Origin of the sequence: Clostridium sp. AM27-28 (assembly GCF_003480955.1) — a bacterium.
GTDB classification, from domain to species: Bacteria; Bacillota; Clostridia; order Lachnospirales; family Lachnospiraceae; genus Otoolea; species Otoolea fessa.
In genome coordinates this window covers 173,015-230,478 of the sequence record NZ_QUJT01000002.1, presented here as the reverse complement: position 1 = coordinate 230,478, position 57,464 = coordinate 173,015, and the positions used below count along the sequence as shown (strand labels likewise).

Annotated in this window: 62 protein-coding genes and 2 pseudogenes (2 of these 64 running past the window's edge); 35 read left to right on the top strand and 29 right to left on the bottom strand. The window is 42.2% G+C overall.

Annotated features, from left to right (window positions below; translation table 11 throughout):
• The 13 genes and pseudogenes from DW720_RS03795 to DW720_RS03725 all read left to right on the top strand — a co-directional run.
• Positions 1 to 311, top strand: partial view of an ATP-binding protein gene (locus DW720_RS03795; RefSeq protein WP_003060327.1) — the 3' portion only. Its footprint begins 2,140 nt before the window's first position; the window shows 311 of its 2,451 coding nt (coding positions 2,141-2,451); its start codon lies off the left edge, out of view; its stop codon occupies positions 309 to 311.
• Entirely contained in the window at positions 311 to 2,521 is a 2,211-nt protein-coding gene (locus DW720_RS03790) for an MFS transporter (RefSeq protein WP_003060083.1), read from the top strand. Before DW720_RS03795 ends, DW720_RS03790 begins: the two co-directional genes overlap by 1 nt.
• Positions 2,518 to 3,525: a bifunctional lysozyme/C40 family peptidase gene (locus DW720_RS03785; protein WP_003059774.1), complete on the top strand. Its 1,008-nt coding sequence runs from the start codon at positions 2,518 to 2,520 to the stop codon at positions 3,523 to 3,525. The genes DW720_RS03790 and DW720_RS03785 overlap by 4 nt, the downstream gene beginning before the upstream one ends.
• A gap of 16 nt (positions 3,526 to 3,541) precedes the next feature.
• Entirely contained in the window at positions 3,542 to 4,453 is a 912-nt protein-coding gene (locus tag DW720_RS03780) for a conjugal transfer protein (protein WP_003062215.1), read from the top strand.
• A 144-nt stretch (positions 4,454 to 4,597) separates the two neighbouring features.
• Positions 4,598 to 4,912 carry a DUF6442 family protein gene (locus tag DW720_RS03775; protein ID WP_003061887.1) on the top strand — a complete coding sequence of 105 codons (315 nt, stop codon included), beginning with the start codon at positions 4,598 to 4,600 and terminating at the stop codon, positions 4,910 to 4,912.
• A 1-nt stretch (position 4,913) separates the two neighbouring features.
• Positions 4,914 to 5,123 (top strand): helix-turn-helix transcriptional regulator, encoded by a 210-nt coding sequence (locus DW720_RS03770; protein ID WP_007286202.1) that lies wholly within the window; start codon positions 4,914 to 4,916, stop codon positions 5,121 to 5,123.
• Between the two features lie 14 nt (positions 5,124 to 5,137).
• Positions 5,138 to 5,467, top strand: a complete 330-nt coding sequence (locus DW720_RS03765; protein ID WP_003061243.1) for a DUF3784 domain-containing protein — start codon at positions 5,138 to 5,140, stop codon at positions 5,465 to 5,467.
• 15 nt (positions 5,468 to 5,482) lie between these two features.
• Positions 5,483 to 5,713, top strand: a complete 231-nt coding sequence (locus tag DW720_RS03760) for a hypothetical protein (RefSeq protein WP_003060191.1) — start codon at positions 5,483 to 5,485, stop codon at positions 5,711 to 5,713.
• Positions 5,714 to 5,879: 166 nt separating this feature from the next.
• The gene (locus DW720_RS03750; protein WP_003061398.1) at positions 5,880 to 6,650 is read left to right on the top strand and encodes an ABC transporter ATP-binding protein; all 771 of its coding nucleotides are present in this window, start codon (positions 5,880 to 5,882) and stop codon (positions 6,648 to 6,650) included.
• The gene (locus DW720_RS03745) at positions 6,640 to 7,482 is read left to right on the top strand and encodes an ABC transporter permease (protein WP_003060411.1); all 843 of its coding nucleotides are present in this window, start codon (positions 6,640 to 6,642) and stop codon (positions 7,480 to 7,482) included. Before DW720_RS03750 ends, DW720_RS03745 begins: the two co-directional genes overlap by 11 nt.
• 20 nt (positions 7,483 to 7,502) lie before the next feature.
• Positions 7,503 to 7,586, top strand: a complete 84-nt coding sequence (locus DW720_RS03740) for a 23S rRNA methyltransferase attenuation leader peptide (protein ID WP_001814874.1) — start codon at positions 7,503 to 7,505, stop codon at positions 7,584 to 7,586.
• A 124-nt stretch (positions 7,587 to 7,710) separates the two neighbouring features.
• Positions 7,711 to 8,448, top strand: coding sequence for a 23S rRNA (adenine(2058)-N(6))-methyltransferase Erm(B) (gene erm(B) / locus DW720_RS03735; RefSeq protein ID WP_117479738.1), 738 nt, complete (start codon positions 7,711 to 7,713; stop codon positions 8,446 to 8,448).
• Positions 8,449 to 8,617: 169 nt separating this feature from the next.
• A pseudogene (locus DW720_RS03725) lies at positions 8,618 to 8,917 on the top strand (topoisomerase C-terminal repeat-containing protein); the annotation flags it as partial.
• A 91-nt stretch (positions 8,918 to 9,008) separates the two neighbouring features.
• On the opposite strand, the gene tnpA reads toward DW720_RS03725, so the two are convergent.
• Positions 9,009 to 9,479, bottom strand: coding sequence for an IS200/IS605 family transposase (gene tnpA / locus DW720_RS03720; RefSeq protein ID WP_009264818.1), 471 nt, complete (start codon positions 9,477 to 9,479; stop codon positions 9,009 to 9,011).
• Positions 9,480 to 9,959: 480 nt separating this feature from the next.
• Here tnpA and DW720_RS03715 point away from each other — a divergent pair, with 480 nt between their 5' ends.
• The 4 genes from DW720_RS03715 to DW720_RS03695 all read left to right on the top strand — a co-directional run bounded on the left by DW720_RS03715 (position 9,960) and on the right by DW720_RS03695 (position 12,482).
• Positions 9,960 to 10,379, top strand: a complete 420-nt coding sequence (locus tag DW720_RS03715) for a sigma-70 family RNA polymerase sigma factor (RefSeq protein WP_003061815.1) — start codon at positions 9,960 to 9,962, stop codon at positions 10,377 to 10,379.
• Positions 10,380 to 10,382: 3 nt separating this feature from the next.
• Positions 10,383 to 10,637 carry a helix-turn-helix domain-containing protein gene (locus DW720_RS03710; protein ID WP_002322727.1) on the top strand — a complete coding sequence of 85 codons (255 nt, stop codon included), beginning with the start codon at positions 10,383 to 10,385 and terminating at the stop codon, positions 10,635 to 10,637.
• 373 nt (positions 10,638 to 11,010) lie between these two features.
• Positions 11,011 to 11,214: an excisionase gene (locus tag DW720_RS03700; RefSeq protein WP_002322728.1), complete on the top strand. Its 204-nt coding sequence runs from the start codon at positions 11,011 to 11,013 to the stop codon at positions 11,212 to 11,214.
• A gap of 77 nt (positions 11,215 to 11,291) precedes the next feature.
• Positions 11,292 to 12,482, top strand: coding sequence for a site-specific integrase (locus DW720_RS03695; RefSeq protein ID WP_003062094.1), 1,191 nt, complete (start codon positions 11,292 to 11,294; stop codon positions 12,480 to 12,482).
• A gap of 456 nt (positions 12,483 to 12,938) precedes the next feature.
• Here DW720_RS03695 and DW720_RS03690 read toward each other — a convergent pair whose 3' ends face one another.
• The 15 genes from DW720_RS03690 to DW720_RS03620 form a co-directional block, all read right to left on the bottom strand.
• Positions 12,939 to 13,970 carry a TIR domain-containing protein gene (locus DW720_RS03690; protein WP_118749270.1) on the bottom strand — a complete coding sequence of 344 codons (1,032 nt, stop codon included), beginning with the start codon at positions 13,968 to 13,970 and terminating at the stop codon, positions 12,939 to 12,941.
• Between the two features lie 65 nt (positions 13,971 to 14,035).
• On the bottom strand, positions 14,036 to 14,467 hold the full coding sequence (locus tag DW720_RS03685) for a TIR domain-containing protein (RefSeq protein ID WP_118749269.1): 432 nt from the start codon (positions 14,465 to 14,467) through the stop codon (positions 14,036 to 14,038).
• Between the two features lie 3 nt (positions 14,468 to 14,470).
• Positions 14,471 to 15,130, bottom strand: a complete 660-nt coding sequence (locus DW720_RS03680) for a hypothetical protein (protein WP_118749268.1) — start codon at positions 15,128 to 15,130, stop codon at positions 14,471 to 14,473.
• Between the two features lies 1 nt (position 15,131).
• Positions 15,132 to 15,557, bottom strand: coding sequence for a TIR domain-containing protein (locus tag DW720_RS03675; RefSeq protein ID WP_118749267.1), 426 nt, complete (start codon positions 15,555 to 15,557; stop codon positions 15,132 to 15,134).
• Between the two features lie 14 nt (positions 15,558 to 15,571).
• Positions 15,572 to 16,492, bottom strand: a complete 921-nt coding sequence (locus DW720_RS03670; RefSeq protein ID WP_118749266.1) for a BsuBI/PstI family type II restriction endonuclease — start codon at positions 16,490 to 16,492, stop codon at positions 15,572 to 15,574.
• Entirely contained in the window at positions 16,485 to 18,035 is a 1,551-nt protein-coding gene (locus tag DW720_RS03665) for an Eco57I restriction-modification methylase domain-containing protein (RefSeq protein ID WP_243099694.1), read from the bottom strand. Before DW720_RS03665 ends, DW720_RS03670 begins: the two co-directional genes overlap by 8 nt.
• A gap of 20 nt (positions 18,036 to 18,055) precedes the next feature.
• Complete coding sequence (locus DW720_RS03660) at positions 18,056 to 18,769, bottom strand: EcsC family protein (protein ID WP_243099693.1); 714 nt, start codon at positions 18,767 to 18,769, stop codon at positions 18,056 to 18,058.
• Between the two features lie 170 nt (positions 18,770 to 18,939).
• The gene (locus DW720_RS03655; protein ID WP_118749264.1) at positions 18,940 to 19,317 is read right to left on the bottom strand and encodes a TnpV protein; all 378 of its coding nucleotides are present in this window, start codon (positions 19,315 to 19,317) and stop codon (positions 18,940 to 18,942) included.
• 10 nt (positions 19,318 to 19,327) lie between these two features.
• Positions 19,328 to 20,854: a MobA/MobL family protein gene (locus DW720_RS03650; RefSeq protein WP_347560697.1), complete on the bottom strand. Its 1,527-nt coding sequence runs from the start codon at positions 20,852 to 20,854 to the stop codon at positions 19,328 to 19,330.
• A 321-nt stretch (positions 20,855 to 21,175) separates the two neighbouring features.
• Positions 21,176 to 21,403, bottom strand: a complete 228-nt coding sequence (locus DW720_RS03645; RefSeq protein WP_118749263.1) for a DUF5348 domain-containing protein — start codon at positions 21,401 to 21,403, stop codon at positions 21,176 to 21,178.
• A gap of 190 nt (positions 21,404 to 21,593) precedes the next feature.
• Entirely contained in the window at positions 21,594 to 21,836 is a 243-nt protein-coding gene (locus tag DW720_RS03640) for a complexin-2 (RefSeq protein WP_118749262.1), read from the bottom strand.
• A 91-nt stretch (positions 21,837 to 21,927) separates the two neighbouring features.
• Entirely contained in the window at positions 21,928 to 23,082 is a 1,155-nt protein-coding gene (locus DW720_RS03635) for an AAA family ATPase (protein WP_118749261.1), read from the bottom strand.
• On the bottom strand, positions 23,079 to 23,402 hold the full coding sequence (locus tag DW720_RS03630) for a mobilization protein (RefSeq protein WP_118749260.1): 324 nt from the start codon (positions 23,400 to 23,402) through the stop codon (positions 23,079 to 23,081). The genes DW720_RS03635 and DW720_RS03630 overlap by 4 nt, the downstream gene beginning before the upstream one ends.
• Positions 23,380 to 24,480: a site-specific integrase gene (locus DW720_RS03625; RefSeq protein ID WP_118749259.1), complete on the bottom strand. Its 1,101-nt coding sequence runs from the start codon at positions 24,478 to 24,480 to the stop codon at positions 23,380 to 23,382. The genes DW720_RS03630 and DW720_RS03625 overlap by 23 nt, the downstream gene beginning before the upstream one ends.
• 17 nt (positions 24,481 to 24,497) lie before the next feature.
• Entirely contained in the window at positions 24,498 to 24,680 is a 183-nt protein-coding gene (locus DW720_RS03620) for a transcriptional regulator (protein ID WP_026650251.1), read from the bottom strand.
• Between the two features lie 232 nt (positions 24,681 to 24,912).
• On the opposite strand from DW720_RS03620, the gene DW720_RS03615 reads away from it, so the two are divergent.
• The 13 genes and pseudogenes from DW720_RS03615 (at position 24,913) to DW720_RS03550 (ending at position 38,665) form a co-directional block, all read left to right on the top strand.
• The gene (locus DW720_RS03615) at positions 24,913 to 25,437 is read left to right on the top strand and encodes a helix-turn-helix transcriptional regulator (protein WP_118749258.1); all 525 of its coding nucleotides are present in this window, start codon (positions 24,913 to 24,915) and stop codon (positions 25,435 to 25,437) included.
• Positions 25,438 to 25,984: 547 nt separating this feature from the next.
• Complete coding sequence (locus DW720_RS03610) at positions 25,985 to 26,866, top strand: hypothetical protein (RefSeq protein WP_118314498.1); 882 nt, start codon at positions 25,985 to 25,987, stop codon at positions 26,864 to 26,866.
• Positions 26,867 to 27,031: 165 nt separating this feature from the next.
• Complete coding sequence (locus DW720_RS03605) at positions 27,032 to 27,346, top strand: YdcP family protein (protein WP_107572124.1); 315 nt, start codon at positions 27,032 to 27,034, stop codon at positions 27,344 to 27,346.
• Between the two features lie 21 nt (positions 27,347 to 27,367).
• Positions 27,368 to 27,745, top strand: coding sequence for a YdcP family protein (locus DW720_RS03600; protein ID WP_118314497.1), 378 nt, complete (start codon positions 27,368 to 27,370; stop codon positions 27,743 to 27,745).
• A 38-nt stretch (positions 27,746 to 27,783) separates the two neighbouring features.
• Positions 27,784 to 29,181: an FtsK/SpoIIIE domain-containing protein gene (locus DW720_RS03595; RefSeq protein ID WP_118314496.1), complete on the top strand. Its 1,398-nt coding sequence runs from the start codon at positions 27,784 to 27,786 to the stop codon at positions 29,179 to 29,181.
• A gap of 163 nt (positions 29,182 to 29,344) precedes the next feature.
• Positions 29,345 to 30,526 (top strand): annotated as a pseudogene (gene mobT, locus DW720_RS03585) (MobT family relaxase); the annotation flags it as partial.
• A gap of 76 nt (positions 30,527 to 30,602) precedes the next feature.
• A complete protein-coding gene (locus tag DW720_RS03580; protein ID WP_002570387.1) occupies positions 30,603 to 30,824 on the top strand; it encodes a hypothetical protein in 222 nt (73 codons plus the stop codon).
• Between the two features lie 120 nt (positions 30,825 to 30,944).
• Positions 30,945 to 31,442 (top strand): antirestriction protein ArdA, encoded by a 498-nt coding sequence (locus DW720_RS03575; protein WP_118314507.1) that lies wholly within the window; start codon positions 30,945 to 30,947, stop codon positions 31,440 to 31,442.
• 89 nt (positions 31,443 to 31,531) lie between these two features.
• A complete protein-coding gene (locus tag DW720_RS03570) occupies positions 31,532 to 31,924 on the top strand; it encodes a conjugal transfer protein (protein WP_005427021.1) in 393 nt (130 codons plus the stop codon).
• Complete coding sequence (locus tag DW720_RS03565; protein ID WP_118314495.1) at positions 31,908 to 34,361, top strand: ATP-binding protein; 2,454 nt, start codon at positions 31,908 to 31,910, stop codon at positions 34,359 to 34,361. Before DW720_RS03570 ends, DW720_RS03565 begins: the two co-directional genes overlap by 17 nt.
• Positions 34,358 to 36,739 (top strand): YtxH domain-containing protein, encoded by a 2,382-nt coding sequence (locus tag DW720_RS03560; protein WP_118314494.1) that lies wholly within the window; start codon positions 34,358 to 34,360, stop codon positions 36,737 to 36,739. The genes DW720_RS03565 and DW720_RS03560 overlap by 4 nt, the downstream gene beginning before the upstream one ends.
• A complete protein-coding gene (locus DW720_RS03555; RefSeq protein WP_118314493.1) occupies positions 36,736 to 37,740 on the top strand; it encodes a bifunctional lysozyme/C40 family peptidase in 1,005 nt (334 codons plus the stop codon). The genes DW720_RS03560 and DW720_RS03555 overlap by 4 nt, the downstream gene beginning before the upstream one ends.
• Positions 37,741 to 37,756: 16 nt before the next feature.
• Positions 37,757 to 38,665: a conjugal transfer protein gene (locus tag DW720_RS03550; RefSeq protein WP_118314492.1), complete on the top strand. Its 909-nt coding sequence runs from the start codon at positions 37,757 to 37,759 to the stop codon at positions 38,663 to 38,665.
• 301 nt (positions 38,666 to 38,966) lie between these two features.
• Here DW720_RS03550 and DW720_RS03545 read toward each other — a convergent pair whose 3' ends face one another.
• The 4 genes from DW720_RS03545 to DW720_RS03530 all read right to left on the bottom strand — a co-directional run bounded on the left by DW720_RS03545 (position 38,967) and on the right by DW720_RS03530 (position 40,733).
• A complete protein-coding gene (locus DW720_RS03545; RefSeq protein WP_011861914.1) occupies positions 38,967 to 39,437 on the bottom strand; it encodes a GyrI-like domain-containing protein in 471 nt (156 codons plus the stop codon).
• Positions 39,434 to 39,676 carry a DUF3781 domain-containing protein gene (locus DW720_RS03540; RefSeq protein ID WP_011861913.1) on the bottom strand — a complete coding sequence of 81 codons (243 nt, stop codon included), beginning with the start codon at positions 39,674 to 39,676 and terminating at the stop codon, positions 39,434 to 39,436. The genes DW720_RS03545 and DW720_RS03540 overlap by 4 nt, the downstream gene beginning before the upstream one ends.
• Positions 39,677 to 39,906: 230 nt before the next feature.
• Positions 39,907 to 40,167 (bottom strand): competence protein TfoX, encoded by a 261-nt coding sequence (locus DW720_RS03535; RefSeq protein WP_094030748.1) that lies wholly within the window; start codon positions 40,165 to 40,167, stop codon positions 39,907 to 39,909.
• Positions 40,164 to 40,733: a TetR/AcrR family transcriptional regulator gene (locus DW720_RS03530; protein ID WP_011861911.1), complete on the bottom strand. Its 570-nt coding sequence runs from the start codon at positions 40,731 to 40,733 to the stop codon at positions 40,164 to 40,166. Before DW720_RS03530 ends, DW720_RS03535 begins: the two co-directional genes overlap by 4 nt.
• 179 nt (positions 40,734 to 40,912) lie before the next feature.
• Here DW720_RS03530 and DW720_RS03525 point away from each other — a divergent pair, with 179 nt between their 5' ends.
• Positions 40,913 to 41,608 (top strand): transposase, encoded by a 696-nt coding sequence (locus tag DW720_RS03525; RefSeq protein WP_011861910.1) that lies wholly within the window; start codon positions 40,913 to 40,915, stop codon positions 41,606 to 41,608.
• 32 nt (positions 41,609 to 41,640) lie between these two features.
• Here the strand turns inward: DW720_RS03525 and DW720_RS03520 are convergent, their stop codons facing one another.
• A complete protein-coding gene (locus DW720_RS03520; RefSeq protein ID WP_009009558.1) occupies positions 41,641 to 41,997 on the bottom strand; it encodes a helix-turn-helix domain-containing protein in 357 nt (118 codons plus the stop codon).
• 600 nt (positions 41,998 to 42,597) lie between these two features.
• Here DW720_RS03520 and DW720_RS03515 point away from each other — a divergent pair.
• The 4 genes from DW720_RS03515 (at position 42,598) to DW720_RS03495 (ending at position 45,242) form a co-directional block, all read left to right on the top strand.
• A complete protein-coding gene (locus DW720_RS03515; protein WP_020994407.1) occupies positions 42,598 to 43,017 on the top strand; it encodes a sigma factor-like helix-turn-helix DNA-binding protein in 420 nt (139 codons plus the stop codon).
• On the top strand, positions 43,014 to 43,253 hold the full coding sequence (locus DW720_RS03510) for a helix-turn-helix domain-containing protein (RefSeq protein WP_009009556.1): 240 nt from the start codon (positions 43,014 to 43,016) through the stop codon (positions 43,251 to 43,253). The genes DW720_RS03515 and DW720_RS03510 overlap by 4 nt, the downstream gene beginning before the upstream one ends.
• Positions 43,254 to 43,826: 573 nt before the next feature.
• Entirely contained in the window at positions 43,827 to 44,021 is a 195-nt protein-coding gene (locus tag DW720_RS03500; protein WP_011861908.1) for a DUF3173 domain-containing protein, read from the top strand.
• Between the two features lie 36 nt (positions 44,022 to 44,057).
• A complete protein-coding gene (locus tag DW720_RS03495; protein ID WP_011861907.1) occupies positions 44,058 to 45,242 on the top strand; it encodes a site-specific integrase in 1,185 nt (394 codons plus the stop codon).
• A gap of 80 nt (positions 45,243 to 45,322) precedes the next feature.
• On the opposite strand, the gene guaA is transcribed toward DW720_RS03495, so the two are convergent.
• The 8 genes from guaA to ftsH form a co-directional block, all read right to left on the bottom strand.
• Complete coding sequence (gene guaA / locus DW720_RS03490; RefSeq protein WP_117796206.1) at positions 45,323 to 46,864, bottom strand: glutamine-hydrolyzing GMP synthase; 1,542 nt, start codon at positions 46,862 to 46,864, stop codon at positions 45,323 to 45,325.
• Positions 46,865 to 47,531: 667 nt separating this feature from the next.
• Positions 47,532 to 50,384, bottom strand: a complete 2,853-nt coding sequence (gene uvrA / locus DW720_RS03485; RefSeq protein WP_118472205.1) for an excinuclease ABC subunit UvrA — start codon at positions 50,382 to 50,384, stop codon at positions 47,532 to 47,534.
• A 300-nt stretch (positions 50,385 to 50,684) separates the two neighbouring features.
• Entirely contained in the window at positions 50,685 to 51,488 is an 804-nt protein-coding gene (locus DW720_RS03480; RefSeq protein ID WP_181986222.1) for a formate/nitrite transporter family protein, read from the bottom strand.
• Positions 51,489 to 51,817: 329 nt separating this feature from the next.
• Positions 51,818 to 52,780 carry an ABC transporter permease gene (locus tag DW720_RS03475; RefSeq protein WP_118629035.1) on the bottom strand — a complete coding sequence of 321 codons (963 nt, stop codon included), beginning with the start codon at positions 52,778 to 52,780 and terminating at the stop codon, positions 51,818 to 51,820.
• A complete protein-coding gene (locus tag DW720_RS03470; RefSeq protein WP_022360157.1) occupies positions 52,777 to 53,853 on the bottom strand; it encodes an ABC transporter permease in 1,077 nt (358 codons plus the stop codon). Before DW720_RS03470 ends, DW720_RS03475 begins: the two co-directional genes overlap by 4 nt.
• Positions 53,850 to 55,406 carry an ABC transporter ATP-binding protein gene (locus tag DW720_RS03465; RefSeq protein WP_107000563.1) on the bottom strand — a complete coding sequence of 519 codons (1,557 nt, stop codon included), beginning with the start codon at positions 55,404 to 55,406 and terminating at the stop codon, positions 53,850 to 53,852. Before DW720_RS03465 ends, DW720_RS03470 begins: the two co-directional genes overlap by 4 nt.
• A gap of 129 nt (positions 55,407 to 55,535) precedes the next feature.
• Entirely contained in the window at positions 55,536 to 56,729 is a 1,194-nt protein-coding gene (locus DW720_RS03460; protein WP_107000564.1) for a BMP family ABC transporter substrate-binding protein, read from the bottom strand.
• A 428-nt stretch (positions 56,730 to 57,157) separates the two neighbouring features.
• Positions 57,158 to 57,464 carry the 3' end of an ATP-dependent zinc metalloprotease FtsH gene (ftsH, locus tag DW720_RS03455; RefSeq protein WP_118749257.1) on the bottom strand. Its footprint extends 1,571 nt past the window's final position, so 307 of the gene's 1,878 nt are visible here — the last part of the coding sequence; its start codon lies off the right edge, out of view; the stop codon is at positions 57,158 to 57,160.

The following is a 57,464-nucleotide window of genomic DNA, read 5'->3' as shown; positions in this document are numbered from 1 at the left end:
TGCAGGCAGGCGTTTATTTCGTTACCCAGTCTGCCTATGACGTGTCAAAGGAAAGTCTGAAAAACAATATCGGCTTAAAGTTTGCATTTAGAAGCACGGATATAAACGAGATAAAGCAGACCTTAGAGTTTTTCGGTATCGACAAGGACGATGAGAACAACCAGAAACGCTTGCGTGATTTGGAGAACGGACAATGCTTATTGCAGGACTTATACGGGCGTGTCGGTGTGGTGCAGATACACCCAGTCTTTGAAGAACTGCTACACGCCTTTGATACCAGACCGCCCGTACAGAGAAATGAGGTGGAGTGATGAAAGAAAGGATAAAAGGTGTGTTCACAAAAAAGAAGATTTTCCACTTTCTCAAAATGGCTCTGTTCGTGGTGGCACTCTCCCTTATCCTGCTTTCACTTTTGGGGACGGTGGCTCATGCGACGGGGCTTGTAGACGATACCATAAACGCAGAAAATCTTTATTCAAAATATCCCCTTTCCAACTACCAGCTTGATTTTTTCGTCGATAATAGCTGGTCGTGGCTTCCGTGGAACTGGCTCGACGGTATCGGAAAATCGGTACAATACGGGCTGTACTGCATTACCAACTTTGTCTGGACTATCAGTTTGTATTTGAGTAATGCAACGGGCTATGTGGTGCAGGAAGCCTATAAGCTGGACTTCATCAATGATATGGCAGACAGTATCGGAAAGAGCATACAGACCCTTGCAGGCGTTACCGAGAACGGCTTTTCTTCTACGGGCTTCTATGTTGGTTTCCTGCTTCTCATTATCTTAGTGGTGGGAATGTACGTTGCTTATACGGGACTGATAAAACGGGAAACCAGCAAAGCACTTCACGCTGTTATCAACTTTGTGGTGGTGTTCGTGCTGTCCGCTTCATTTATTGCTTATGCTCCCGACTATATCAAGAAGATAAATGAATTTTCATCAGACATCAGTACCGCTTCTTTGGATTTGGGAACAAAAATCATGCTCCCTAACTCCGACAGCGAGGGTAAGGACAGCGTGGACTTGATACGGGACAGCCTATTTTCTATTCAAGTGGAACAGCCGTGGCTCTTGCTTCAATTCGGGAACAGCAACGCAGAAGAAATCGGGACAGACCGTGTAGAAGCTCTCGTATCGGCAAGTCCAGAGGACGAGGACGGGAAAACCAGAGAGGAAGTCGTGAAAACAGAAATCGAGGACAACGACAATAACAATCTGACAATACCGCAGGTCGTGAACCGTTTGGGTATGGTGTTCTTCCTCTTGTTCTTTAACTTGGGTATCACGATATTTGTATTCTTGCTTACGGGCATGATGTTGTTCAGCCAGATACTTTTTATTATCTTTGCAATGTTTTTACCTATCAGTTTTTTACTTTCCATGATACCGAGCTATGAAAGCATGGCAAAGCAGGCAATCGTGAGAGTATTTAATACCATAATGACACGGGCAGGAATAACGCTCATTGTAACGGTGGCATTTAGTATTTCCAGTATGTTTTACAACATTTCCACAGACTACCCATTCTTTATGGTGGCGTTCTTGCAGATAGTATGTTTCGCTGGTATCTACATGAAGCTGGGCGACTTAATGAGTATGTTCTCACTTAATGCTGGCGACAGTCAAAGCATGGGACGACGCATATTCCGCAGACCGTATCTGTTTATGCGACATCGGGCTAGGCGTATGGAACACCGTATTGCAAGGGCGGTAAGTGCTGGCGGTATTTCGGGCGGTGTAGCTGGTGCGGTGGCTGGAAGTGCCGTTGCTGGCAAGAGAGCCGAAAGAAAAAATACGGCTTCTAAAGAAAATCGGGGCAATACCACTTCCAGCATGGGACAGCGTGCAGGTTCAAAAGTCGGTGCTGTTTTAGATACGAAAAATAAAGTGAAAGACAAGGCAAACGCTGTCAAAGAGAATATCAAGGATATGCCGACACAGACCGCTTATGCGGTGTATTCCGCAAAGGAAAAGGCAAAGTCCAGCGTGTCCGACTTCAAGCGTGGCATGGTGCAGGAACAGCAGTCCAGACAGACGGGACGCTTGGAAAAGCAGGAACAGCGTAAGAAAAATATCGCTGACAAACGTATGGAGCTTCAAAAGGCACAAGAAGCAAGGCAGGTACAGCGAAAGGCTGACGGATCAGCGACAACGGGAGCTACCCGTCCCCATGAGCGACCAGTCACAGCTTCAACCATTCCAAAGCCGAGTGTTGAAAAAATGCAGGAAGTCAAACGCCCAGCCACAGCTCCAACTCCGAAAGCAAGTGAGCCAGTCAAGACAAATGTTATCAAAGAGCGTCCGTTATCTTCTGGTGCTTCTGATAAGAAAGCACCCCAGCCTACACAGACAGTACATAGGCAGAATGTAGAAAAAGTGGTATCGCAGGAAACACGCCAGAATGACACCAAAGACCGCAGGATAAAGGTTCAGCAGACCCAGAGCGTCCAGAAGAACCAGCAGACCATAGAGAAAACCCGTAACCTTGTAACGAAGAAAGGACAGAAGAAAAAATGAAACTGAAACATATCGCTATCATTGGCAGTCTGTTTCCTATCCTCTTTTCTCTGGTGCTTTTCTTTGGCGTCCTCATTAGTGCGGACAGCGACGACGAGAACAGCAATTTTTCTTCTGGCATTACGGGTATGAACCTATCCGCAGAAGTCTTGAAACATCAGCCTATGGTAGAAAAATACGCCAGAGAAAACGGTATCTCCGAGTATGTCAATGTGTTACTTGCTATCATTCAAGTAGAAAGTGGCGGTACGGCAGAAGATGTTATGCAGAGTTCGGAAAGTCTTGGTTTACCGCCTAATTCCTTAGATACGGAAAGCTCAATCAAGCAGGGGTGTAAGTATTTTGCGTCCCTGCTTTCTTCCTGCAAAAATCAAGGTATCGACGACTTGAATGTAGCGATACAGTCTTATAACTATGGCGGTGGCTATGTGGGATATGTGGCAGGAAAAGGAAAAAAACACACTTTTAATCTTGCAGAGAGCTTCGCCCGTGAGAAATCGGGTGGAAAGAAAGTAACCTACACCAACCCGATAGCCGTTGCTAAGAATGGGGGCTGGCGGTATGGCTATGGAAATATGTTCTATGTGGAAGTAGTCAATCAGTATTTAGCAGTTCCGCAGGTATCGGGAGAACTGGCACAAAAGGTAATGAATGAAGCGTTGAAATATCAAGGCTGGAAGTATGTGTATGGTGGCAGTAACCCGAATACTTCCTTTGATTGTTCGGGATTGACGCAATGGTGCTATGGAAAAGCTGGTATCTCCTTACCGAGAACAGCACAAGCACAGTATGACGCAACCCAACATCTGCCACTCTCGCAGGCAAAAGCAGGCGATTTGGTGTTTTTCCATTCCACCTATAACGCTGGTTCGTATGTAACACACGTCGGTATTCTTGTTTCGCCGACACAGATGTACCACGCAGGCGACCCGATAGGATATGCAGACCTAAGTAGTAGTTACTGGCAACAGCACTTAATCGGTGCAGGACGAGTAAAACAATAGAAAGGACTTGAAAAATATGTTTAAGAAGAATAAGAAACAGACAGAAACTATCAAAGAACCAAAAGAAAAAAAGGTGCGTACTGTCAAGGTAGGCACACATAAGAAAACCGTGATTGCGTTGTGGGTGGTGCTTGTCGCAAGCGTGAGCTTTGGGGTGTATAAGAATTTTACGGCTATCGACCAGCACACCACCCATGAAAAAGAAATCATTGAACTTTGCTTGCAGGACACCAACGGGATAGAAAATTTCGTGAAAAACTTTGCGAAGTCCTATTACACATGGGATAACAGCAAAGAAGCTATCGAAGCAAGGACGCAGGCAATCAGCGGTTATCTGACAAAGGAATTGCAGGACTTAAATGTAGACACCATTAGAACCGATATACCGACCAGCTCCACGGTTACAGATGTGATTGTATGGCATATCGAGCAATCGGGAGCGGACACTTTTTCTGCTACCTACGAAGTAGATCAGCAGATAAAAGAGGGAGAACAGACAAGCAATGTGAAAGCAACCTATACTGTAAAAGTCTATGTGGACGCAGACGGGGATATGGTAATCGTTCAAAACCCTACCCTTGCACCAGCAGTTGAAAAATCAGACTATGAGCCTAAGACACCAGAAGCAGACGCAAGCGTGGACGCTGATACGGTAAATGACGCTACCGCTTTTCTGGAAACATTCTTTAAGCTGTACCCAACAGCGACGGAAAAAGAGCTTGCTTACTATGTATTGGGAAATGTGATTGAACCTATCGGCAGGGACTACCTTTATTCTGAACTGGTAAACCCTATCTTTATAAAGGACGGCGACAATGTGAAAGTCAAGGTTGCGGTAAAATTCATTGATAATCAGACAAAAGCGACGCAGGTATCGCAGTATGAGCTTGTGCTACATAAGGATAGTAACTGGAAGATTGTAGGATAAATGATATAGCGTGCATTTCCTATCAGATTTGCACGCTTTTACAAAACGACAAGAAAACTGTGCAAAAATATTGACTTGTAATGACCGAATGCTATAATATAAATGACAAGTGTACTTGGTATTATTTGAAGGGAGCGTTATATAATGGATAAAGAAAAAATACTATCACAAAACAAAAAAGAGAATCTATATCTTGATGAATACGAAAAACATATTAAACTTCAAGGGAAATCTTTTGGCTTAATGTTTGTTTTATTTATCTGCATTTTAATTCTTTTCATTAAAGCAGTTTGTAAAGAACCTTACTATGACATAATGACAATTATTGGGTCTGTGGCATTTGGCTCTATGGGTTATGAAGCACATATTTCAAAAAATAAATCCAAATTTGTTATTGCTTTATTCTTTTTTCTATTTATGGGGTATTACTTTTATAAATTTTTAATGGTAGGTTTATAGAATGGACGAACATTTAATTTTGCGAAACAGATTAAAAACTGTACGAAAAGAAAAAAAATTATCACAAACAGAATTAGCTGAACTAGTCGGGGTTTCTCGGAATACAGTTAGTTCTATTGAAACTGGACAATTTAATCCAACAGCAAAATTGGCATTAGTGCTTTGTATAGCTTTAGATAAAAAATTTGAAGAATTATTTTATTTTGATTAAAGGAGAGAACGATTATGGAATTAGAGGAATTGATTGTTGAAATAGTTATAGGATTGTTTTTACTTTTTACATCTTATCAAATAGGTATAAAAGAGAATATTACTTTATTACATGGTTATCATTATACACAACTTGACCCTAAAGATAAAAAGGTGTTTACAAAAAAAATAGGAATAGGCACTTTACTGGTTAGTATTGGTATTCTTGTTATGCCGATTATCAATTTAATCTCTCATTCTGAATTAGGCTATTACATAGGTCTTATTTTGATTGTTGTAGGAGTGTTTTATATCATATTCATCATTGTAAAATACAATGGAAAACTTATTAGCTTTAAAAAGTAGAATTGAGGTATGAATATGATAGGACTGAACAAAAGAGATATAAAAAAGGCATTGAAAGCTGGTGCAAAAGCTGGCGGTGTATCATTGGCTGATGTTCGGGCGGATATTGAAGCTACGATTGATGAAGCTATGAATAGCACCGACCCAGAGGTGCAGGCAAATTTCAAAAAGTATTTTGGGAATAAACGCCCTACACCAGAAGAATATATTTATATCATTACGAAAAAGACAAAGGCAAAATTATAATAAAAGGGTCGTGGAAATGCTTCACAAAATTGTGATCTGCATTATCACGGCTCTTTTACTCTCTGTTTACTTTCAAAACTGTAAGTGTAATTGAATACTGCCCTTGCTATAATTTAATTGTATTCCAAAACAAATAAATGTGGCAGGAAGAAAGGAGCGATTTTTAATGGAACACATTTTAAATTTAGAGCAAGTAAAAAAATACTACGGGGGTAACTCTGGAAATATCACAAAGGCAGTAGACGGTATTTCTATGTATGTAGATAAGGGCGAATTTGTCGCAATCATGGGAGCTAGTGGTTCTGGAAAGACTACCCTATTAAACTGTATCTCTACGATTGATACTGTAACCAGCGGACACATTACAGTCAATAATCAAGATATTACCAAAATCAAGGATAAAGATTTTGCTGATTTCAGACGTGAAAATTTAGGGTTCATTTTTCAAGATTTCAACCTTTTAGATACTTTAACGATTGGAGAAAACATTTCTTTATCATTGGTTATCAACAAACAGAACCCTACTGATATTGAGAAAAGAGTTCATGCTATCGCCGATAAATTGGGTATTCGTGATATTTTATCGAAATTTCCTTATGAAGTTTCTGGCGGACAAAAACAGCGTTGTGCTTGTGCTAGAGCCTTAATCAATGAACCGAAACTGATTTTAGCTGATGAACCGACGGGAGCTTTGGACTCAAAAGCTTCCAGATTATTACTGGAAACAATGTCTGAAATCAACAAGAAAATGCAGGCTACTATTTTAATGGTAACACATGACCCGTTTAGTGCGTCTTTCTGTGAACGTATTTTGTTCTTGAAAGACGGTAAAATATTCAATGAAATTTTCAGAGGGGAAAAAAGCAGAAAAGATTTCTTCAATGAAATACTGGATATATTAACCTTGCTCGGAGGTGAAGTGGGAAATGTTAGGTAAGTTAGCGTATAGAAATACAAAAAGAAATATTAAAGATTATTTGATTTATCTGATAACCGTTACTGCATCCTTTTCTCTTATATTTGCTTTTAATTTGGTGGCAAATTCTGATGAAATTGTAAAGTTATGTTCCAGTATGGATGCATTTAAGAATTCATTGTTCGCTGTAAATATTCTTATTATTTTTGTGATATGCTTTTTGATCAACTATACAACGAAATTTATGTTTGAAAAAAGAAGTAAAGAATTAGGAACATATATGCTTCTTGGCATTAAGAAAAAAGAAATTGCCCACTTAGTTGTAATTGAAAATATACTGTTGGGAATTTTAGCATTTGTATTAGCTATTCCTATTGGCTTTTTATTCAGCCAGTTTGTGTCGTTAGTAATTGTAAACTTACTGGGTATTCCAAAAACTCTCTTTATTTCTTTGAATTTCGTTTCTATTGGACTATTGATAATTTATTTTTTAACTATTTATGTTTTGGTTTTGCTTAATCTATTAAGAAGAATAAGTAAAATGACGATACGTGATTTTCTTTATTTTGACAAACAAAATGAAAAGAAAATGTTCCGTGACAGTAAAAAAAGAAATGTCATTTTTGTTTTAAGTATTATTCTTGGTGCGATTTCTCTTTTTCTCTGGAATTCACGTTGTACTATGGATAATTTTAATAAGCAAGAAACACTTACTTATTTGATGGTAAGCGTAATCATGTTGATTATCAGCATTTATGGTATATCTACAACTTGTGCAGATATGTTCTTGACTGTTATCTTAAAATTTTGTATAATAGGAATTGAAGTTAAATTAGATGCTAAAAATTTGTAATTAAGAAGGAGGGATTCGTCATGTTGGTATTCCAAATGCGTAATGTAGATAAAACATCTACTGTTTTGAAACAGACTAAAAACAGTGATTACGCAGATAAATAAATACGTTAGATTAATTCCTACCAGTGACTAATCTTATGACTTTTTAAACAGATAACTAAAATTACAAACAAATCGTTTAACTTCTGTATTTATTTACAGATGTAATCACTTCAGGAGTGATTACATGAACAAAAATATAAAATATTCTCAAAACTTTTTAACGAGTGAAAAAGTACTCAACCAAATAATAAAACAATTGAATTTAAAAGAAACCGATACCGTTTACGAAATTGGAACAGGTAAAGGGCATTTAACGACGAAACTGGCTAAAATAAGTAAACAGGTAACGTCTATTGAATTAGACAGTCATCTATTCAACTTATCGTCAGAAAAATTAAAACTGAATACTCGTGTCACTTTAATTCACCAAGATATTCTACAGTTTCAATTCCCTAACAAACAGAGGTATAAAATTGTTGGGAATATTCCTTACCATTTAAGCACACAAATTATTAAAAAAGTGGTTTTTGAAAGCCGTGCGTCTGACATCTATCTGATTGTTGAAGAAGGATTCTACAAGCGTACCTTGGATATTCACCGAACACTAGGGTTGCTCTTGCACACTCAAGTCTCGATTCAGCAATTGCTTAAGCTGCCAGCGGAATGCTTTCATCCTAAACCAAAAGTAAACAGTGTCTTAATAAAACTTACCCGCCATACCACAGATGTTCCAGATAAATATTGGAAGCTATATACGTACTTTGTTTCAAAATGGGTCAATCGAGAATATCGTCAACTGTTTACTGAAAATCAGTTTCATCAAGCAATGAAACACGCCAAAGTAAACAATTTAAGTACCATTACTTATGAGCAAGTATTGTCTATTTTTAATAGTTATCTATTATTTAACGGGAGGAAATAATTCTATGAGTCGCTTTTTTAAATTTGGAAAGTTACACGTTACTAAAGGGAATGGAGATAAATTATTAGATATACTACTGACAGCTTCCAAGAAGCTAAAGAGGTCCCTAGCGCCTACGGGGAATTTGTATCGATAAGGGGTACAAATTCCCACTAAGCGCTCGGGACCCCTTGTAGGAAAATGTCCTAAGTGTGGCAACAATATTGTATTAAAAAAATCGTTTTATGGTTGTTCAAATTATCCTGAATGTAAGTTTACTTTAGCTGAACATTTTAGAAAGAAAAAACTAACCAAAACGAATGTAAAAGAATTACTGGAGGGAAAAGAAACCCTGGTAAAAGGAATCAAAAACAAAGAGAAAAAGCCCTACAATGCCGTTGTAAAAATTGGGGAAAAGGGATATATTGATTTTATCTCTTTTTCAAATCAAAACCACCGGCTTAGCCGGTGGTTTGTACTAGCCCTATAAGGGCTTATTACCGACGCTAAGTCTAAAGACTCATCGAATTTGGTTCGCCAACTGTACCGTCATTTACTTATTAAGCCCTATGGGGCTTATTTTATTTATTTTGGTTTACTGGCTCACCCGTAAACGGGTCAATATATTCTTTTAGTGTCATCTGATCATACTCTAAATCATTTTGTAATTGATTTTGAATATATTCTTGTATCTTCTTTGCATTTTTCCCTACAGTATCTACGTAATATCCTCTGCACCAGAAATGGCGATTTCCATATTTGTATTTTAAATTTGCATGGCGTTCGAAGATCATAAGTGTACTTTTTCCTTTCAAATACCCTACAAAACTTGAAACACTTAAACTTGGTGGTATCTTTACAAGCATATGCACATGGTCTGGGCATATCTCTGCCTCTACTATTTCTACACCTTTTCTTTTGCATAGCATACTTAAAATATTCGCAATATCCTGTTTCATCTTCCCATACGCTACTTTTCTTCTATATTTTGGTGCAAAAACAATATGATACTTACAATTCCATTTCGTATGTGCTAAACTGTTTATATCCATTTGGATAACCTCCTTTGATTTTATGTGGTTGGCGAACCAACATAATTATATCACTGGAGGTTTTTTACTGTAAGCTTAAGCAATGCTGACTCACCGGCCTAGCCGGTGGTTTATTTGTTCATCAAAGTTCCGTTTCTCTTCTGAGAAACTCCACTATGCTGAACAGGCTTAAAGCCTAACAAATAAACATAAAAGCCCTTTAAAGAGGGCTTTTATATATTAATCACAAATCACTTATCACAAATCACAAGTGATTAATCACAAATCACTTGTGATTTGTGATTCTTAATGATACAATATTACTATGTTTTAGCTTTAAAGGCTCGTACAGACTATATGTTTTGTGCGGGCTTTTTTCATACCCGAAAAAATTTAAAAAATTTTTCAAAAGAGGTCATTAAATCACACCTAGCTGTCCTTATATGGTGCGGAAAGAGGGATAAACACTTTTCAAATCATAAAGGAAAGGAGGTGAGATTGATGAAACCGTCTGACTTCCAGAAAACAGTTCAATGTCGTTTTGAAAGTTGTTTAAAGAAAGTTGTCCGTAGTGTCGTGAAAGATTATTACAAGGAATTAAACCGTCGTAAGAATAAAGAAATATCTTTCAGCGAATTGCCAGATGTCCTTGTTGATAAAATGGCTGTTTGGGACGACTACGAAACAGATTATACAATCTTTTCAGTATGTGGCATTGATATTCGTGTCCTTGATGATGAATTGGCAGAAGCCTTGAAGAAACTTCCAGAAAGAAAACGCAATACTCTGTTGATGTATTACTTCTTGGAAATGACAGAAAGTGAAATTGCCAACTTGCAGAAAATCACGCAAAGCGGTGTATTTAGAAACCGACATCACGCTTTGGAAACTATGAAAAAAATACTCAAGGAGGAACATTAGAAAATGAAACAGTTATTTAAGAAACCGTCTTATTACTTGATTTCATCAGCTATGGACGGAAACGAAAAAGCGATTGAAAAATTACTGGCATTTTATGACCCTTACATATCAAAGTGCTGTTTGCGTTCACTTTATGATGAATACGGCAATGTTTATATCGTTGTAGATATGGAATTAAAAGGACGTATCAGAGAAGCACTTATCAAAATGATTTTAGGTTTTGATATTGAAGATATGGACTTAGAACCAGAAGAATAAGCAGTTTTTAGCGGAGCATGATTTAATATCCCCCTCTTTCCTGCTCTGCCACCTGCTTTTATATGAAAGCAACACGCTTTCACCACAGCTCTTTGACAACTGAATAAAGCAGACAGATACGTTTGTGAGATGGCGAGCCACGGGGACTGTACGCCACGACCTTTTCAAAAGAAAGCGAGCGACCCACGCAGTGATCCGAGAGCGACTGTTGGAAAAGTTGTTTTGCCACGACCTATCCTCACAGAATAATGATACGTCCGCATGGTGCGGTTCTGCCCACAAGAATGGGAATAGTTGAGATACTAATGGAGCTTTCCAAAGCCGTCTGCCTGCTTGTAAAAAACGACACACAGTAAAGGGGGGTGCATAGATTATGAACAATACTGATGTGCCTATTTGGGAAAAATATACGCTGACGGTTGAAGAAGCGTCCAAATACTTCCGCATTGGCGAAAAGAAATTGCGTAAATTAGCCGAAGAAAATCTTGACGCTGGCTGGGTTATCGTGAACGGCAACCGTATTCAGATTAAGCGAAAACAATTTGAAAAAATCATAGATACATTGGACGAAATCTAATGTCATTGAGCCGTAGATATGGTATAATAAATATAGCGTATCACGGCTCGTTCCATGACGGAAAGGAGCTTTACACTATGTCTAATGTAAAACGAAAAGACAGTAAAAATCGCAATTTGCGTAATGGAGAGAGCCAGCGAAAAGACGGAAGATACGTTTATAAATATACCGATATATACGGAAAGCCACAATTTATCTATTCTTGGAAACTTGTACCGACAGACAAGACACCTGCTGGAAAGCGTGATGATATATCGTTGAGGGAAAAAGAAACACAGATTAAAAAAGACCTTAACGACGGTATCGATACAGCAGGCGGTAAAATGACAGTCTGCCAGCTCTACGACAAGAAGAACAGCCAAAGAAAGAACATCAAGAGGGCTACTGAAAAAGGACGACAGTATCTTATGAACGCTCTGAAAAATGACCCATTGGGTATGAGGGCGATTGATACTGTTAAGCAGTCGGACGCTAAAGAATGGGCTATCAGAATGAGCGAAAAAGGATACGCCTATAAAACGATTGATAACTACAAGCGTTCCTTGAAAGCGTCATTTTACATGGCGATACAAGACGACTGTATCAGAAAGAACCCGTTTGAATTTAAGCTAAGTGATGTTCTGGAAGATGATACGGAGCAGAAAGTTATCCTTACACCAGAGCAGGAAGAACGCCTGCTTGCCTTTATGGAAAAGGATAAGATTTACAGCAAGTATTATGATGAGGTTGTGCTTCTGCTGGAAACGGGACTTCGTATTTCTGAATTTTGCGGACTAACGACGCATATTGATATGCAGAACAGAATACTCAATATAGACCACCAGTTATTGAAAGACAGCGAAATCGGCTACTATATTGAAACGCCAAAGACCAAAAACGGAAAACGAGAACTTCCATTGACAGAACGGGCTTATCAAGCAATCCAAAGAATACTAAAGAACAGAGGAAAGGCACAACCGTTGATTGTAGGTGGTTATAGCAATTTCCTATTCTTGAACCGTGAGGGCTTACCTAAAGTTGCAGGAAACTATGAGGGCATGGTGCGAGGACTAATTAAGAAGTATAACAAGTATCACACGGACAAGTTACCGAACATCACACCACATTCATTCCGACATACTTACTGTACGAATATGGCAAACAGAGGAATGAACCCAAACACCCTGCAATATCTTATGGGACACGCTAACATAACCATGACACTTGGCTATTATGCACACGGTACATTTCAATCTGCAAAAGCAGAACTGGAAAGACTGGCTTGTTAATATCGGAGCTTATATTTACTACTCATTTACTACTTTTGGTTGCATTTTCATGCTGGTAAATGCCAGCTTATGCAAGGTATCTTCCAAAAAGAAAATACCGATAAAGCCCTAAAATACGGGATATATCGGCATTTACCAACTTATGAAAAGATAATCAGAAATTTAGTAAGTTTTTATATTAATAAAATAATCGAAATATCAGATTTGATTTTAGATCCCCCAATTGTCTAAATTTTACACTCAATTTGTACTCAAATCACATAACAAGAGCCCGGAAACCCGCATAAACACTGGATTTCCGAGCTCCATTTTTTTACTCAAACTCGGCAAGTTCAAAGATATCCCTAAATATATTTGTTTAAGTTTTGTGTCTTTTTTGCCGTTATTTTATTTCAATTGCATATATTATTTTGGCTTGCTGATTTTCTGTTGCCAATTTGTTGCCAGTCTATCTTGTTAATCAATTATCTCCTTTTCTAATGCCCCTACTAATTCCATTAGTATATGTTCCATATCACGCATCAATATATAATCGTCTTTTTTTCTCATATAAACTTCCCTCATCATTGGATGTTCAAAAGAAACCTCCATGATTCTTCTAAAATTATTGATTGATTCCCTTTTTACATCAATACTATTTTCTGACGAAAGCATCTCCAATAATTCTTTTCCTATGTTATATATCCATGGTAATTTGTCCTGAACCATACTTAACACTATCAAAAAAGCATATTGTTTTTGACAATCTGGCAAAATGGAGTGAATAAGTTCTTCCATGAACATAGATTTATATTTTCTAGGCATTCTTCGTTCTTCAAAATCTATATTTCTCTCAACTTTGGATAAAGTTAAATCTAACCGTTCTTTTAATTCATCAATGCTATCACTCAATTTAGAGTCGGGATTTCGCAACAGCTTTTGATTGTCTCTTGATAATTCCAATATTTCTTCTATAATTTCAGTCGAATGATTCTCTTCTTGGATGTTTTTTTCCAAATCATTTTCATTATCCTCTTTTAAGCCGTTTAGTTCCTCCTCCAATGTCGGATACCATACTTCAAAAGCCTTATCAAGCATAGCTTCTGATATTCCGCTTTCACCACATGCTTTATTTAATGTATGTATCAACTTCTTGATATCTTCTTTTTCAAAAACAGTTGATTGAAATTGTAAAATAGGTCCATTAACTTCCGAACGTTTTATATCAAAAAGAAATGGTGTTACAAAAGATTTATCCATAGTTTTAGACAATGCACCTGCTTCAAAAGACAACCATGGTGCATGTAAATTATCTTTAGTCACACACAAAATTCCAAATGTGGAATCTTCCAATTCCTTTGCAATATCACTACTCCACCTAGCACCTTTGTCAATATCCTCTGAAGATACATAAGGCTCCAGCGACTGAATTACTGATGGCAACCACTCTCTAAAAATCATCGCAACTTTATGACTTTTATTTCCAGACCAACTAATAAACACTTTCATATATGCCCACCTCTTTTGTATTGTTCCAATAGTTATGTATAGATTATTTTCTTAAAGCTCAGCTTCTATTTTGCCAACTCATTTAAAGCATTCAAGATATCCTCCAAATTAAATGAATATACCCATTCTGCACCAATTCCATATGCTTCATCTGGCACCTCATATGAACTATCTAATTTGACTACGACTAAGCCATTTCCTTTTTCATGATTTTTTGCAATTTCGTATGCTTGCCAATTTCTATAACCGATTTTCTCACTATCTGGATGTTTATCATTTGAATGTTTACCGACTATCGCAATCATATAGTTAGCTTGACCTATTTTTGTACTCAACACCTGCTTAATAGTTGAAACCGATTCACTTTGAATTTCGCTTGGTGTACAATCGTTAATTGAAAAATTAATATCATCGTTTTCATTCCAAGCCTCTAATAAATTATAGTATATTCTATCGTGTTCATAATCAAAAGAACAACATACTTTTTTCTTTGCCATAATTTAAACCTCCTTCAATACTTTCCTTAAACCATTAGCAATTGAATTAATAAAAGGAAGATGACTTTTGCAAAATCCCGTTATTTTTGTGTGAACTTCAAAAAAATAAAACCAATCAATAACTATAATTGCAACACATAAAATTGTATCGCATACAAGTGCTATGGTGGATTCTTGTGATAATATCCACTCCTCATGAATCCGTACTATGTTAATTAAAGCAAACAATATTGGCATCAACATTTTATAAAATAGATCAATAAAATTTAACACCATTGGATAATTTCTTTGATAATTCTCTCCCTCACGTGAGAAAATTCCTGATATAGTTAAATTAGATATTTCTTTTTCAAGTTTATCTAAATACGTATATTGTCGTTCAATATATAACATATCTTGAATATAGCGTATCATCACATATACAATCAATAACCAAATTAAAGTTTGAATAATCGTATTACTCAATTGCAAGGGTGTTTCTATATCTTTATTTATGCCTTTTAAAATGAGTTCAAACGCCATTTCTGGTCTTATTAAAAGCAGAAAGGAAACCGCTTCCAATACGCAAAGAATAACAAAACTTTTATTTCTTCTTCCCTGTGCTTCTTTACTCAGGCTGAATGTTTCCTTATAGTGATCATACAGCACATCCAATATATCCATATTACCACCCTCTTATTGCACTTACAATATCATCATGATTAAAACTATAAACTCTTTTAGCGCCGCAATTTTTCAATTCTTCTGGATACTCATACAAAGAGTTTAATTGCACTGCAATTATATGTTTTCCCAGTTCTTTTGCCTTTGCGACTTCAAAATTCTGCCAATTACGGTAACCAATAAGCATTCTATCCTTATGTAATTTATTGGCTTCCTTTCCTACTATAACCACAATATGCGTTGCTTCATTAATTTTTCTGGATAATACTGCTTTAACCGTTGGTATATTCCAGCTTTGAATTTCACTCGGTGATTTATCATTACAAGTAAATTCAAAATTCGAATTTGCATTCCACATATTTAAAGTATATTTATAACTTCTGTCATTTTCAAAATCAAACGATACAAATATTTTAGGTTTTGCCATATTTTTTCTCCCTTCTACCTCGGTCCCATAAATCGATCACCATTCAAATGTATCATATGCTCCGGCATTTCAGCGATCCAGACCTCTGTCTCCCAAGCAAGTTCCTCTGCAAACTTTTTATATGTCTTAAAATCCAGAAATGCTGTTACAAATATCTTTCCAGCCGTAACATCTTTTGTCATTTCTTCAATTTCCAATATGCGCTTCGGATCCATCGGACCGACCGATGTTACCGATTCTACAAAATAAATCCAGTCCTTATCTTCCCGGTACAGCACAACATCCGGCATCTTATCATGTAGTGTAATTTCAAATCCCAGCTCTTTCAATTTTTCTACATTCTTTACCAAATCTTTTTCTATTGTATCTCCAACGTATAAACATTCAGAATTGGGTGCAAATCTCGGTGCAAATTCTTCAATAATGGCTTTTTGCAGTTCATTATGCTTACCTGTAGAAAATTTAAAGCTTTCACCATTTATATTTACCGGCATCATTGTCATCTTCTTTTTAGAAGCATACAGATCAATTAACTTCTCATGGTAGCAAAGAAATCGCTTTATAGATTCCCTCCACTTTGGAGTTCCCATAGTTCTTAGTATTTGTACTGTTTCTTCCGTCAGTCTATACCTATAATTCGGACTGTTAGTTGCCTTTCCATTATCCTCTATTAAGGCTGCCGTTCGGAATCTGTGCAGAGCCTGCTTCCTAAACGTTTCTCTACTATTTTCCGCATAACTCATACCATAAAATGCATTAACAAACTGAATAATATCATGAATACGAATCCATTCATTTGTTGCTTCACTCCATGACATATCTGGTTTTACTCCCGCCATTGCCAGTATCACGTAACAACATATATCCGCTTGCTGTGCCTTAGGCATACCTATTGTTTGCAGAAATTCCCTTGTTTCTTCTATCTTCTTATCCACAGTACCCCTCCAATATTAAATTGCAATTTGCCTCTGAATAGTCCCTACTTTTAAGCACTTTTCTTCCCATTTCCTGAATATCTTCTAAATCCGGCACAGGCATTGCATTAATCTCTGTGGAATTAACCTGTGTAGACCCATTCAAAATACGATAATATTCATCATAAAGTGTAGAATTAAATAATACGTATAACCCATACACTAGGCATTCTGACATTTCCGTTAATACACCGTCCACAAAATTAATTTTATTCTGTGTACTTATCTTTTGGTACTGTGGAAATCTTTTGGCTAAATATACTCCACACTGTAATCTTCGAGGTTCTTCCTTTGCTGTAAAGCGCTTTACAAATAGATAGTTTTTGTTATCCTGCATCAATCCCCTTTGTTCTGTCACTACATATTCATGTTCTTTCTGGATTGGAAATTCTACTTTTCCCTGTTTTATATGCTGCGAATAAAATAAAGGGATTGCTCCTTCTTCTTCCTCATCACGAAGTATTTCACGATTGCGAAAATCCACGGTCAATCCGGTTTTCATTTTTACACCTATTGCTGGAAGTGTCTTATCAAATTTATGCAATTTCTTTAATACTTCCACTTCATTTTCATCTGTCACAAGATAAACATAATAATCTGATCCTGCTACAACCAGATCATACGGAACTGTTAATGATGTCAGCTCCCCAAAATCACTATTTGATTTAGATGATGTAATCGTAACGGTTTCTGGCTTTTCACTTGTCTTTTTTACTTTAATAATAATTGTTTCCTGTAACACACTTTCTTTATCAAAAACCTTATTTCTGCTAACAAAAAGGTGAATATGTTCCAATTTCCCTTCTGTCAAAAAATATTCCCGAAAACGTTTAAAATACGCTCCAGATGTCCATGACCTTGGAATGATGTAAACCATCTCTCCATTTTCACATAAATTAAATAATCCCATAGACGCAAAAATGAAATATAAATTCGGTGCACCATAACATACCTCTGGCATTGCTGTAGCTTCTGGCGCATCTTTCGGAATTTTCATATATGGCGGATTTCCAATCACAAAATCATATTTCTTAGGCTCCGCATTTCCTCCCAACATATGATTAAAATCCAGATACTGACTCAAAATATAATTATCTTCAACGATATTAACTGTAAGTTTTTTCTTTGTCTCCTCTTTACAATATTCCAGATTACGTTTCAACAATGGCAATACATTTTCATCGTTCTCATAGCAGGTAAGCTCAATCTCCTGAATAGAATCTATTGTTTCCATTCGCTCAATAAAAGCACATGATAATATACCTGAACCAGCCCCTGCATCAAGCACACTTACTTTACCTGTTTTCTTATCTAACTTATATAATCCCGCCATAAAACGGGCAGTTTCCATGCTGGTAAAAAACTGTCCGTATTTTTTACGTTCTTTTTTCGGCATACTCTCTATATATTCGTTTGTAAGTTCTACAATTTTTTCTAGCATATTCCACCTACCTGCAAGCCTTCTATTTCTTGCTATTATACTATAGCCCAGAACCTTTTTCAACGTTCTTCCAAACTTATGTTCTATTCTTTTATTTCCGCTGTATTATAATCATTATCATCTATATCTATAACATCGTCGTTACTCTCACCTTTGACAGAAAAATCTCCTGTCATAAACCATTTATAAGCACGATCTGCGATAACCTTCGTTTCCACTAAGTCCAGTCCGCCACCTACAATAGCACCTACTCCTGGTAACATCTTTCCAAGATTTACAATACCTTTTGAACCAAATTTTGTGATAAATCTGAATCCAACCTTCTGATTAATCTTTGTCAGGACCTTTCCTGGTATCTTTTTTATAACACCATTTGCAAATTTTACGCCAAATTTGATTCCTGCCTGTTTTAATAAACTATTCACTGCCACTCCTGCAAGACAAGCATATACAAAGGTTTGTGTCTGATCACTATTCAAATCATAATCAGCCATATATGCTGTACATGCTATCATCCGCATTTGTACATAAATTACACTTCCAATATTCGCTGGTATCGCAACTGGCATTGTTATAAAGCCACCAAGTCCTGTTACAACTCCAGATGTTGTACATTTAGCAATTTGATTCTTCAGCATATCCCTACAAGCTTTTTCCTTTGTCTCGTGCTTTGACAAATAATCATTTGCCATATCTTCAACACCAGGACTGACCATCGGTATTCCATTTAAACATTTTTCATAACAAGAGTCTAATAATTTCATAATGTCTTCTTGCGTCATTTTTTTCTTTTCCATATTCCTCATAATTCCAATCTTCACATTCTTTATAAGCTCAAGAATTATATCCAACACAGACATAGTTCTATTCAAATTTTATCATAATTGAGAGAATTGCTCCATCCTATTTTCACAAACATGCTCCGACTACAGTTAAAAAAGGTGGCAACTATAACCACCTTTTCCATTTATCTATATACTATTTTATTCAATACAATCTCCTCTGCACAAGCTCTGATATTATTCATTTTTCCAACCCATTCCATCTGATTCTGCATCTTCAGTTCTTCCGTCACTCCCTGCTTTTCTTTCATCTGCTCCACCAGTCTGTCCATCATCTGATTACATTCCTCGTCAACCTGATGCAAATGCTCATTCAACTTCCCAGCAAGTATCAGTTCCAGATATAATCCTTTCCGATGCTCTTTCAAGTATGATTTTCTCAACATTCCATACTTTCCAATCGGATACTCTGTTTCTTCCGGGAGGTACAGGTCTGGATAATACAGACCGTCCTCTCCTAAAGTATAACTGATTCCATTTTCTCCCATAATGTGTTTCTCCATGATTGTCCTCCTATCTTGCTCCCCGGTCTTTATTCTGACTATGGGTATGCTGTTTATTTTTCTGTTCATTCTGTATTTCTTGTTTCTTTTCTGCCAGCTTCGCCCTAATACCATGTGCTACTGGCTCTTTTCCTGTTTCTTTCTTCCATTTTTCTATTGCAGTTCGATACTGACTATACTCAGTTTGAGAAGCCTTAAAATCCTTTAAAAAATCCTGTACACTTCTATAACCGATCTTCTGCACAATCCTCGGAAGGTAATCTTTCATATCTCTGATCTGGCTTTTCAGTTCATCAATTTCTTTCTGCAATTCTTTTTTCTTTCTTCCTTTAAACCATCCCGTGACTTCTGACAGTTCTTTCTTCTTTACAGAAAGCTGTTTTTGTTTCTGTTGAATTGCACCGTTTTGATCTTCCAGTTCTTTATTCACTTTAAATAGTTTTGGATACTTTGATGCAAGCCTCGTCATTTTAGGTTGTTCCGGTTCTGCCTTTTCTTCTTTTGTTGTCTCGACTGCTGCCGTGCTATTTTCAGCAACATGCTCTGGGTGTTCTGTTTCCGTTTGCTCTGTCTGTTTTTGCACTTCCCTGGGTTTCTTAAACAGCACACTTGCTATCAAAAACTCCAATGCCTCAACAGCCACTGTCACAACTCTGGAAAATAATCGTGGTCTGTTTCCACGCCGAGCAATTGATTCCCTGATCGGCTCCGTGATTTCTTTCCGCTTCACTTCCATTATCTTCGGTTCTGGCACTCCACTAATCAATGCCATATCAACAGCTCTGTTCCATTCCCGGCGTTTTTGGTTATCCGCTTCTATTTCCTGTGCTTTTGGATTATTTTTTCCGATTTTCTTTGTTGCAAGATACACACTGCCACGCTCAAACACTTGCAACTTCTGATTCTCATCTTTCACATAAATATTAATTAAATCTGTATAAGAATGCTTTACCTCATCCAAAAATGAATGACTCTTGAAGCGTTCATCTTTCGCTGTAAACAGCTCCTTTTCATAAACTTCGCCTTTTTTCACAATGTGGCAACCTTCTCGTATCTCGCCATCTTCTCCCAGTATCTCTTTCTTGGTTCGGACATGTTTTCCATTTTCATTGTAAAACATATTTCTACTGGCAATCTTGATGATTGGTTCATCTAATAACTTCCGTTCTGCAAATATCAAATGAATGTGATAATTGGTCTTTCTTTTATTGTGGTGCAAAGCAGTAATACACTCCGCTCCATAATTCTGTTTAAAATGATTTGTAAAAAGCTGCAGCAATCTGTCCGGCTGATATTCTGTGAAACTCTCTGGCAAAGCAATGATCAATTCTCTTGCCTCAATACATTTTCCTTCTGTTCCGCTTTTTGCAAATTCTTCCTGATTACATTTTGCAAGTTCCCGCCAAAATTTCCGTTCTGTGGTTTCATAAACTGCATAAAGATTTTCCTGTTTTGCGTGACTGGATATATAAGTGATTCTGCCTTTTACATTGCTTAGTTTTGTCATTTGAATAAATGAATTTCTTCCGATAGGCACTCCCTTCTTGTCTTCGGCAAAATAAATTCTGCCATATCATTTGTGAGTGGATGCATCGGCATCCTTTTACGAACTATCCGCCTGTCGGCGGAACAGCTCCCGGCAGGGCGAAATATCCTGAGTACAAATCTTTGATTTGTGCGATGGGTGTATTTCGCTCTCAAACGCCGAGGGCTTTGATAAATGCTGCCTGTAACAACCACTGTCCGGCTTATGCTTTTCATCTTGGGCGTATCCGCCCAGTTTTTATGCTCGTATCCGTGCTATTTTTCTTTCTGACTACAGTTTGTCTGTTTCGCTTTCTGCTATTTTCCGCCAGATTTAATCTGGTATTCTCGCCCGGATATATTCCAGATCACCGCAGTATGGCGTTCCTACCAAATACCATTCTCTCGCCAGATTCATTTCCATTCTTGTCTGTACCCAATGCTCATCCACCAGTACTTCCATGCATTCCCCACAGTGAAATCCTGTATCAATCCATAAGTCCATCGACAATAACCCGTATCTGCCGTTTTCACAGTTATAACCTAATCTTCCTTCTCTCATTATGTCGTTCTCCTTTCTTACACCGCCTTTTGGGAAGGGAGCCCCGTTTCAGGGCGTGCTTTCATGCCATCAAAATGTCTACTCATTTCAGTTCGCCATCACACTTCCGGCTTCACCTTCCAGGCTTCTCCTTGTCTGCTATCTACAGGTGCGTGCCACGCTCCTGTCATTAGGTAATCAAGCAGAACCTTTACCAACGAAAGTCCTCATGCATTCCGCACTTATCCAAATACTCTTGTCTTGCCTTTTCTCGTTCTTCCTCTGTTGGTGCTGTTTTAAAGGTTGTATAAAGTTCTCGTTTTACCATGCTGTCCAGCTTTTCCATCAATGCTTTTTCAATTTCCGGTAAATAATCTTCATTTCCGGCAAGATGGTATTGAAACAGTGCCAGCAGCAAATCTTTTGGTATCTGTACCTGCGTTTTTCTCTCCATATTTTTCCTTTCCGTGACGGTCGTGACGATAGTGACGATATTTTCACTACCGTCACACTATAGAAAATACCGTCACAACCGTCACATATCGTCACGCTTGTTTTCCGACAAAGGTTAATCTAATTTTTCTTCCGTCGTGTCCCCGCTCTGCTTTATACTGGATTCCATATTCCAGAATCAGTCGTTCCAGGCTGACATTTAATTTTCGTGATAACGCATTCGGCTGCATTTCCACCTGCAATACTTCCACAAGCTCTGTTGCTGTTCCTGCCCACTCTGGCGTAGTTTCTGTCACAAGTTCTTTGATTTTTTCCAATAATGGATCTTCTGGTTCTTTCCAAAGTTCTGTTTCTGTCTTGGTAAGTTCCCAGACACATCTCTCCCGGTTAAAGTTCAACCATAGTTTCTGATCCTGCTGGTCACGCCCTGCCACTTCCAGAACTGCTTTATTGTCTGTACGCTTTTCTTTCTGCATAACAAACGCTCCATCCGCAGCTCCCAGCAGACCATTCGTGCCGGAAATCATATCAAAACTGTCGGAAGATTCCATTTTCCTTGTATGATGCACAACCAGAAAACAGATGCCATATTTATCACTGAATGCTTTCAGCTTCGTTACAATCTCGTAATCGCTGGCATAACTGAATTTATCTCCACCGACCTCTCGAACCTTCTGAAGAGTATCAATGATAATCAACCTTGCATCTTTATGCTCTGTCACAAACTCTACAAGCTGCCTTTCCAGTCCGTCATTGAGCGATTTGGATTTTGTAGCAAAATAAAAATTTTCACTACCTTCCATTCCGAACATCTGTGATAACCGTTTCTGCAGCCTTGCATAATCGTCTTCCAGTGCCAGATACAGAACCGTTCCCTGTCTCACTGGAAATCCCCACAACGGGAGCCCTTTGCTAATGTGATACCCGATCTGTGCCATGAAAAAGGATTTTCCGATTTTGGGTGAACCTACAAACAGATACGTTCCGTTATACAAAAGTCCATCTACGATTGGCAACTTTGGCGGATATGCCGTATCATACAATTCCATCATAGAAACTGTTTCCAGTTCATCTTTATTCTTTTTATTTGCTGATTTTGCTGTATTTTCCGCATTATTTGTGGCTTGCAGATTGCCCTTACCGGGCAAATCTGCTATACTTTGGTTGTTTAATTTATTATTGAATGGCTGTTCCACATCTGCGCCAACAGATGCAATCGGAGCAGTCATTTTTTCTTTTGCTGTCATTCATTTTCCCCTTTCAATCCATACAATGTCTCTGCGACCAATCTCAGGGTACTCAGCAACTCTTCGTTTTCCTCACTGCATTTTTCCAGACGTTTCAATTCTTCATAAATCTCTGCCATCTGATTTCGCAATGCTTTATACACTCTTGGATTTCCCTGTACCACAATTTCCCGATCAGTTAACCGTTTTGTGATATAGTCCTGCTTGCTAAGTCCTGACAATCGGACACATGCATCAATCTGTTTTGCTTCTTCCGGTGATACCCGGAAAGCTACTGTCTTGTTTCTCCATCTTCCCTTACTGTCCAGATTCTTTTCCATTTGATTTTTCCATCCTTTCAATATCCAGTTGTTCTGCCATTTGTATCTGCTCACTTGGGAACAGATGCGCATATCGGTAAGTGATGTCAATACTTTCATGCCCCATTCGATCTGCGATTGCCAGTACAGTAAATCCCATATTGATCAGCAATGATACATGGGAGTGTCTCAAGTCATGCACCCGGATTCTCTTTACCCCGGAAGCTTTCGCCCCTCTGTCCATCTCATGATGGAGATAAGATTTGGAAATCATAAAAATCCGTTCGTCCTCTTTCTGCTCATACAGCATTTTCAGATAATCCTGAATCTCATCACACAAAAACTGCGGCATCTTAATGGTTCGATTACTTTTTAATGTCTTTGGCGGTGTAATCACATCTTCCCGGTGCAGTCTCTGATAGGACTTGTTAATCCGTAGTGTATGCGTTTCAAAATTGAAATCTGCTGGTGTAAGTGCTAATAACTCGCCCATGCGAAGCCCACACCAATAAAGTATTTCAAACGCATAATAGGAAACAGGCTTGTCCATCATTGCATCTGCAAATTTCAGATATTCTTCTTTTGTCCAGAACAGCATTTCCCGGTGTTCCTCTTTTCCCATATTTCCAGCTTTCTGTGCCGGATTAGATGGAAGATGATAAAAATTGACTGCATGGTTGAAAATAGCACTTAACTGACTGTGAATTTTCTGCAGATAAGAGGATGAATACGGCTTTCCGTTTGGTTGCCGAATCGCAAGCAGTTCATTCTGCCATGCAATAATGTCCCTTGGCTCAATTTCTCCTATCTTTCGCTTTCCGAAATAAGGAAGAATTTTGGTTCTGGCGATATTTGTTTTTGTTCCCCAGGTATTATCACGAATTCGGTTTTGCATATCCTCCACATAAATCTCATAGAAGCTTTCAAAAATCATATCCAGTTTTGCTTCTTTCTTCAGTAACAGCTCCCGTTCCCACATCAACGCTTCTCGTTTTGTAGGAAATCCTCTTTTCGACGACTGGTGTGTTTTCCCTGTCCAGTCGGTATACCGATAAACCACTCGCCACTTCCCAGTGACATTATCTTTGTAAATACTCATACAAATTCTCCTCTCTCTTACACTTCGCTGTAACATACTTTTTTGCGGAAATAATTGGTGTTTACTCTGCCAGCTACCGTAAGATAACCCAGCTTCTGTAATTCATCATTTAATTGTTTGACAATCTTATAAGCATAAGACTTGGAAACTCCCAGTTCCGCTGCAACTTCTTCTACTGTCATAAAAGTTCTGTTCGTCACATCGCATCTCTCCTCTCTATCTTAACGTAATTTGTTTAAGTCGTTACATTTGCATGATACTAAACATTTTAATTTAAGTCAAGCAGTTTTATAAGAATATTAAATTTTTTTGTTTAAGTTCTTCTTGCTATCTAAAATTGCTCATGCTATACTGAACCTAAACAGAATTGTTTTATTTTCTTCACAATTAATTATGGCAACACGAATGACCACTATAAGGAGGCAAACAAAAATGGCAATCGGACAACGTATCAAATTTTTTCGCAACCGCAAAGGCATGACACAAAAGCAACTCGGAGAGCAACTGGGATTCAAAGGAAAAACCTCAGATGTCCGCATGGCTCAGTATGAATCTGAAGCCAGAGTTCCTAAAATCGATCTTGTAAAACAAATGTCTCAGATCTTCGATGTCAATGCTCATGCTTTAACAGTTCCAGATATTGATACTCACATAGGTCTGATGCATACACTATTTGCACTGGAAGATATGTATGGTCTGAAGGTAAGAAATGTAGAAGGGCAGCCTCATATCTGCCTTGACTCTTCCATATCTGCTCCCGGCTCATCTGTTGATGAAATGCTTCGTTCATGGATGGAACAGGCTGACAAATTGGAAAACGGTGAAATCAGCAAGGAAGAATATGATGAATGGAGATATAAGTACCCGGAACTGGATACTTACCAGAAACGTGCCAAGGTACCATCTCAGGAACTAAGTGATTACCTCGTAAAAGAATTGACTAAAAAAGAAAAATAAGAGAAAAGAAAAACCTTACCGATATTCAGTTTTTTACTTCTGAAAATCAGTAAGGTTTCTTTATATACGTTATGAAATAAAATTTTTCTCTCTTGAATAATCACAAAATGTTGCCATTTTGTTGCCAATCACTAAACAAATTTGTTTGTAACCCGCATGAATACTGGTTTCTCGTGATTGTGTGGATTATTCAAACTCCAGACAGACAGTATGCCATATAAGTGAAAATCATTGATTTTAAGGCATTTTCAGGAACTATCAACCACTAAAATCTATATGAAAAAAAATAAAAAATGCAATAAAAATGCAATCGAAGTACATTCAGATTTTATAAGATAGACAAGCAAACCTCAATATCTTTTCTTTATAGACGTTCAGAAATGAGTGTCTATTTTTCTAAAGTATTAAAAGACCGATTAACATTGATATAGACCTTAACTGTGTATATCTTTCAAAGATTGTATTTATTAGACAAATTCTTCTTTATTTTATAATAGTTATATCCTATACTATATCTTACAGTCTATTATGCAAAGGAGAAAAACTAATGGAAAATCTTTATGCACTTATTGACAAAATTTTGCCCATGCTTTCTACAATCTTAGGTGCCTATATAACTTACTATGTCACTGTATCCAGCAAAAAAAACGAAGCAAAAGTAAATGCTCAAATAAGAGCACGGGATGAATATTGGATACCTTGCTCCATAGCAATAGAAAATCTTCAAAACAAAGTATCTGAACTGAGTAAAAATGAGAATGCTCTTGTTTCCTTTACAGGAGAAAAAAGCTGTGAATCAGAAACTATACAACTTTTAAAATATTTACAAGCTAATAATAGAATTTACTTTTACGAAAGAACTCGAAATATTTTAAAACTACTAGAAGATGCCATAAATAATTATGAAAATCAGATAAATAGTGATATTTCCGCCATAATTGATATTTTTTGCAAGCAATATTCTTCCATGATTGAAAGCTTTCCAATGTATAAAATCAACAACTGTATTGACTGTGCTATTACTACTAAAAAATCTTTATTTGAAGAAATAAAAACAGTTTTATTAACACATCGCCAGATAATCTGGTACGGTCAAATTGCACATATTGTTTTTTTTATGGGTGACCCACCTTATAGCAATTCCTTTACAAGTGATATGTCTTATTCGTCTGAGAAAGATATTTTTGATATATGGTGTGAAATAAATGAATATGGAAATTCTAAAGATAGTTTCGGCTTGTCACCGGAACAAGAAATTGGTTTAGAAGTTATTAATTTTGAGTATGAACACCTTGCAAATATCTGCGACATATTAAATCATGAAATTGAAACAAAAGATTATCAACCTCTATATATCAGAATTTTCGAAATATTATCTTTATTGCAAGAAGAAATTTTAAAGAATATTGACGAAGCAACTATTTTATAAACTTTTTGATAGACGTTCAAAACTGAGCGTCTATTTTTTTACCCTAAAACCAGAAAGGATGTGATACCACGAAGAAATCACCACCGCCGGAGCGTTCCCCTCCGCTTCCAGACCAGAACCCGAAACCGACTAAACACAACATTCAGAAAGGACAGGTACATCTATATGGAATTAAAATTCGTTATCCCCAACATGGAAAAAACATTCGGCAACTTGGAGTTTGCCGGAGAAGACAAGACAGAACAGAGAAGAATCAACGGACGCATGACGGTACTCTCTCGCAGCTTCAATCTTTATTCAGACGTACAGAGGGCGGATGATATTGTGGTTATCCTCCCTGCCGAAGCCGGAGAGAAACCTTTTGACTTTGAAGAACGTGTAAAGCTCGTCAATCCCCGTATCACCGCAGAGGGCTATAAAATCGGCACAAGGGGCTTTACCAACTACATTTTGCACGCTGACGATATGGTAAAAGCGTAAGGAAAAGGAGGACATCAGACTATGAGATTAGCAAACGGAATCGTGATTGACAAGGAAGCAACTTTCGGGGCATTGAAATTTTCTGCCCTCCGCCGTGAGGTTCACCTCCAGAATGAAGACGGCTCGGTATCAGAAGAAATCAAGGAGCGTACCTATGACTTAAAATCCAGAGGACAGGGACGTATGATTCAGGTTTCCATCCCTGCCAGCGTGCCGTTAAAGGAGTTCGATTACAACGCAGAGGTAGAACTTATCAATCCTGTGGCAGATACCGTGGCAACGGCTACCTTTCAGGGGGCGGAGGTGGACTGGTACATCAAGGCGGAGGATATTGTCCTGAAAAAAGGGGCTGCCATGAATCCTCAGACGCCGAAGAAAGACGCTCCCTCTGTAAAATAACAGGAATATAAGAAGAAAGCGAAAGGAGGATTGTTCCCATGAAGCAGCTTTTCCCCCGTGGAAAACGTATCCGCCCCACGGATAAAGACCTTGTGTTCCATACTGCCCTTGCCGCCCTGTTCCCTGTCTTCCTGCTGGTTGTCCTGCTGTTTCATATCCGGCAGATTGCCGGAACCAACTGGCAGGAAGTGTCCCTCTCCCAGATAGTACAGGATGTAAATATCCCTTACCTGTTATTCAGCATGGGCGTGGCAGGGCTGGTGTGTCTTATAGCCGTTCTTCTGTTCTGGCGATACCGCAGGGACGAAGTAAAGCAACTCATCCACCGCCAAAAGCTGGCAAGGATGGTATTGGAAAACAAGTGGTATGAATCGGAACAGAGAAAGGAAGACGCTTTTTTCAAGGACTTGTCTTCCAGCCGTTCCAAAGAAACCATCACTTACTTTCCCAAAATCTACTACCGGATGAAACAGGGCTTGCTCCATATCCGTGTGGAAATCACCTTGGGAAAATATCAGGAACAGCTCTTAAACTTGGAGAGAAAGCTGGAAAGCGGCTTGTACTGTGAGCTGACGGATAAGGAATTAAAGGATTCCTATGTGGAGTACACCCTGCTCTATGATACCATTGCCAACCGTATTTCCATTGAGGATGTACAGGCAAAGGACGGCAGGCTCCGGCTTATGGAAAATGTCTGGTGGGAGTATGATAAGCTCCCCCATATGCTCATTGCCGGAGGAACCGGCGGCGGAAAGACCTACTTTATCCTGACCCTCATTGAAGCCCTGCTCCGCACCAACGCCGTCCTATTCGTGCTAGACCCGAAGAACGCTGACCTTGCGGATTTACAGGCGGTTATGCCGGATGTGTACTACAAAAAGGAAGATATGCTCGCCTGCATTGACCGTTTCTATGAAGAAATGATGAAACGCAGCGAAGACATGAAGCTCATGGAGAATTACCGGACAGGGGAAAACTACGCTTACTTGGGACTTCCGGCAAATTTCCTTATCTTTGATGAATATGTGGCATTTATGGAAATGCTCGGCACAAAGGAAAACGCCGCTGTCCTCAACAAGTTAAAACAAATCGTTATGCTTGGGCGGCAGGCAGGCTTCTTCCTGATTCTCGCCTGCCAGCGTCCGGACGCAAAGTATCTGGGGGATGGAATCCGTGACCAGTTTAATTTTCGTGTGGCTCTGGGGCGGATGTCGGAAATGGGCTATGGGATGATGTTCGGGGAAACCACAAAGGACTTCTTTCTAAAGCAGATAAAAGGGCGTGGCTATGTGGATGTGGGAACCAGCGTTATCTCGGAGTTTTACACGCCCCTTGTACCAAAAGGACACGATTTCCTCAAAGAAATTAAAAAGCTGACAGACAGCAGGCAGGGAGTGCAGGCGGCGTGCGAAGCGAAAGCCGCAGAAACGGACTGACCTGCTGTGGCTGGTGTGCCGCAAGGCACGCCAGCATAAACCCCTCGTATCTAACAGAGGGGTACAAATCGACAGGCAACAATCAAACAACAGGGCAGAATCCCACGGTACACAAGGGATTTTCCCATATCCGGCGTGTGTCAACAAGGCTCTGAAAGTTGACATACGCTTTTTTAGACAGGAGGGATTTTCACTGAATGAAGAAACATGGGTACGGGACATCAAAGAAAAACGGGAAGTTTACGGTATCTCACAACAAAAACTTGCCCTAGCTGCCGGAATCACCCGTCCGTACCTGAGCGATATTGAAACGGGCAAGGCTCACCCATCCGAAGCATTACAGGAAACCATCACGGAAGCTCTGGAACGCTTCAATCCAGACAATCCCCTTGAAATGCTCTTTGACTATGTGCGGATTCGCTTCCCCACTACGGATGTGAAGCATATCGTGGAAGACGTGCTGAGGTTAAAACTCCCTTACTTTATCCATGAAGACTACGGCTTCTATTCTTACACAGAGCATTACTATCTGGGGGATATTTTCGTTCTGGTATCGCCGGAACTGGAAAAAGGGGTGCTGCTGGAACTGAAAGGGCGTGGCTGCCGCCAGTTTGAAAGCTATCTGCTGGCACAGGAACGGAGCTGGTATGAATTTTTTATGGACGTTCTCATGGAGGACGGCGTGATGAAACGGCTTGACCTCGCCATCAATGACAAAACGGGAATCCTGAACATTCCCCATCTGACAGAGAAGTGCCGGAATGAAGAATGTATCTCGGTTTTTCGCAGCTTCAAAAGCTACCGCAGCGGCGAACTGGTACGGCGTGAAGAAAAAGAATGTATGGGGAACACCCTGTATATCGGCTCCCTCCAAAGTGAGGTGTACTTCTGCATTTATGAAAAAGACTATGAGCAGTACAAAAAGCATGATATTCCCATTGCGGACGCAGAGGTAAAGAACCGCTTTGAAATCCGGCTGAAAAATGAGCGTGCCTTTTACGCCATCCGTGACCTGTTAGAACATGACAATCCAGAACGGACAGCCTTTCAAATCATCAACCGCTATGTCCGGTTCGTGGACAGGGACGATACGAAGCCCCGTTCTGACTGGCGTATCAGTGAGGAATGGGCGTGGTTTATAGGGGAACATAGGGGAAGCCTGAAACTGACAACCAAACCGGAACCCTATTCCTTTGAACGTACCCTGCACTGGCTCTCCCATCAGGTAGCCCCCACGTTAAAGCTGGCTCTCCGTCTGGATAAGATGAACCACACCCAGATTGTCCATGACATCATCACCCATGCAAAACTGACGGAGAAGCACGAAAAAATCCTGAAGCAGCGCCGCTGCAAAGGAGGTAGTGGTTTAACGGCGGCAATCTTGGAACCTAAGAACTCTTACAGGAAAGAAAGGAGCTTTTATGAATTTCGGACAGAATCTTTACAACTGGTTTTTATCCAACGCCCAGTCCCTTGTGCTGCTGGCAATCGTGGTGATTGGACTGTACCTCGGATTTAAGAGGGAATTTTCCAAACTTATCGGCTTTCTGGTGGTGTCCCTTGTAGCGGTTGGTCTGGTCTTCAATGCGGACGGTGTAAAGGACATCTTACTGGAACTGTTCAATAAGATTATCGGTGCATAGGAAACCCATTTTACACTTCCGTTATGGAGCAAGCTCTGATTGCTTCATGGCGGAAGTCCACTAGGGGCTTGGGGAGCGTAACTCCCCAAAAGGAGCATGACAGAGAATGGAGGTGACACTGTGGAAGAAATGCGGATTTACATTGCCAACTTAGGAAAATACAATGAGGGCGAACTGGTCGGGGCATGGTTCACGCCGCTTGTGGACTTTGAGGAAGTCAAAGAGCGTATCGGTTTGAATGATGAATATGAGGAATACGCCATCCATGATTATGAGCTGCCCTTTGAGATTGACGAATATACCCCCATTGAGGAAGTCAACCGCCTGTGTGAAATGGTGGAGGACTTACCGGAGTACATTCAGGAGGAACTATCAGAGCTGCAATCCTACTTTGGCAGTATCGAAGAACTCTGTGAGCATGAAGACGATATTATCTGCCATTCCGGCTGTGATGATATGGCGGATGTGGCTCGCTACTATCTGGAAGAAAGCGGACAGCTTGGGGAACTTCCGGCACACTTACAAAACTATATCGACTATGCTGCCTATGGGCGTGACATGGAATTGGAGGGAACCTTTATTGTCACGAACCACGGCGTATATGAAATCATACGATAGACCCGTCTGTATCTCTTTCAGGAAATGCAGGCGGATTTTTTATTCAGGGGCGGCTTTTGCTGCCCCATCTTTTAGAAAGGACGGACAACATGAAGAAAATACGAAGCTATACCAGTATCTGGTCGGTGGAAAAGGTACTCTATTCCATCAATGATTTTAAGCTGCCATTCCCCATCACGTTCACACAGATGGCGTGGTTCGTGGTATCGGTATTTGCAGTTATGCTCTTGGGGAACCTCCCTCCTCTTTCGTTCATTGACGGGGCATTTTTAAAATATTTCGGCGTACCCTTTGCCCTCACTTGGTTCATGTGCCAGAAGACTTTTGACGGAAAGAAGCCTTACGGCTTCCTGAAATCCGTACTGGCATATCTGGTACGCCCGAAACTAACGTATGCAGGAAAGCCCGTGAAGCTGGAAAAGGAATATCCGGCACAGCCCATAACGGCAGTAAGGAGTGATATTTATGGCATATCCGATTAAGTATATCGAAAATAACCTTGTGTTCAACCATGACGGGGAGTGCTTTGCTTACTATGAGCTGCTTCCCTACAACTATTCCTTTTTAAGCCCTGAACAGAAGTATCAGGTACACGATTCGTTCCGGCAGCTTATCGCCCAGAACAGGGACGGGAAGATTCACGCCCTGCAAATCAGCACGGAATCCAGCATACGGGCGGCACAGGAACGCTCCAAACAGGAAGTGACAGGCAAGTTAAAAGACGTTGCCTGTGCAAAGATTGACGCACAGACCGAAGCCCTGATTTCCATGATAGGGGAAAATCAGGTGGACTACCGCTTTTTTATCGGCTTTAAGCTGCTTGTCAATGAGCAGGAAGTCACCATGAAACAGTTCCGCAGGGAAGCAAAGACTGCTGTTTCCGACTTCCTCCATGAAGTCAACCACAAGCTCATGGGGGATTTTGTTTCCATGAGCAATGAAGAAATCTGGCGGTTTCAGAAGATGGAAAAACTACTGGAAAATAAAATCTCACGCCGTTTCAAAGTACGGCGGCTTGATAAGGACGATTTCGGCTATCTGATTGAACATTTATACGGGCAGACCGGAACCGCCTACGAAGATTATGAGTATTATCTTCCGAAAAAACGGTTTCAGGAGGAAACGCTGGTGAAATACTATGACCTCATCAAACCCACCCGTTGTCTGATAGAGGAAAACCAGCGGTATCTGAAAATCGAACAGGAAGACGGGACAGTCTATGCTGCCTACTTTACCATCAACAGCATTGTTGGGGAACTGGACTTCCCATCCTCGGAAATCTTTTACTATCAGCAGCAGCAATTCACCTTTCCCATTGATACCTCTATGAATGTGGAGATTGTGACAAACCGGAAAGCCCTCTCCACGGTGCGGAACAAGAAAAAAGAGCTGAAAGATTTGGACAACCACGCATGGCAGAATGACAGCGAAACCAGTACAAACGTGGTGGACGCTTTAGACAGCGTGAATGAGCTGGAATCCACCTTAGACCAGAGCAAGGAATCCATGTATAAGCTGTCCTATGTGGTTCGTGTGACGGCTCCCGACTTGGAAGAACTGAAACGCCGCTGCAATGAGGTGAAAGATTTTTATGACGATTTGAACGTGAAACTGGTTCGCCCCTTTGGGGATATGCTGGGGCTGCATGGGGAATTTCTCCCTGCCAGCAAACGGTATCTGAACGATTACATCCAGTATGTCACCAGCGACTTCCTCGCTGGTCTTGGCTTCGGGGCAACCCAGATGTTAGGAGAAACGGAGGGTATTTATATCGGGTACAGTCTTGATACAGGAAGAAACGTGTACTTAAAGCCTGCCCTTGCCAGTCAGGGGGTAAAAGGCTCCGTCACCAACGCCCTTGCTGCCGCTTTTGTCGGCTCCCTCGGCGGTGGAAAATCATTCAGTAACAACATGATTGTCTATTATTCCGTATTGTTTGGGGCACAGGCTCTCATTGTTGACCCGAAAGCGGAACGGGGACGCTGGAAAGAAACCCTGCCGGAAATCGCCCATGAAATCAATATCGTAAACCTGACCTCGGAGGAACAGAACAGGGGCTTACTCGACCCATATGTGATTATGGAGAACCCAAAGGATTCCGAATCACTGGCAATCGACATCCTGACTTTTTTAACGGGCATTTCCAGCCGTGACGGGGAAAAGTTCCCTGTTCTTCGAAAAGCCATCCGTGCGGTGACAAACAGTGAAGAACGGGGGCTTTTCAAAGTGATTGAGGAACTACGGGCGGAGGGAACCACCATCAGCACCAGCATAGCCGACCATATCGAATCCTTTACGGACTATGACTTTGCACACCTGCTCTTTTCGGATGGGGATGTCACACAGTCCATCAGCCTTGAAAAGCAGCTCAATATCATTCAGGTGGCGGATTTGGTACTGCCGGATAAGGAAACCTCGTTTGAAGAATACACCACAATGGAGCTGCTTTCCGTGGCAATGCTCATTGTAATCAGCACCTTTGCCCTCGACTTCATCCACACCGACCGCAGCGTGTTTAAGATTGTGGATTTGGATGAAGCATGGAGCTTCTTACAGGTGGCACAGGGCAAGACCCTCTCTATGAAGCTGGTTCGTGCCGGACGTGCTATGAACGCAGGCGTTTATTTTGTCACTCAGAACACGGACGATTTGCTGGATGAAAAACTGAAAAACAATCTGGGCTTGAAGTTTGCGTTCCGTTCCACGGACATCAACGAAATCAAAAAGACCCTCGCCTTTTTCGGAGTGGATTCCGAAGATGAAAACAACCAGAAGCGGCTCCGTGACTTGGAAAACGGACAGTGCCTCATCAGTGATTTGTACGGGCGTGTGGGCGTGATACAGTTCCATCCTATCTTTGAAGACCTGTTCCATGCCTTTGATACCAGACCGCCCGTAAGAAAAGAGGTGGAGGAATGAAGATAAGAAAGCCCATCCAGCAGGGGACAGCTCTTGTCCCTTGCCGGACAAAGGGACAAAACTCTTTTAAAAAAATCGGGAGTATAGCAGGAAAAGTGATTCTGGCACTCCTGCTCATTCTCCTGCTGCTAACAGTCTTCGGCACAGCCGCCCACGCTGCCGGACTGGTGGATGATACGGTGGATGCTGCCAACGAATACAGCAAATATCCGCTGGACAACTACCAGCTTGATTTTTATGTAGACAGCGGATGGGACTGGCTCCCGTGGAACTGGCTGGACGGTATCGGAAAACAGGTGATGTACGGGCTGTATGCCATCACAAATTTTATCTGGACAATCAGCCTGTACCTTTCCAACGCCACGGGGTATCTGATTCAGGAAGCCTACTCGCTGGACTTCATTTCCTCTACGGCGGATTCCATTGGGAAAAATATGCAGACCCTTGCAGGCGTTACCACAGGCGGCTTATCCTCGGAGGGATTTTATATCGGGTTCCTGTTGATTCTCATTCTGGTGGTGGGGATTTACGTTGCCTACACAGGGCTTATCAAACGGGAAACCACAAAAGCCATCCATGCCGTTGTGAATTTCGTGGTGGTGTTCGTGCTGTCCGCTGCCTTTATCGCCTATGCTCCTGATTATATCGGGAAAATCAATGAATTTTCCGCAGACATCAGCAATGCCAGCCTGACCCTTGGCACAAAGATTGTGCTGCCAAACTCGGAAAGCCAGGGAAAAGACAGCGTGAATTTGATACGGGACAGCCTGTTTTCCATTCAGGTCAAACAGCCGTGGCTCCTGCTGCAATACGGCAACTCGGATGTGGAAAGTATTGGGGCTGACCGTGTGGAACACCTGCTCTCAACCAGTCCAGACGAAAACAACGGGCAGGACAGGGAAGAAATCGTGGTGGAGGAAATCGAAGACAGGGAAAATACCAACCTTACCATCACAAAGACCATCAACCGCTTGGGAACCGTCTTCTTCCTGTTCATGTTCAATATCGGTATCTCCGTTTTTGTATTCCTGCTCACGGGGATAATGATTTTTTCACAGGTGCTTTTTATCATCTACGCCATGTTCCTGCCTGTGAGCTTCCTCCTTAGCATGGTTCCCTCTTTTGAGGGGATGTCAAAACGTGCCATTACAAAGCTGTTCAATACCATCCTTACCAGAGCCGGAATCACCCTGATTATCACAGTAGCGTTCAGCATTTCCACCATGCTCTACAACCTGTCTGGGGAATACCCGTTCTTCCTGACGGCGTTCTTGCAGATAGTGACCTTTGCCGGAATTTATTTCAAGCTGGGGGATTTGATGGGGATGTTCTCCTTACAGAGTGGGGATTCCCAAAGCATGGGGAGCCGTATCATGCGAAGACCCCGTATGCTCATGCACGCCCATATGCACCGTTTACAGCATAAGTTAGGACGTTCTGTGGCAGCTCTTGGGGCTGGAACGGCTGCCTACCATGCAGGAAAACAGGCTGGCTCAGACCAGAGAACTGCTTCCAGCTCCGGCTCTTCCAAACGGACGCAGGCAGACCACAGCAGACCAGACGGACAGGCAGCACCGGAAAAGGAATCCGTATGGAAACGGGCTGGCTCTGCGGTAGGTACGGTGGCAGATACCAAAGATAAGATAAGTGATACTGCCGGACAGCTTCGGGAGCAGGCAAAGGATTTGCCCGTCAATGCAAAGTACGCCCTTTACCACGGGAAAACACAGGTATCAGAGGGAGTACGGGATTTTACTTCCAGCGTGACCCAGACCCGAACTGCCAGAGCGGAACAACGAAATGCACAGGCAGAAAGCCGCAGACAGACGATTGCAGAACGCAGGGCAGAACTGGAACAGGCAAAACAACCGCAACAGAGAGCTTCCGAAACATCCAAAGGGGCGGCTCCTGTCCATGAACGCCCTGTTACTGCAAAGCAGCCAGAAAATTTCCGACATCATGCAGATACCGCTCATACAGGAAAACCAGCCATGCAGCCAGTTTCCCCATCCATCAGGGAATGGGGACAGGTTTCTTATGAGGGGGCTGTGGCAGAACGGGCTTCGGTTCCGGTGGTAAAATCAGCTTCCATCCACCGTGAACAGACACCGCCTGTAAGGACAGAACGACAGATAGTCCCTCCGGCTTTCCCAGACAAACCAGAGGAAAGACAAAAGACGGCTCCAACTGTCACACCGACTGCTCCCCGTCCGGCAAGACCTGTCCAGAACGACACGGCTCCTGTGATACTGGAAAGAAAACGGATTACCCCTGCGGTAAAAGAATCAAACTTTACCATCCGGCGTACCACCGCCAGAAAGGAGTGGACAAAAACGGTAACAGCGGCTGCCAAACAGAAGAAAGGGGAGAAACCATGAAGTTAAGACACCTTTTCTTTGCCTGTTCCGGCGTGTTCGTGATGATGTTCTCCCTGCTCCTTTTGGTGGTGATTGTCTTCTCGGATGAGGAAGACGGAGGAAGCGGCGGAAACCTTATCTATGGGGGCGTGAGCGTATCACAGGAAGTCCTCGCCCATAAGCCTATGCTGGAAAAGTATGCAAGGGAATATGGCATAGAGGAATACTTAAATGTGCTGCTCGCCATCATTCAGGTGGAATCCGGCGGCACACTGGAAGACGTTATGCAGTCCTCGGAATCTCTGGGGCTTCCCCCAAACTCCCTTAGTACAGAGGAATCCATCAAACAGGGCTGCAAATATTTCTCGGAACTGCTCGCAGCGGCGGAAACAAAGAGCTGTGACTTAAACAGTGTGATTCAATCCTACAACTACGGCGGCGGCTTCCTAGACTATGTGGCAGGACGTGGGAAAAAGTACACTTTTGAACTGGCAGAGAGCTTCGCAAGGGACAAATCCGGCGGAAAGAAAGTCACCTACACCAACCCTGTTGCCGTAGAGAAAAACGGGGGCTGGCGGTATTCCTATGGAAATATGTTCTATGTCCTCTTGGTATCGCAATACCTGACCGTGGCACATTTTGACGATGAAACGGTGCAGGCTATCATGGAGGAAGCCTTAAAGTATGAGGGATGGACGTATGTGTACGGGGGCGATTCCCCCTCCACTTCCTTTGACTGTTCAGGACTGGTGCAGTGGTGCTATGGCAAGGCTGGAATCGCCCTGCCACGGACAGCACAGGAACAGTACAATGTAACGCAGCACATCCCCCTGTCCGAAGCAAAAGCAGGGGATTTGGTCTTTTTCCACTCCACCTACAATGCCGGAACCTACATTACCCATGTGGGGCTGTATGTGGGAAATAACCGGATGTACCATGCCGGAAATCCCATTAGCTACGCAGACCTGACAGGCTCTTACTGGCAACAGCACCTTGCCGGAGCCGGACGAATCAAACAATAAGAAAGGATGAACCGATATGATTCAGATTAGAAAAGAGGAAAACCAGAAAAAGCAGAAAGAAAAGAAACTGAAAGTTTACAAAGTCAATACCCACAAAAAAACTGTGATTGCCCTGTGGGTGCTGCTGGCGGTGAGCTTCCTGTTTGCCGTCTATAAGAATTTCACGGCGATAGACATTCATACTGTCCATGAAACCAAAGTAATTGAGGAACAAATCCTCGACACTCACAAGATAGAGAATTTTGTGGAGAATTTCGCAGAAGTCTACTATTCATGGGAACAGTCCGCCGCTTCCATTGACAACCGGACAAACGCTTTAAAAGGGTATCTCACCGGAGAACTGCAAGCCCTGAATGTAGATACTGTCCGAAAGGACATCCCCGTATCGTCTGCCCTGACCGATTTTCAGATATGGGAAATCACAGAAGAAAAGGAACAGCATTATCAAGTGACCTATACAGTGGAACAGCGTATCACAGAGGGAGAATCCAGTAAAACTGTCCGTTCCGCCTATCAGGTGACGGTCTATGTGGACAGCTCTGGAAACCTGACAATTATCCAGAACCCAACCATTACCAGCGTTCCCGTAAAATCCGGCTATACGCCGAAAGCGGTACAAAGTGACGGTACAGTGGATTCCATCACTACGGAAGAAATCAACGAATTTCTCACTACCTTTTTCAAGCTGTACCCTACGGCAACCGCAAAGGAGCTGACCTATTATGTGAATGAGGGCGTACTGAAACCTGTGGGGAAAGAATACATTTTCTCGGAACTGGTGAATCCAGTTTACAATCGAAACGGAAATCAGGTGACAGCTTCCCTTGCAGTGAAATATCTGGATAACCAGACCATGACAACACAGGTATCGCAGTTTGACCTTGTGCTGGAAAAGAACAGGGAAAACTGGAAGATTGTGAAATAGTTATAGAAAAACGTGCATTTCTCATTTGAGATTTGCACGTTTCTCTTATAAAGTATCTCTTTTTAAAATTTATCATTAAATTTTATATCTAATTTTGGATTATTCGCATAACCACTATACTTTCAAGCATTTTGGAGTATAGAAAACCATTCATTTTACCACTAATTTACCACGATTGAATGAGCCTTGATATGACTATAAAATAACACCCAAAAGACATCATTACACCTAAATGGTGTCTTTTTAAAAAGCAGTCAATCCTAAGACTAACTGCTTTGTGTGTATGGATATGGAATTGCTTCTAATCTTGAATAGGTATCCAAATTTCAATAACTGAATTATCTCTATTCCAATGGAAACGGTAATCATATTTTTCAAAGTGCAGGATAATATTTTTTATAGGGGTATATGGTGTATTAGGAATAATTTCCTGATAAATTTTTCTATAAGTTTCATATATTTTCCCCATAGCACCAATATGCTCCACGACCAAATATTTATATGACGGTATTTCTTTATACAGAAAGTTGTCTGGAAGAATAGTTCTCTTTGGTATAGAACAGAAATAATAAAGTTTTCCATTTCTTCGTTCCATAAAAGCATATTTTACCCAATTTCCCGATTGTGAAAGATATGATTTCTTCAAACTACTGTTAAATTTTCTCCAAAACTGTGTACTAATCTGAATATTCTTTTTTTGATAATTAGTCAGTTCTACTTCCTGCCCAATAACTGCAAATGCATTTAATTCCTTTATAGAAAAATTCATCATTTTACTTTGTGAGCAGTGATAACGGTATAACTGTACGCATTTACCGTTATAATACAATTATCAATCGTTATATACCAGTTTTTCCCTTTTCTTATGATTTTCGCATTAGAAAGACTGATTTTTTCTTTACACCATTCAATCACGTTTTCTACATTCAAAGATAAGTTCTTTTTAATTCGAATAACGCCAAGTTCAGTTGTCTGAAGTCTATCCAAGTTTTCCAATAATTCATTTGCCATATTTTGACACCTCATTTTTCAACAGATTTATTTGTATATTTCATATCCCAATTATATCATTCTCATATCAGCACTACAATAAAATTTTATGCTTCAATAATCTTGTTAAAAAGTTCTAAGAGTATATCATTTCATTACTCCAATCTATAATTTTGGTAAGAAAAAAGCAGTCAATCCTAAGACTAACTGCTTTGTATGTATGGATATGAAATTGTCAAGTTAGAAACTGTTTATTTTTTCTTTTTAGGTTTTGGCGTTGGTAGTTCATCATACATCACATTAAATAACCCCGTCAGAAAATCTTTATTATCAATTTCTTCCACCAATAACATTTCTTTGGCATTTTCGTATGGAATTTCATAAGTAACTGTTGGCATATAAGAAATTGCAGACTTTGTTGGTTTTACCAGTAACCTATCATCATATATACCGCCAACGATTTTTCCACGATAATAGATAATAAATTCTCCCATCATTGCACGATATGTTATTTCTTGTAGTCTTTATATTTTTGATTAGCTCCCAATAGTAGTGTGTCAATTGCTTCGGATAATTCTTTTCTTACTTTATCAGGATTAGAAAAAGCATATCTTAATTGTAAAGTTGTATAACCATGAAGCATACCTGTTACCATGTTCAAAATTTCAGTGGTCTTATCTGGATTAAAGCCACATGAGCAAATAAGTGTTTTAAGTAAAGATAGATAATCATTAAAAATGATTGCTGTTTCCTCTGTTCCATTCCAACTAGCCCATTGAATTATTTCATAAACACCGGGATGTTCAATCATATAATTAAGATATTCAACTGCCACTAATTTTAATGCTGAATCCCCTGTCTTACCGATTGCTGCACGAATCATTTTTTCATTCATAGTACGCATACCACTATGTGCTATCTCCCTAAGAAGTTCATCCAAACTTCCTATATGATTATATAAGGAGGGGGTACGAATCCCTAAATTTTCAGCAATAGCTTTCAAAGAAACATTATGAAGTCCATTTCTATCAGCCATATCAGAAGCAGTTTTTATAACTTCGGCTTTTGTAACTCGCATATTCATTTTCCTCTTTCTATACATCATTTACTTCATTTTAAGTAATCAAATTAATGAAGTCAATAATTTGGTTAAAAAAAATGAACTCTTGTATTGACAAACAGTCTTACAATATTTAAAATTACTAATGTAATTAGTTTTTATGTTATTCAAATTAGTTTACGAAAGGAAATACAAATATGTGTACAAGATTTGTGTATAATGGAAAAGAAACCATTGTTGGGTTCAATTTTGATATTGACCTTTCTGAATGGGAACATACTGTAATTGCCGAAAAAGACCGTTTTTTTATAGGGATAAAAATGTCCGATAATAAGTACCACTCTTTTCACGGAATCAATAGAAATGGGAATGTTGGCACATTGTTGTATGTACATGGAAATGACAATGCACAATTTTGCAGTAATGAATCATGCTATACAATAGCTGATTTGACAGAAAACTTTATAAAAGGCAATCTCTCTTTTGACGATTCATTGGAAATAGTGAAAAAAAAGAAAATTACTTATGCACCTGACACTACTATGCAGGCTATGTTTTCGGATAGAAATGGGCGTGTTCTCATTATTGAACCGGGGATTGGGTATCGCTTGGAAAAAGAAAAATATTCCTTAATAACAAATTACTCCATTTTAAAACCAGAATTGACTAATCCATATGTTTTATCTGGGGATAACAGATATGAAAAGGCAAAGGATTTACTGCAAGGATATGGAGAAAACTTCTCTATTTCCAACGCCTTTGATGTACTTAGGTCAGTACGTCAGGAAGGACTTTGGGCAACCAGAGTTTCTTTTATATATTCCGTTGCTAAAAATAAGGTATATTATGTGTTGAACAATGATTTCAAAAATATTGCAGAGTATCAATTCTAATATCACTGCAATTATAAACAAAAGTGGAGGATTTACATTTCCCCCACTTCCTTAGATTTGACAATACCATCTGCAACGCTTTCCATAATAACAAGGTCAGCGTCTGTGAAATTGTCTATTTTGTTTTCTAACTGCCTACGTTTGGTGCTTTTCACCTGACTGCTGGCAGGCAAGAAAAACTCATCCACTGATACATTCAGCAGAGATACAAGGTCGTAAAGCACCTGTAAACTTGGGTGCTGCCCTTTATTCTCAATGTTGGTTAAATAGCGTGGGTCAATCTCAATCATTGCTCCCACCTGTTCACGGGTCAAACCCTGTTTTTTACGGGCTTCTTTTATGGCAAGCCCCAACGCCCTGAAATCATATTTATCTTCTTTTTTACGCATAATACACCACCTCCATACATTTTACTGTTCCTGTTATAATAGTGACAGGTATAGAAAAACGTATTGTATAGTTGTACAGTTCCTATTATGCGTATCAAAGATAAAACTATGCTGCTGAAACGGAAATAAAAAAAACCGTTATTTGGCAGTACACTTTTCTTGCGTCAAAATCTCATAAATCTTTCCAGACGACGGTTTGACAAAAGCCGCCGTCTTTATTTTTTCCAGAATATATGGAGGTTGTATTAAAGTCAGCTTTTTTTAGGCTCCGGCGGCTTACAGGAGGAAGCCGCTATGCAAAATATTTTCTTAAATATATCTACATTCGGTAAACCGTTAAAAAAAGCCATCTACCTACACTAGAAAATTCTGACCCTCAATGTGGTTTTTCAGAATACATAGAAAGAACTATCAAAGCACACAAACAGAAATATCGTCTGTTTGCGTGCTTTTTTAGTTGGAAGAAAAAGTTTTTAAATTTTTCTTTTCAAAACGCAACTGCACCCCCTGTCCTGTCGGGACTAAGAGCGAAAAGGGGGAAAGAAGCAGAAATTCCTATCAACTCGCTCCCTTTCAAGGCTGGAAAGGGGGTGAACAATGATGAAGCCATCTGAATTTCAGACAACCATAGAGAACCAGTTTGATTATATCTGTAAAGTCGCTATGGAGGATGAACGCAAAGACTATCTCAAAGCGTTGTCCAGACAGTGTAAACGGGAAACCCTGTTCTGTGATATGGACGATTACACCGTCAATCTGTTTTCTTCCGAAGACACCTATCCATCCCACTTCCATACTTTTGAAATGGATGGATTTACTGTCCGCATTGAAAACAGCCTGTTAGCCGAAGCATTAGAAAGTCTGGACGGAAAGAAACGTGACGTTATCCTGCGATATTATTTTCTTGGATTTGACGATACGGAAATCTCAAAAATTCTGGAAGTCAACCGTTCTACCATCCAGAGAAGAAGACACGCCGGACTGGAATTTATCAAAAAATTTATGGAGGACGAAGCATGACAGCAAAGCACCCTATGATTCCGTTTCCTGTGATTGTAAGAGCTACGGACGGCGATATTGAAGCAGTCAACCAGATTGTACGCCATTACAGCGGTTTTATTGCCAGCCGTTCCATGCGTCCCATGAAAGACGAATATGGAAATACCCACATGGTTGTAGATGAGACCCTACGCCGCCGGATGGAAACACGTCTGATTGCAAAGATTTTATCTTTTGAAATCAGGGAACCAAACTAGAAATAACGCTCGCCTGTGGAAGCGTGGACAAACCCATGCTTCCCAGACAGAGCTTGCCAGTCTATTAAAGTGCATTATCACCAGTGCATTTTAACAGGCTGACAAAGCCGGATTGTTCCTTGAAAAAGAAAGCGTCTAATCAACGCAGCATAAAGCAGCCGAATACGTTTCGATAGAAAGAGAGCCGTTGGGCTGGCACGCCGTAACCCACCAAAGGAGGGATGATACCGGATAGCGATTCCTGCCAGCGTTCCATAAGTAGCTTACCGCAGAGCTGCCGCCATGACCTTTCTATTGTGATAATGATACTTCCGTACAGCCTTAGTCCGTGTGATGATGTAGCACCGCTGGCAAAGGGTACGGCTGGATGAGAACCATGCAGGGGTGAGATTCCCATGAGCTTTAGCGAAAGCTGTTCGGCTTGCTTAGATACCATTTTGAATTAGAATTTTTCATTCAAAATCAAATAACTATTTGCAGGAAATACAATCTTAATATTACTTTTGCCACAAAATCTGATATAATATAGACAGATATTGAGGGTTCCATATCTGGTCTATGGAAAGGAGGAACATGATTACAGTAACAAAAAAAGACTTAATAGAACTGGGTTATGGAACTTCATTCGCAGCAGACATCATAAGAGAAGCAAAAAAACTTATGATTTCAAAAGGGCATACCTACTATCAGTCACGCAAACTGGACAGGGTTCCCAGAGAAGCTGTGGAAGAATTGCTAGGGATTACTTTTACTGATAAATCAAACTGATTGTACTTCTTGCACATTTATGTAAGGAGTGAAATCATGGCAAAAGACCCTATTAAGAAAGCAGAAAACGGAACTTATTATTTTAGAGCAAACTTAGGTTTTCATCCGATTACCGGAAAACAGATTCAGAAATACAAAAGCGGATTCAAGACAAAAAAAGAAGCCAGAGAAGCATATTCAAAACTTATGCTGACATCTACAGAAGAATTAACAGAAAAGAAACAGCAGCTATCTTTTCAACAGTTTATTGAGGAAACTTATCTTCCTTGGTATAAAACACAAGTAAAGGAAAGCACCTATCTGAACCGCCGTTCTACCATTCAGAAGCATTTTTCATACTTTTACAAAATGACGGTGGATGAGATAGAACCCATTAACGTCCAGAACTGGCAGCTTGAACTCGCAAAAGAATTTAGTCCAAACTATATCCGTATTGTACAGGGTATGCTCTCTATTGCCTTTGACAGAGCAGTTGTTCTCGGTCTTGCAAAGAAAAATCCATCACGAATGATAGGAAACATCAAGAGCAAGAAAACAAAAGTGGATTTCTGGACACTGGATGAATTTCAAAAGGTAATTTCCCTGCTCTACAAGGGAGATTATTACGAACATTACCTTTTCATTTCATACTGGCTCCTGTTTATGACCGGAATGAGAATCGGAGAAGCCGCAGCCCTGCAATGGTCGGACATCAACTTTGAAACCGGACTTTTAAGTATAACGAAGACGCTGTACTATAAAACAATGGACGAATACAAATTTGTGGAGCCAAAGACGCAAGCCAGTATTCGCACTATCTATATTGACACAGATACCATCAAAGAATTAAAAGCATGGCAGGAAGTACAGCAAAAGGTTTTAAAGGACTGCGACCTTGTACTAAGCTATAATGGGATTCCCACCAGTAAGCACACCCTCCCACGGGCATTAGAAAAACTTGCTGGATTGGCAGGCGTACACCGTATCAAAATTCATGCACTCAGACATTCCCATGCTTCCCTGCTCATCAGTATGGGAGAAAATCCTTTATTGATTAAAGAACGTCTGGGACATGAAAAGATACAGACCACGTTGGGAACCTACGGACATTTATATCCCAACACCAACGTAGAAGTTGCCAAAAAATTAACTGGTGTTCTCACCTATACTCCGGCAACAACCAGTGTTGCCGATTACACCAGCAATCAGCATACAGCAATCTATCACAGAGCAGTTGAATAAAAAAATGCAATCAAAATGCAATTCTAAAAGAAAAGAGCCTCAAAACCCTTGAAAATAAAGGCTTTGAAGCTCTGCTCCAACTATTCAAACTCAATCGTAGCCGGCGGTTTCCCCGTGCAATCATACAGTACGCGGTTTACACCTTTCACCTCATTTACAATTCGGCTTGTGACTTTTCCGAGTACTTCCCACGGAAGTTCTGCGGATTCTGCGGTCATGAAGTCGGATGTGAGGACGGCACGAAGTGCGATGGCATAGTCATAGGTTCTGACATCGCCCATGCAGCCTACGGAACGCATATTGGTCAGGGCTGCGAAGTACTGACCGAGTGTGCGGTCGATACCTGCTTTTGCGATCTCCTCGCGGTAGATAGCGTCTGCATCCTGTACGATGCGTACCTTCTCTGCTGTTACCTCACCGATGATACGAACGCCAAGTCCCGGACCCGGGAACGGCTGACGGTATACCAGATTTTCCGGAATACCAAGTTCCAGACCGGCGCGGCGGACCTCATCTTTAAACAGCATACGCAGCGGCTCGATGATCTCCTTGAAATCTACATGTTCCGGAAGTCCGCCTACGTTGTGGTGGGACTTGATAACAGCGGATTTTCCAAGACCGGACTCAATCACATCCGGGTAAATCGTACCCTGTACGAAGTAATCTACTTTGCCAATCTTCTTTGCTTCCTCCTCAAATACGCGGATGAACTCTTCGCCGATGATCTTACGCTTGCGCTCCGGATCGGTTACACCTGCCAGCTTGTCGTAGAAACGCTGCTGTGCATTGACACGAATGAAGTTCAGCTTGTACGGACCGTTCGGACCAAATACTGCCTCTACCTCGTCACCCTCGTTTTTACGAAGCAGACCGTGATCGACGAATACGCAGGTCAGCTGGTCGCCGATCGCTTTCGCCATCAGGACGCCTGCTACGGAAGAGTCTACACCGCCGGACAGAGCCAGAAGGGCACGACCATTTCCTACTTTTTTACGGATTTCTTCGATGGATTTCTCTACGAACGCATCCATCTTCCAGTCACCTGCACAATGGCAGACACTGTATACGAAGTTATGCAGCATCTTGGAGCCTTCCTGTGTATGAAGTACCTCAGGATGTGCCTGGATGCCGTACCAGCCTTTTTCTTCATTTTCCATACCTGCAATCGGGCAGACCGGAGTATGGGCTGTCACACGGAAACCTTCCGGCATCTTGGAAATATAGTCGGTATGGCTCATCCAGCATATGGTCTTCGGGGATACACCCTCATACAGCTTAGATGTTGTGTCTACCTCTACCTCAGTCTTTCCGTATTCGCTGACCGGTGCTGTGGCAACCTCGCCACCTAACAGGTAGGACATCAGCTGTGCGCCATAGCAGATACCCAGTACCGGGATTCCCAGATCAAAGATTTCCTTTGAACATCTCGGAGATTCCTCCTTGTATACACTGTTCGGTCCGCCGGTGAAAATGATACCCTTCGGGTTCATCTCTTTGATTTTTTCCAGCGGCAGGGTGTAAGGATGAACCTCACAATATACGTTACACTCTCTTACTCTTCTGGCAATCAACTGATTGTACTGTCCGCCAAAGTCCAGTACAATGATCATCTCTTTCTCCACGAGTATTCCTCCTATAATTTTATGCTGCGATCCGTACTTCATCAACTTGTAGCTTCGAATCAACTTCCAGGATTTATGGTCACACGCTTGCACAACATGTGAACTGTAACAGTCATACTGCTGCCGCAGGTAATCGCTCCGTTTCAGCCCCATCGCCGCCAATCGAAAAATAACCGGTCGCAATCTGTTCAGCAGCTATACCACGTTCTCTTCCTGTCAATTCCTGTAACTTTTATTATAAAATACCCGGCAATTAAAGACAAGCCATTTTTACGGTATTTTCAGGCACTTTTTTCAGAAAAATGCTTTTCGATTCAATTCAAGTCGAACATCCGTGAGACTTGGCGCGTGATTCTGGTCAGCGAAGCATCGGCAAAATCCGCTACCAGTATGATATCGTACGGAATTTTCAGTGCAGAAAATTCCTATCCGCAAGTAAAAATGCATATTCTATGCAGAATCACTGCGCATCCTCGCGGAGCGTTTATCTCAATCGGAGACCTAACTCCCACTAAGACAAATTTGTTATTACTCGCCACCTAAAGAGGTGGGGCTTCTCAACTGAGAGCAAAGGATGAGAATTATTATACTATTTGCATTGTGCAGATATGCACACCCTGCGCTTTCATCTCGGTAATTGAATTGCCGAGGATTCCCGCTTATTGTCCTAAACATTTAAATATTTCTTCACATACTTCCCCGTATACGATCCCGGCGTCGCTGCCACCTCTTCCGGTGTTCCTTTCGCAATCACGGTTCCGCCGCCCTCGCCGCCTTCCGGTCCGATGTCGATCAGGTAGTCAGCAGTTTTGATGACATCCAGGTTATGTTCAATGACAACCACGGTATTTCCACCATCCGACAAACGTCTTAATATCTCAATCAGACGGTGTACATCGGCAAAATGAAGTCCCGTAGTCGGTTCGTCCAGAATATAGATCGTCTTGCCGGTTCCACGCTTGCTCAGCTCCGTCGCCAGCTTGATTCGCTGTGCCTCACCGCCGGACAGCTCGGTGGACGGCTGTCCCAGGCGGATATAGGAAAGTCCTACATCGTAGAGTGTCGCAATCTTCCGGTGTATGGACGGCACATTTTCGAAGAATTTCATCGCCTCCTCAACCGTCATATTGAGGACATCATAGATGCTTTTCCCTTTATATTTGACCTCCAGCGTTTCCCGGTTATAGCGCTTGCCGCCGCAGACCTCACACGGCACATAGATATCCGGCAGGAAATGCATCTCGATCTTGATGATACCGTCGCCGGAGCACGCCTCACAGCGCCCGCCTTTTTTATTGAAGCTGAAACGTCCTTTATTGTAGCCTTTTGCCTTGGCATCCGTAGATGCCGCAAACAGATCCCGGATCAGATCAAATGCCCCCGTATAGGTTGCCGGATTGGAACGCGGCGTCCGCCCGATCGGAGACTGGTCGATCGCGATAATCTTATCGAGCTGCTCGACGCCCTCGATGGATTTATGTTTTCCCGGAATCGTGTGTGCTCGGTTCAGCTTCTTTGCCAGCGCTTTATAAAGAATCTCATTGACAAGTGAGCTCTTTCCCGAACCGGAAACGCCGGTGACGCAGGTCATCACGCCCAGCGGGAATTTGACGTCGATATTCTTAAGATTATTTTCCGCTGCGCCTTTCACCGTCAGCCAGCCGGCCGGTTTTCTCCGCTCGGACGGCACCGGAATCTGAATGCGCCCGCTCAAATATGCGCCGGTGATCGATTTTTCATTTTTCATGATCTCTTCCGCTGTGCCGATCGCCACGACCTCGCCGCCGTGTTCGCCCGCGCCCGGACCGATGTCCACGATACAGTCTGCCGCGCGCATCGTATCCTCGTCATGCTCAACCACCAGAACTGAATTTCCCAGATCCCGCAGGTGTTTCAGGGTATCCAGAAGCTTGTCGTTGTCCCGCTGGTGAAGTCCGATACTCGGCTCGTCCAGAATATATGCCACACCGACCAGACCGGAGCCGATCTGGGTTGCCAGGCGGATTCGCTGCGCCTCGCCGCCGGACAGCGTGCCAGTCGCACGCGACAGGGAAAGGTATTCCAGACCGACATTGATAAGGAAGCTGATCCTCGCCCGAATCTCTTTCAAAATCGGCGCACCGATCGCCTGCTGCATCGGCGTCAGCTCCAGCGCATCGATAAATTCGCGGAATTTGACGATCGACATATCGGTCGCCTCGAAAATATTTTTCCCGCCAACCGTGACTGCCAGAGATTCCTTCTTTAATCGCTGCCCCTTGCAGGCTGGACACGGCGTGATCCGCATAAATGTCTCATATTCCGCCTTCATTGAATCAGAGAACGTCTCACGGTATTTGCGGTTCATGCTCTGAATCAGCCCCTCAAAGGCAATATCATAAATTCCCTCGCCACGCTGTCCACGGTAATACACCTTCACAACCTTGCCGCCGGTTCCGTAAATTAAAATATCATGGATCTCCTTCGGATAATCTTCAAACGGGGTATCCAGACTGAAATCGTATTCTTTTGCCAATGCATTTAAGATCGCGCCGGAAAAGCTCGTTTTGTCCGTGCAAGACTGCCATCCCATCGCCGTGATCGCACCCTGATTGATGCTCAGGCTCTTGTCTGGAATCATCAGATCCTCATCAAACTCCATCTTATATCCCAGACCGAAGCAGTCCGGGCACGCACCAAATGGGTTGTTGAAAGAGAAGCTGCGCGGTTCGACCTCATCCACGCTGATACCGCAGTCCGGGCAGGAAAAATTCTGGCTGAACGTCAGGGTATCGTGCTTTTCTTCGCCGTTTTCATCCCGCACCGCCGTATCGGTCAGCATCAGACCATTGGAGAGACCCATGACCGTTTCAATCGAATCCGAAAGGCGTTTCTCAATCCCCGGCTTGACCACCAGGCGATCGACCACAATCTCAATATTGTGCTTGATATTTTTATCCAGCGTGATCTCCTCGGAAAGCTCGTATAAGCTGCCGTCCACCCGCACACGGACATAACCGCTCTTCTTTGCCTGCTCCAGCACTTTCTCGTGGCGTCCTTTCCGCCCGCGCACGACCGGGGCAAGAAGCTGGATCTTTGTGCGCTCTGGCAGCGCCATGATCTGGTCAACCATCTGATCGACCGTCTGGCGGCGGATCTCACGACCGCACTTCGGGCAATGCGGAATACCGATTCGTGCGTACAAAAGACGCATATAATCATAGATCTCCGTCACTGTGCCGACCGTCGAACGCGGATTCCGGTTCGTCGATTTCTGGTCGATAGAGATCGCCGGGGACAAGCCCTCGATGCTCTCGACATCCGGCTTTTCCATCTGACCTAAGAACTGACGCGCATAAGACGACAGGGACTCCATATACCGCCGCTGCCCTTCGGCATAGATCGTGTCAAATGCCAGAGATGATTTACCCGAACCAGAAAGTCCGGTCAGGACGACCAGCTCATTTCTCGGAATATCAATGGAAATGTTTTTCAGATTGTGCTCATTGGCACCTCGTATCTTTATATATTGCTTCGCCATATCTGTACCTCAATTATCATTGACTCTGCTCTGTTTTATCATGTCGCTACTGACTTATTTTATAGTCATTATAGTCACAGTCTTCCCTGTAATTATGCTTAGTATAACACATTCCAAAAGTCTTTGCAAACATTTGTTCTGTTTGATAAAATTGAATCAGCTAAACATAGATATTCCTTGGGAATAGAAGTCAAACTTTTCATCAATTCTAATACAAAAAGGGCACCTCCGCCCGACTCCAAACCTAACATGGAGACCAGACAAAAATACCCTTTCGCCCTATTTCATTTTTTCACGCATTCATTTTATTTCACGATTTTTCGTTCCCCGAAGATACACCAGCCAGTACCCGCCTCCAATCACCAGCATCCCGCCGATCATATTTCCGATCGTAGCCGGAATCAGATTATTGAGAATAAAGGTTCCGATCGTCAGCCCTTCCGCTGCCAGACCGTACTCGCCCATGATCATCAGCCCCGCCGGGATGTAAAACATATTGGCGATGCAATGCTCGAAGCCGCAGAGAATGAAAATCGCCACCGGCGGGTAAAGCGCCAGAATTTTGCCAGATACCTGCTCGGAGCTCATCGCCGCCCAGACTGCAATACAAACCAGCACATTACAGAGGATCGCACGGCACAGCACCTCCGACAGAGTCAGGGTCACCTTGGAAACGGCTGTATTCAGAAGAACCTGCGCCAGATTGCCGCCGTACAGGCTTGGAATATGCCCGTAGACAAATAAAACCGCCACAAAGATCGCGCCAATCAGATTTCCCAGATAGACAAACAGAAGATTTTTAAACAGCCCGCCCACGGAAATCCGTTTCTGCAGCGCCGAGATCGTCATCAGGCAGTTCCCAGTGAAAAGTTCCGCCCCGGTGCAGACCACCAGCGCCAATCCTGCCGGGAATACGAGTGCCGAAGCAATCCGCGATGCCGAGCCATTTGTCATTGCTGCCGAGGCAACCGACGCCCCCGCGCCTGCCAGCGCGATGAACATTCCGGCGAAAAAGCCGAGTATCAGCATATGAGACACCGGAAGTTCCGCCTTTTTTCTGCCCGTCTCCACATAATTTTCTGCAATCTGTTTCGATGCAATCATAGATTTTCCTCCCATCAGCCTTTCTATGTCCGAAATTCATTTTTCAAATTCTTCCTTTTATCTTCTGAATTTCCGAACCTGCCACATCGTTTTATAACCTTTCCTTCCATTTCAAACAGAAAAAGACGGTTTTCGTCCGATCTTTCTGTTCTATCCCTTTAAAATCTTTGACAAACAACCGTCTTTTCTATTATTTCTATATCATTTCTGATGTCGTCCTATCATCTCAAGCCGCCATCTGACATCACCTATCAAGGGCTTCCCTTATTATTTCATGTGACTACTTTTTGCAGCCCTCCCACAAATCCTATAAGTTCCCCTTCATTTTCCTACCGTTCCTCCCGGAAATAATTCTCACCCAGATGCGCCGGAATATGTGCACCCTTATTCTTACGCATCGATGCAATCACCAGCACGAGGGCAGTGATAATGAATGGAAGTGCATCGAAAAATGCCGTCGGAATTGCATACGTATTTTTCGGCACATAGTATTTCAGCACGCGCAGCGCACCGAAAATAAAAGAACCGTAAATAACATTGACCGGCTTCCATGCCGCGAAGATAACGAGGGCAACGGAGATCCAGCCAAGACCGCCGACGCTGTCGCGCAGCCACACACCGCCGTTGATGATCATGGAGCAATATGCACCGCCGATGCCGCAGATGGCACCTGAGAGCAGGATATTGATGTATCTCCACTTCGTAACTTCGATTCCCACTGCGTCCGCTGCACCCGGATTTTCGCCGATCGCCTGTACATTTAAACCAACCTGTGTCTTATATAAGTAGATACTTGCCGCAATCGCGATGATGATTCCAAGATAAACGAACGGGTTATAGGAAAATAACAATTCTCCGACCACCGGCAGATCACTAAGCCCCGGGATGTGGATGTTACGCATCTGTGCCGTCACCGCATCCGGCAGCTTCAGTGTGCCGTTTTCTGATTTTTCCAGCATAAAGACACCGATAAAATTGGATAATCCGACGCCGAAAATCGTCAGAGTCAATCCCGTTACGTTCTGATTTGCCATAAATGTGACAGTCAAAACACCGTAAATCAATGCCGACAGCATTCCAGCCACCGCCGCAGCTAACAGCGCCGCAACAAAGTTATCCGTCTGATAGCCGACCATGAATCCGGCACATGCCCCGATCGACATCATGCCCTCGACGCCCAGATTCAGATGTCCGACTTTTTCACTCAGAATCTCGCCAACCGTACCAAACAGGAAAGGCGTACCCGCCAATACAGCCGCCACCAGAAATTTAATTACGATCTCGCTGCTCATGCGCGTGTACCTCCTTTTCCGCGAAATACAAATTGATACCGTATAAACAGTTCACATCCCAGAATGAAGAACAGGATGATTCCCTGCAGCACATCCGCGCAGTCCGAGGACAATCCGAATGAAGACTGAACTACGCTGCTTCCTTTTTCCAGCACGCTGAACAAAAAGGTAACCAGCAGAATCACAGGCGGATTCAACTGTGCCAGCCATGCCACGATGATCGCCGTAAATCCGACACCTCCGGCAACTGCCGTCGTCAGAGTGACATCCGAACCGGTCGCCTGCACCATGCCGCCGATGCCGCAGACAGCGCCGGACAGAAACATCGTCCGCAGAACCACTTTTTTTACATTCATGCCGGCATAGCGGGCTGTCTCCTGGCTTTCTCCCACGACGCTGATCTCATATCCCTGCTTGGAACGATTTAAGTAAACCGCTATCACTACCACAAGAATCAGCGCAATCACCCAGCCGAACTGGATGCCGAACACCTTATCGAGCGCCGCATTCTTATTGAAACGGGCAATCTTCGCATATCCCTGGGAACCTGGGTCACGCCATGCGCCCTCTCTCAAAAATACGATGACATTCAGCGCGATATAGTTTAACATCAGCGTAAACAGCGTCTCGTTCGTATCATACCGGGTCTTAAACCACGCCGGAATGAGTCCCCACAGACCTCCGCCGATCGCGCCTGCCAGAAACATCACGATCACCAGCAGCCAGTGATTCCAGTTTGCATGGAACAGGGCAAAATACGAGGCAAAAATACCGCCCATAATGATCTGTCCCTCAGCTCCGATGTTCCAGAATTTCATTTTAAATGCCAGCGTCACGCCCAGCGACGCAATCAAAAGTGGAATCATGATTTTGACCGTCGCCTGTATCGCCATCTCGCTTCGCAGCGCTCCGGTTACAATCGTCTGATAAATGACAAATGGATTCTGCCCAATCAGCAGGATAAAGAATCCGCCTGCCACCAGAGCCAGCACGATCGCCTCCAGACGGAGGATCAATGTTTCTCTTTTTCCAAGTTCCGCCTTTTTTACAACGCGGATCCACGGTTCTTTCATGCCTGTTCCTCCTTCTTTTCGGATGCCATACTCTTATCCAGCCCCAGCTCGCCCGCCTCGGTACCGGTCATCATCAGTCCCAGCTGTTCTTTTGTGAGCTTCTTCGCATCCACGATACCCGTGATCTTTCCATGGCAGAGTACCATGATCCGGTCTGAAAGCTCCAGAAGCACATCCAGATCCTCTCCGATATAGACAACCGCCACGCCCTTTTTCTTCTGCTGGTTCAGGAGATCGTAAATCAGATAGGAAGAATTAATATCAAGCCCTCGCACCGGGTAAGCCGTGATCAGCACCTGCGGGCTCGACTCAATCTCACGTCCCAAAAGTACCTTCTGGACATTGCCCCCCGACATCATACGCACCGGCGTATCAACGCCCGGCGTCACGATTCCCAGTTCTCCGATCAGGCGTTCTGCCATCTCCCTCGCCGGTTTCCGGTCTACAAACAATCCTTTCCCTTCCGAATAGGACTTGAGCAGCATATTATCAACCATACCCATTGAAGCAACCAGTCCCATGCCGAGACGATCCTCCGGCACGAAACTCATACTGATTCCGAGGCGGATGATCTCCGCCGGAGTCTTACCGATGATATTTTCCTTACGGTACAAAATAGCGCCCTTTTTCGCGTCCATCAACCCGGTCAGCGTCTCGCAGAGTTCTTTCTGGCCGCTTCCGGCAACACCGGCAACGCCCAGAATCTCGCCTGTTTTAATCTCAAAAGAAATATCATCCAGCGCCACGCCGCCGTCACTCTTATCGACGGTCAGATCGACAATCTTCAAAATAGTCTCTCTCTTCTCCATCTCCGGGCGCTCGATATTCAAGCTGATTGGTCGTCCAACCATAAGCTCCGTAAGTTTCTTCTCATCACATCCGGCAGTTTCCACCGTCTCGATGCTCTTTCCTTTTCGCAGAATCGTGACACGGTCACTGATAGAAAGGACCTCATTTAATTTATGGGTAATAATAATAATCGCACAGCCCTGTTCCCGCATCCGGCGCAGGATTTTAAACAGCCGCTCCGTCTCCTGCGGCGTCAGGACTGCCGTCGGCTCGTCCAGAATCAGGATCTGGGCACCTCTATATAATACCTTCAGGATCTCGACCGTCTGCTTCTCGCTGACCGACATGTCGTAGACCTTTTTCTCCGGTTCAATTTCAAGTCCAAATGACTGTCCAAGCGCTTCAATTTTTTCCCGCAACGCCTTTCTTCCCAGCCGTTTTCCCTTGGTTCCCAGCACGATATTATCCATCGCACTGAACACATCCACCAGTTTGAAATGCTGATGAATCATACCTATTCCTAAATTTCTCGAATCTACCGGCGAATTTATGGAGACTTCTTTTCCTCCAACCAGAATCGAACCGGCATCTGGGTGGTAGATACCGGAAAGCATGTTCATGAGCGTTGTCTTACCGGAACCATTTTCTCCCAAAAGTGCCATAATCTCGCCGTACCGGACGGTCAGATCAATCTTATCGTTCGCCACGACGCTTCCGAATGCTTTCGTGATCTGCCTACACTCAATGGCATACTGTTCTGTCATATCGTCACCTCAAATGAATATTTAACCAATTTTTTAATCAATTTCCTAAAAAAGAAAAAAGAGGTGCCGCAAATGAAAATGGATCCATTTGAAGCTGCCTCCTTTTATCTGTTATGTACAATTCCGTGATTATTTCTCTACGATGTTCTTGAAGTACCAGTGGATATTGCCTGTGATATCTGCATCAGACATATGCTCGCCCTCGGTGCCAACGGTGGTTCCGTCGTTGCACTCGATCACGCCGTCAAATACATCCCAGTCGCCAGACTCGATCTTCGCACGTGCCTCGTCGATCTTCTCCTGCGTACCATCTACGCACAGGTCAGATAACGGGGAAATGTCTACCAGACCTTCCTCCAGACCGCCGAAGTAGTTCTCGCCTGTCCATGTACCATCAATCAGATCCTGTACAGCTTTGGTATAGTATGCGCCCCAGTTCCAAACGGTGGAGGTCAGAACTGCCTTCGGAGCATCCTTGCTCATATCAGAGTTGTAACCAACACCAAATACGCCAGCTTCCTCAGCTGCCAGCTGCGGGTTCGGTGTATCGCAGTGCTGTCCAATGACATCACAGCCCTCGTTGATCAGGGCTACGGCTGCCTGTTTCTCACCTTCCGGATCGTACCAGCTGTTGGTGGTCTTGATGTAAACGGTTGCATCCGGGTTTACAGAATATACACCCATTGCAAATGCGTCACATCCGCCGGTAACCTCGGCATTGTCCTTGCCCCAGGCGCCGACATAACCGATCTTATTGCTCTCTGTCTTTAAACCAGCCGCGATACCAGTGAGGTAACGGGACTGATAAATCCGTCCAAAATAATTGTTAAAGTTCACACCGTTGGATTTGTAGCCGGTTGCATGGGAGAAGATAACGTCCGGATATTCTTCTGCCAGTGCCTCGCATGCATCCATGTAGCCCCAGCTTGTCGCGAAGATAATCTGGCATCCTTCCTCGACACACTCGCGCATTGCTGTCTCGATGGCAGTCTGATCATCGTCCGCTACGTTGTTCTTGCGGATAATCTGATCATCCTCCAGACCAACGGCTTTCTGCATCGCTACTATACCCTGATCATGCGTATAGCTGTAACCGGAACCATCCGCCGGATTTCCAATATGAATCACTCCGACCTTCAGATCCTCTTTAGCAACTGCCGGCATCACGCCCTCTGCTGCCTCGCCTGCTTCTGTGTCTGCCGCGTCAGCTCCCTTTTCCTCCGCTGCCTTCGTATCTGCTGTATCAGAAGACGAAGAAGAACAGCCTGCACACAGGGACAGCGCCATGGCAGCGCTCAGTAACACGCTTACTACTTTTCTCATAACATTTCCTCCTAAGAATGCCTGCGAATGCGGTTCTCTCCCTTTCTCATCGTTTGTCAGAATTCCCTCGCAGAACTTGAAATCCGAAAATAAAACCGCATTCCCGAAAATTTGGATCGATACAGGAAATATTATTGCATATTTACAGACGATTTTCAAGGAATTTGCCTGATTTTTACTGTGATATTTATTAATCTCTTTTCATAAGTTTTACTTATTTCTTTTTCTCTCCTGTAATCCCCCGATATGCAGGAAGGGAACACCGGAGGAATCAGCTGCCAGCATCTTTTTTCGACGCAGACAACACAAAAACAGGCACCAGACATTTCCTTTCAAAATGCCTGATACCTGCTCAGCTCACTGTAACTGATTTCTCTTATAACTTCGGCAAACACGTAACCGTCCACCTTATAATACACGGCTCTGTTTTAAGCCTCTGCCTCGCCATCCTCTTTCTTCTCTTCCAGAATCTTCATAAACTCCTCACCGGTAATCGTCTCCTTATCCAAAAGATAGTCTGCCAGCTCATGAAGCTTATCCTCATGCCCGGAAAGAATAGCTTTCGCTTTCTCATACGCGCTCTTTACCAGCACAATCACTTCCTCATCGACCCTCGCCGCCGTCTCTGCCGAACAAGCCAGGGAAGTATCGCCGCCTAAGTAGGCGTTGTTGACCGTCTCGAGCGCTACCATGCCGAAATGGTCACTCATGCCGTAACGCGTCACCATCGCACGG

Excerpts from the sequence above, each read along its gene's own strand:
- DW720_RS03480 (WP_181986222.1), bottom strand. The coding sequence starts at position 51,488 with ATGATTGCATCGAAACAGATTGCAGAAAATTATGTGGAGACGGGCAGA.
- DW720_RS03775 (WP_003061887.1), top strand. The coding sequence starts at position 4,598 with ATGGATAAAGAAAAAATACTATCACAAAACAAAAAAGAGAATCTATAT.
- DW720_RS03460 (WP_107000564.1), bottom strand. The coding sequence starts at position 56,729 with ATGAGAAAAGTAGTAAGCGTGTTACTGAGCGCTGCCATGGCGCTGTCC.
- DW720_RS03560 (WP_118314494.1), top strand. The coding sequence starts at position 34,358 with ATGAAGATAAGAAAGCCCATCCAGCAGGGGACAGCTCTTGTCCCTTGC.
- DW720_RS03470 (WP_022360157.1), bottom strand. The coding sequence starts at position 53,853 with ATGAAAGAACCGTGGATCCGCGTTGTAAAAAAGGCGGAACTTGGAAAA.
- tnpA (WP_009264818.1), bottom strand. The coding sequence starts at position 9,479 with ATGGATATAAACAGTTTAGCACATACGAAATGGAATTGTAAGTATCAT.
- DW720_RS03550 (WP_118314492.1), top strand. The coding sequence starts at position 37,757 with ATGATTCAGATTAGAAAAGAGGAAAACCAGAAAAAGCAGAAAGAAAAG.
- DW720_RS03515 (WP_020994407.1), top strand. The coding sequence starts at position 42,598 with ATGAAGCCATCTGAATTTCAGACAACCATAGAGAACCAGTTTGATTAT.
- DW720_RS03760 (WP_003060191.1), top strand. The coding sequence starts at position 5,483 with ATGATAGGACTGAACAAAAGAGATATAAAAAAGGCATTGAAAGCTGGT.
- DW720_RS03635 (WP_118749261.1), bottom strand. The coding sequence starts at position 23,082 with ATGACAGCAAAAGAAAAAATGACTGCTCCGATTGCATCTGTTGGCGCA.
- DW720_RS03630 (WP_118749260.1), bottom strand. The coding sequence starts at position 23,402 with ATGGAAAAGAATCTGGACAGTAAGGGAAGATGGAGAAACAAGACAGTA.
- DW720_RS03740 (WP_001814874.1), top strand. The coding sequence starts at position 7,503 with ATGTTGGTATTCCAAATGCGTAATGTAGATAAAACATCTACTGTTTTG.
- DW720_RS03530 (WP_011861911.1), bottom strand. The coding sequence starts at position 40,733 with ATGCGAGTTACAAAAGCCGAAGTTATAAAAACTGCTTCTGATATGGCT.
- DW720_RS03555 (WP_118314493.1), top strand. The coding sequence starts at position 36,736 with ATGAAGTTAAGACACCTTTTCTTTGCCTGTTCCGGCGTGTTCGTGATG.
- DW720_RS03570 (WP_005427021.1), top strand. The coding sequence starts at position 31,532 with ATGAAGAAAATACGAAGCTATACCAGTATCTGGTCGGTGGAAAAGGTA.
- DW720_RS03785 (WP_003059774.1), top strand. The coding sequence starts at position 2,518 with ATGAAACTGAAACATATCGCTATCATTGGCAGTCTGTTTCCTATCCTC.
- DW720_RS03770 (WP_007286202.1), top strand. The coding sequence starts at position 4,914 with ATGGACGAACATTTAATTTTGCGAAACAGATTAAAAACTGTACGAAAA.
- DW720_RS03625 (WP_118749259.1), bottom strand. The coding sequence starts at position 24,480 with ATGAGTATTTACAAAGATAATGTCACTGGGAAGTGGCGAGTGGTTTAT.
- DW720_RS03500 (WP_011861908.1), top strand. The coding sequence starts at position 43,827 with ATGATTACAGTAACAAAAAAAGACTTAATAGAACTGGGTTATGGAACT.
- DW720_RS03745 (WP_003060411.1), top strand. The coding sequence starts at position 6,640 with ATGTTAGGTAAGTTAGCGTATAGAAATACAAAAAGAAATATTAAAGAT.
- DW720_RS03660 (WP_243099693.1), bottom strand. The coding sequence starts at position 18,769 with ATGGAAAAGAAAAAAATGACGCAAGAAGACATTATGAAATTATTAGAC.
- DW720_RS03685 (WP_118749269.1), bottom strand. The coding sequence starts at position 14,467 with ATGGCAAAGAAAAAAGTATGTTGTTCTTTTGATTATGAACACGATAGA.
- DW720_RS03700 (WP_002322728.1), top strand. The coding sequence starts at position 11,011 with ATGAACAATACTGATGTGCCTATTTGGGAAAAATATACGCTGACGGTT.
- DW720_RS03525 (WP_011861910.1), top strand. The coding sequence starts at position 40,913 with ATGTGTACAAGATTTGTGTATAATGGAAAAGAAACCATTGTTGGGTTC.
- DW720_RS03655 (WP_118749264.1), bottom strand. The coding sequence starts at position 19,317 with ATGGAGAAACACATTATGGGAGAAAATGGAATCAGTTATACTTTAGGA.
- DW720_RS03520 (WP_009009558.1), bottom strand. The coding sequence starts at position 41,997 with ATGCGTAAAAAAGAAGATAAATATGATTTCAGGGCGTTGGGGCTTGCC.
- DW720_RS03765 (WP_003061243.1), top strand. The coding sequence starts at position 5,138 with ATGGAATTAGAGGAATTGATTGTTGAAATAGTTATAGGATTGTTTTTA.
- DW720_RS03475 (WP_118629035.1), bottom strand. The coding sequence starts at position 52,780 with ATGAGCAGCGAGATCGTAATTAAATTTCTGGTGGCGGCTGTATTGGCG.
- DW720_RS03680 (WP_118749268.1), bottom strand. The coding sequence starts at position 15,130 with ATGGATATATTGGATGTGCTGTATGATCACTATAAGGAAACATTCAGC.
- DW720_RS03715 (WP_003061815.1), top strand. The coding sequence starts at position 9,960 with ATGAAACCGTCTGACTTCCAGAAAACAGTTCAATGTCGTTTTGAAAGT.
- DW720_RS03605 (WP_107572124.1), top strand. The coding sequence starts at position 27,032 with ATGGAATTAAAATTCGTTATCCCCAACATGGAAAAAACATTCGGCAAC.
- DW720_RS03675 (WP_118749267.1), bottom strand. The coding sequence starts at position 15,557 with ATGGCAAAACCTAAAATATTTGTATCGTTTGATTTTGAAAATGACAGA.
- DW720_RS03465 (WP_107000563.1), bottom strand. The coding sequence starts at position 55,406 with ATGACAGAACAGTATGCCATTGAGTGTAGGCAGATCACGAAAGCATTC.
- DW720_RS03790 (WP_003060083.1), top strand. The coding sequence starts at position 311 with ATGAAAGAAAGGATAAAAGGTGTGTTCACAAAAAAGAAGATTTTCCAC.
- DW720_RS03780 (WP_003062215.1), top strand. The coding sequence starts at position 3,542 with ATGTTTAAGAAGAATAAGAAACAGACAGAAACTATCAAAGAACCAAAA.
- DW720_RS03510 (WP_009009556.1), top strand. The coding sequence starts at position 43,014 with ATGACAGCAAAGCACCCTATGATTCCGTTTCCTGTGATTGTAAGAGCT.
- DW720_RS03580 (WP_002570387.1), top strand. The coding sequence starts at position 30,603 with ATGAATTTCGGACAGAATCTTTACAACTGGTTTTTATCCAACGCCCAG.
- DW720_RS03540 (WP_011861913.1), bottom strand. The coding sequence starts at position 39,676 with ATGGCAAATGAATTATTGGAAAACTTGGATAGACTTCAGACAACTGAA.
- uvrA (WP_118472205.1), bottom strand. The coding sequence starts at position 50,384 with ATGGCGAAGCAATATATAAAGATACGAGGTGCCAATGAGCACAATCTG.
- DW720_RS03495 (WP_011861907.1), top strand. The coding sequence starts at position 44,058 with ATGGCAAAAGACCCTATTAAGAAAGCAGAAAACGGAACTTATTATTTT.
- DW720_RS03600 (WP_118314497.1), top strand. The coding sequence starts at position 27,368 with ATGAGATTAGCAAACGGAATCGTGATTGACAAGGAAGCAACTTTCGGG.
- DW720_RS03695 (WP_003062094.1), top strand. The coding sequence starts at position 11,292 with ATGTCTAATGTAAAACGAAAAGACAGTAAAAATCGCAATTTGCGTAAT.
- DW720_RS03595 (WP_118314496.1), top strand. The coding sequence starts at position 27,784 with ATGAAGCAGCTTTTCCCCCGTGGAAAACGTATCCGCCCCACGGATAAA.
- DW720_RS03690 (WP_118749270.1), bottom strand. The coding sequence starts at position 13,970 with ATGAAAGTGTTTATTAGTTGGTCTGGAAATAAAAGTCATAAAGTTGCG.
- DW720_RS03610 (WP_118314498.1), top strand. The coding sequence starts at position 25,985 with ATGGAAAATCTTTATGCACTTATTGACAAAATTTTGCCCATGCTTTCT.
- DW720_RS03615 (WP_118749258.1), top strand. The coding sequence starts at position 24,913 with ATGGCAATCGGACAACGTATCAAATTTTTTCGCAACCGCAAAGGCATG.
- DW720_RS03710 (WP_002322727.1), top strand. The coding sequence starts at position 10,383 with ATGAAACAGTTATTTAAGAAACCGTCTTATTACTTGATTTCATCAGCT.
- DW720_RS03565 (WP_118314495.1), top strand. The coding sequence starts at position 31,908 with ATGGCATATCCGATTAAGTATATCGAAAATAACCTTGTGTTCAACCAT.
- DW720_RS03545 (WP_011861914.1), bottom strand. The coding sequence starts at position 39,437 with ATGATGAATTTTTCTATAAAGGAATTAAATGCATTTGCAGTTATTGGG.
- DW720_RS03750 (WP_003061398.1), top strand. The coding sequence starts at position 5,880 with ATGGAACACATTTTAAATTTAGAGCAAGTAAAAAAATACTACGGGGGT.
- DW720_RS03640 (WP_118749262.1), bottom strand. The coding sequence starts at position 21,836 with ATGGAGAGAAAAACGCAGGTACAGATACCAAAAGATTTGCTGCTGGCA.
- DW720_RS03645 (WP_118749263.1), bottom strand. The coding sequence starts at position 21,403 with ATGAGAGAAGGAAGATTAGGTTATAACTGTGAAAACGGCAGATACGGG.